The organism is Faecalicatena faecalis, assembly GCF_012524165.2.
Lineage (GTDB): Bacteria > Bacillota > Clostridia > Lachnospirales > Lachnospiraceae > Faecalicatena_A > Faecalicatena_A faecalis.
Genome location: NZ_JABACJ020000003.1, coordinates 115,343 through 173,013, shown reverse-complemented (window position 1 = coordinate 173,013; position 57,671 = coordinate 115,343). Strand labels below are relative to the sequence as shown.

General features: G+C 44.4%; 47 protein-coding genes and 1 other RNA gene (2 of these 48 running past the window's edge). 37 read left to right on the top strand and 11 right to left on the bottom strand.

Annotated elements, in window-relative coordinates; translation table 11 throughout:
- Positions 1–228 carry the final stretch of a cell wall hydrolase gene (locus HGO97_RS05160; RefSeq protein WP_216240070.1) on the top strand. 477 nt of this gene lie to the left of the window's left edge, so 228 of the gene's 705 nt are visible here — the last part of the coding sequence; its start codon lies off the left edge, out of view; it ends in the stop codon at positions 226–228.
- Positions 229–303: 75 nt separating this feature from the next.
- On the opposite strand, the gene HGO97_RS05155 is transcribed toward HGO97_RS05160, so the two are convergent.
- On the bottom strand, positions 304–2,499 hold the full coding sequence (locus tag HGO97_RS05155) for a DNA topoisomerase III (RefSeq protein WP_216240069.1): 2,196 nt from the start codon (positions 2,497–2,499) through the stop codon (positions 304–306).
- Between the two features lie 78 nt (positions 2,500–2,577).
- Positions 2,578–3,420 carry a YitT family protein gene (locus HGO97_RS05150; RefSeq protein WP_216240068.1) on the bottom strand — a complete coding sequence of 281 codons (843 nt, stop codon included), beginning with the start codon at positions 3,418–3,420 and terminating at the stop codon, positions 2,578–2,580.
- 274 nt (positions 3,421–3,694) lie between these two features.
- Between HGO97_RS05150 and eno the strand changes: the two genes are divergently transcribed.
- From eno to aroD, 7 genes are all read left to right on the top strand, one after another.
- On the top strand, positions 3,695–4,966 hold the full coding sequence (gene eno, locus HGO97_RS05145; RefSeq protein ID WP_216240067.1) for a phosphopyruvate hydratase: 1,272 nt from the start codon (positions 3,695–3,697) through the stop codon (positions 4,964–4,966).
- 174 nt (positions 4,967–5,140) lie between these two features.
- Positions 5,141–5,383 carry a preprotein translocase subunit SecG gene (gene secG, locus HGO97_RS05140; RefSeq protein WP_216240066.1) on the top strand — a complete coding sequence of 81 codons (243 nt, stop codon included), beginning with the start codon at positions 5,141–5,143 and terminating at the stop codon, positions 5,381–5,383.
- Positions 5,384–5,502: 119 nt separating this feature from the next.
- Entirely contained in the window at positions 5,503–7,722 is a 2,220-nt protein-coding gene (locus tag HGO97_RS05135) for a ribonuclease R family protein (RefSeq protein ID WP_216240064.1), read from the top strand.
- Between the two features lie 37 nt (positions 7,723–7,759).
- A complete protein-coding gene (gene smpB, locus HGO97_RS05130; protein WP_216240257.1) occupies positions 7,760–8,227 on the top strand; it encodes an SsrA-binding protein SmpB in 468 nt (155 codons plus the stop codon).
- Positions 8,228–8,428: 201 nt separating this feature from the next.
- A complete protein-coding gene (locus HGO97_RS05125; protein WP_216240062.1) occupies positions 8,429–10,987 on the top strand; it encodes a YhgE/Pip domain-containing protein in 2,559 nt (852 codons plus the stop codon).
- A complete protein-coding gene (locus HGO97_RS05120; protein ID WP_216240060.1) occupies positions 10,984–13,176 on the top strand; it encodes a YhgE/Pip domain-containing protein in 2,193 nt (730 codons plus the stop codon). The genes HGO97_RS05125 and HGO97_RS05120 overlap by 4 nt, the downstream gene beginning before the upstream one ends.
- A gap of 38 nt (positions 13,177–13,214) precedes the next feature.
- Entirely contained in the window at positions 13,215–13,976 is a 762-nt protein-coding gene (gene aroD / locus HGO97_RS05115; protein ID WP_216240058.1) for a type I 3-dehydroquinate dehydratase, read from the top strand.
- 148 nt (positions 13,977–14,124) lie between these two features.
- Here the strand turns inward: aroD and ssrA are convergent.
- The 3 genes from ssrA to HGO97_RS05100 form a co-directional block, all read right to left on the bottom strand.
- Positions 14,125–14,469, bottom strand: a transfer-messenger RNA (tmRNA) gene (gene ssrA, locus HGO97_RS05110).
- A 174-nt stretch (positions 14,470–14,643) separates the two neighbouring features.
- Positions 14,644–16,041 (bottom strand): peptide MFS transporter, encoded by a 1,398-nt coding sequence (locus HGO97_RS05105; protein ID WP_216240057.1) that lies wholly within the window; start codon positions 16,039–16,041, stop codon positions 14,644–14,646.
- 33 nt (positions 16,042–16,074) lie between these two features.
- Positions 16,075–17,862, bottom strand: a complete 1,788-nt coding sequence (locus tag HGO97_RS05100) for an aminopeptidase P family N-terminal domain-containing protein (protein WP_216240056.1) — start codon at positions 17,860–17,862, stop codon at positions 16,075–16,077.
- A gap of 348 nt (positions 17,863–18,210) precedes the next feature.
- Here HGO97_RS05100 and HGO97_RS05095 point away from each other — a divergent pair, with 348 nt between their 5' ends.
- The 9 genes from HGO97_RS05095 to ung all read left to right on the top strand — a co-directional run bounded on the left by HGO97_RS05095 (position 18,211) and on the right by ung (position 28,698).
- Positions 18,211–19,032, top strand: coding sequence for a zinc dependent phospholipase C family protein (locus HGO97_RS05095; protein WP_216240055.1), 822 nt, complete (start codon positions 18,211–18,213; stop codon positions 19,030–19,032).
- 111 nt (positions 19,033–19,143) lie between these two features.
- Entirely contained in the window at positions 19,144–20,403 is a 1,260-nt protein-coding gene (locus HGO97_RS05090) for an MFS transporter (RefSeq protein WP_216240054.1), read from the top strand.
- Between the two features lie 56 nt (positions 20,404–20,459).
- Positions 20,460–21,164 carry an ABC transporter ATP-binding protein gene (locus tag HGO97_RS05085; protein WP_216240053.1) on the top strand — a complete coding sequence of 235 codons (705 nt, stop codon included), beginning with the start codon at positions 20,460–20,462 and terminating at the stop codon, positions 21,162–21,164.
- Positions 21,165–21,173: 9 nt separating this feature from the next.
- Entirely contained in the window at positions 21,174–24,260 is a 3,087-nt protein-coding gene (locus HGO97_RS05080; RefSeq protein WP_216240052.1) for an FtsX-like permease family protein, read from the top strand.
- 152 nt (positions 24,261–24,412) lie between these two features.
- Positions 24,413–25,093 (top strand): response regulator transcription factor, encoded by a 681-nt coding sequence (locus HGO97_RS05075; RefSeq protein WP_216240051.1) that lies wholly within the window; start codon positions 24,413–24,415, stop codon positions 25,091–25,093.
- On the top strand, positions 25,090–26,613 hold the full coding sequence (locus HGO97_RS05070; protein ID WP_216240049.1) for a sensor histidine kinase: 1,524 nt from the start codon (positions 25,090–25,092) through the stop codon (positions 26,611–26,613). The genes HGO97_RS05075 and HGO97_RS05070 overlap by 4 nt, the downstream gene beginning before the upstream one ends.
- A gap of 3 nt (positions 26,614–26,616) precedes the next feature.
- Positions 26,617–27,225, top strand: coding sequence for an imidazole glycerol phosphate synthase subunit HisH (gene hisH, locus HGO97_RS05065; RefSeq protein ID WP_216240047.1), 609 nt, complete (start codon positions 26,617–26,619; stop codon positions 27,223–27,225).
- Positions 27,226–27,236: 11 nt separating this feature from the next.
- The gene (hisF, locus tag HGO97_RS05060) at positions 27,237–27,998 is read left to right on the top strand and encodes an imidazole glycerol phosphate synthase subunit HisF (RefSeq protein WP_216240044.1); all 762 of its coding nucleotides are present in this window, start codon (positions 27,237–27,239) and stop codon (positions 27,996–27,998) included.
- A 31-nt stretch (positions 27,999–28,029) separates the two neighbouring features.
- Positions 28,030–28,698 carry a uracil-DNA glycosylase gene (ung, locus tag HGO97_RS05055; protein WP_216240042.1) on the top strand — a complete coding sequence of 223 codons (669 nt, stop codon included), beginning with the start codon at positions 28,030–28,032 and terminating at the stop codon, positions 28,696–28,698.
- 187 nt (positions 28,699–28,885) lie between these two features.
- On the opposite strand, the gene HGO97_RS05050 is transcribed toward ung, so the two are convergent.
- Genes HGO97_RS05050 through HGO97_RS05040 form a run of 3 tightly spaced genes read right to left on the bottom strand, consistent with a single transcriptional unit; the run spans position 28,886 to position 33,625 of the window.
- Positions 28,886–30,196, bottom strand: a complete 1,311-nt coding sequence (locus tag HGO97_RS05050; RefSeq protein WP_216240040.1) for a hexokinase family protein — start codon at positions 30,194–30,196, stop codon at positions 28,886–28,888.
- On the bottom strand, positions 30,183–31,982 hold the full coding sequence (locus HGO97_RS05045; protein ID WP_216240039.1) for a sensor histidine kinase: 1,800 nt from the start codon (positions 31,980–31,982) through the stop codon (positions 30,183–30,185). The genes HGO97_RS05050 and HGO97_RS05045 overlap by 14 nt, the downstream gene beginning before the upstream one ends.
- The gene (locus HGO97_RS05040) at positions 31,979–33,625 is read right to left on the bottom strand and encodes a response regulator (protein ID WP_216240037.1); all 1,647 of its coding nucleotides are present in this window, start codon (positions 33,623–33,625) and stop codon (positions 31,979–31,981) included. The genes HGO97_RS05045 and HGO97_RS05040 overlap by 4 nt, the downstream gene beginning before the upstream one ends.
- A gap of 264 nt (positions 33,626–33,889) precedes the next feature.
- Here HGO97_RS05040 and HGO97_RS05035 point away from each other — a divergent pair, with 264 nt between their 5' ends.
- From HGO97_RS05035 to HGO97_RS04950, 18 genes are all read left to right on the top strand, one after another.
- Positions 33,890–35,245, top strand: coding sequence for an ABC transporter substrate-binding protein (locus tag HGO97_RS05035; protein WP_216240036.1), 1,356 nt, complete (start codon positions 33,890–33,892; stop codon positions 35,243–35,245).
- 107 nt (positions 35,246–35,352) lie between these two features.
- Positions 35,353–36,252, top strand: a complete 900-nt coding sequence (locus tag HGO97_RS05030) for a carbohydrate ABC transporter permease (RefSeq protein ID WP_216240034.1) — start codon at positions 35,353–35,355, stop codon at positions 36,250–36,252.
- 12 nt (positions 36,253–36,264) lie between these two features.
- Complete coding sequence (locus HGO97_RS05025; protein ID WP_216240032.1) at positions 36,265–37,113, top strand: carbohydrate ABC transporter permease; 849 nt, start codon at positions 36,265–36,267, stop codon at positions 37,111–37,113.
- A gap of 26 nt (positions 37,114–37,139) precedes the next feature.
- Positions 37,140–38,528 carry a glycoside hydrolase family 5 protein gene (locus tag HGO97_RS05020; protein ID WP_216240030.1) on the top strand — a complete coding sequence of 463 codons (1,389 nt, stop codon included), beginning with the start codon at positions 37,140–37,142 and terminating at the stop codon, positions 38,526–38,528.
- Between the two features lie 49 nt (positions 38,529–38,577).
- Entirely contained in the window at positions 38,578–39,396 is an 819-nt protein-coding gene (locus HGO97_RS05015; protein WP_246597310.1) for a class II fructose-bisphosphate aldolase, read from the top strand.
- Between the two features lie 49 nt (positions 39,397–39,445).
- Entirely contained in the window at positions 39,446–40,411 is a 966-nt protein-coding gene (locus HGO97_RS05010; protein ID WP_216240026.1) for a carbohydrate kinase family protein, read from the top strand.
- Entirely contained in the window at positions 40,408–41,037 is a 630-nt protein-coding gene (locus HGO97_RS05005; protein ID WP_216240024.1) for an RpiB/LacA/LacB family sugar-phosphate isomerase, read from the top strand. Before HGO97_RS05010 ends, HGO97_RS05005 begins: the two co-directional genes overlap by 4 nt.
- 37 nt (positions 41,038–41,074) lie before the next feature.
- A complete protein-coding gene (locus tag HGO97_RS05000; protein WP_216240022.1) occupies positions 41,075–42,532 on the top strand; it encodes an L-fucose/L-arabinose isomerase family protein in 1,458 nt (485 codons plus the stop codon).
- Positions 42,533–42,550: 18 nt separating this feature from the next.
- On the top strand, positions 42,551–43,324 hold the full coding sequence (locus HGO97_RS04995) for an SDR family oxidoreductase (RefSeq protein WP_216240020.1): 774 nt from the start codon (positions 42,551–42,553) through the stop codon (positions 43,322–43,324).
- A 14-nt stretch (positions 43,325–43,338) separates the two neighbouring features.
- On the top strand, positions 43,339–44,700 hold the full coding sequence (locus tag HGO97_RS04990) for a glycoside hydrolase family 30 protein (protein WP_216240018.1): 1,362 nt from the start codon (positions 43,339–43,341) through the stop codon (positions 44,698–44,700).
- Between the two features lie 16 nt (positions 44,701–44,716).
- Positions 44,717–45,586, top strand: a complete 870-nt coding sequence (locus HGO97_RS04985; protein WP_216240016.1) for a PfkB family carbohydrate kinase — start codon at positions 44,717–44,719, stop codon at positions 45,584–45,586.
- A 43-nt stretch (positions 45,587–45,629) separates the two neighbouring features.
- Positions 45,630–46,289, top strand: a complete 660-nt coding sequence (locus HGO97_RS04980) for an aspartate/glutamate racemase family protein (protein ID WP_216240014.1) — start codon at positions 45,630–45,632, stop codon at positions 46,287–46,289.
- Entirely contained in the window at positions 46,286–47,668 is a 1,383-nt protein-coding gene (locus HGO97_RS04975; RefSeq protein WP_216240013.1) for a glycoside hydrolase family 30 protein, read from the top strand. Before HGO97_RS04980 ends, HGO97_RS04975 begins: the two co-directional genes overlap by 4 nt.
- 24 nt (positions 47,669–47,692) lie before the next feature.
- Positions 47,693–48,760: a M24 family metallopeptidase gene (locus HGO97_RS04970; RefSeq protein ID WP_216240011.1), complete on the top strand. Its 1,068-nt coding sequence runs from the start codon at positions 47,693–47,695 to the stop codon at positions 48,758–48,760.
- Between the two features lie 42 nt (positions 48,761–48,802).
- Positions 48,803–50,221 (top strand): four-carbon acid sugar kinase family protein, encoded by a 1,419-nt coding sequence (locus HGO97_RS04965; RefSeq protein ID WP_216240009.1) that lies wholly within the window; start codon positions 48,803–48,805, stop codon positions 50,219–50,221.
- Positions 50,222–50,469: 248 nt separating this feature from the next.
- On the top strand, positions 50,470–51,192 hold the full coding sequence (locus HGO97_RS04960) for an ABC transporter ATP-binding protein (RefSeq protein WP_216240007.1): 723 nt from the start codon (positions 50,470–50,472) through the stop codon (positions 51,190–51,192).
- Positions 51,179–52,708 carry a COG1361 S-layer family protein gene (locus HGO97_RS04955; RefSeq protein ID WP_216240005.1) on the top strand — a complete coding sequence of 510 codons (1,530 nt, stop codon included), beginning with the start codon at positions 51,179–51,181 and terminating at the stop codon, positions 52,706–52,708. The genes HGO97_RS04960 and HGO97_RS04955 overlap by 14 nt, the downstream gene beginning before the upstream one ends.
- Entirely contained in the window at positions 52,677–54,098 is a 1,422-nt protein-coding gene (locus HGO97_RS04950; RefSeq protein ID WP_216240003.1) for an ABC transporter permease, read from the top strand. The genes HGO97_RS04955 and HGO97_RS04950 overlap by 32 nt, the downstream gene beginning before the upstream one ends.
- 161 nt (positions 54,099–54,259) lie before the next feature.
- Here the strand turns inward: HGO97_RS04950 and HGO97_RS04945 are convergent, their stop codons facing one another.
- Entirely contained in the window at positions 54,260–54,526 is a 267-nt protein-coding gene (locus HGO97_RS04945; RefSeq protein ID WP_216240001.1) for a hypothetical protein, read from the bottom strand.
- Positions 54,527–54,738: 212 nt separating this feature from the next.
- Here HGO97_RS04945 and rd point away from each other — a divergent pair, with 212 nt between their 5' ends.
- Positions 54,739–54,900, top strand: coding sequence for a rubredoxin (gene rd, locus HGO97_RS04940; protein WP_216240000.1), 162 nt, complete (start codon positions 54,739–54,741; stop codon positions 54,898–54,900).
- A gap of 46 nt (positions 54,901–54,946) precedes the next feature.
- Here the strand turns inward: rd and HGO97_RS04935 are convergent, their stop codons facing one another.
- Entirely contained in the window at positions 54,947–55,717 is a 771-nt protein-coding gene (locus HGO97_RS04935; RefSeq protein WP_246597316.1) for an AraC family transcriptional regulator, read from the bottom strand.
- An 88-nt stretch (positions 55,718–55,805) separates the two neighbouring features.
- Positions 55,806–56,690, bottom strand: coding sequence for an AraC family transcriptional regulator (locus HGO97_RS04930; RefSeq protein WP_216239998.1), 885 nt, complete (start codon positions 56,688–56,690; stop codon positions 55,806–55,808).
- Positions 56,691–56,832: 142 nt separating this feature from the next.
- Here HGO97_RS04930 and HGO97_RS04925 point away from each other — a divergent pair, with 142 nt between their 5' ends.
- A protein-coding gene (locus tag HGO97_RS04925; protein WP_216239997.1) for a sugar ABC transporter substrate-binding protein crosses the window boundary here: on the top strand, positions 56,833–57,671 show its 5' portion. The gene runs 454 nt beyond the window's last position; the window shows 839 of its 1,293 coding nt (coding positions 1–839); the start codon lies at positions 56,833–56,835; its stop codon lies beyond the right edge, outside the window.

Sequence of the window (57,671 nt, the reverse complement as noted above, 5' to 3'; positions counted from 1 at the left end):
AGAAGTGGTGTGTATCCGAACAGTATTTCGGAGGTCATCTATCAGTCAGGACAGTTCGGCCCTGCTATGACAGGCTGGCTGGACAGTGTGCTTGCCAGTGGAGGATATACAGATACAGCCATGCAGGCAGCACAGGATGCAATCGCAGGCTCCAATCCGATCGGTGACTGTCTTTACTTTGGCAACGGCGACTGGGGAATCCAGATTGGGGATCATTTCTTCCATTAATATAAAACATAAAGAAAAATTAAATCCGTGGAATCTTACCATACGAGAAAGATTCCACGGATTTGTTTTGTCATGCTATATTTTTAGGTTGAGCTTAGAAAATGCATCTGCAAACGCATTATTGATTGGTTCTTTTGTTTCTTTGGCCTGTTTTTTGAGGTAACTATTTACATCTTTTTTACTTGCACCTTTTCCTTCTTTGCTGCGGCGTTCCTGGAAAGAGCTGAGTTTTTCTTTGTGGCCGCAGGAACAGACGAAACGCTGGCCGTCCCCTTTTCCGACTAATTCCATTTTTTTATGGCAGACAGGACAGCGGGCATTTGTACGGCGGGAGATGATTTCGCGGTAACCGCATTCACGGTCCTGGCAGACCAGCATTTTCCCATGCTTGCCGTTTACCTCCAGCATATATTTTCCACATTCCGGGCATTTGGTCCTGGTCAGGTTGTCATGGTGGAATTTTCCGTTCGCAGTTTTGATTTCCTGTATGAGCGACTTCGTATAGTCCTCGATTTCGGCCATGAAGTTTTGATCAGATTCCGTACCGTTCGCTATGGCCTTGAGGCGCAGTTCCCAGTCTGCGGTCAGTTCCGGGCTTTTTAGATCCTGTGGAACAAGCCCAAGAAGCTGTTTGCCTTTGGAAGTAATGTGGATTTCATTCCCTTTCTTTTCCATCAGGAAGCTGTTGAACAGCTTTTCAATGATATCAGCCCGTGTGGCCACGGTCCCAAGTCCCCCGGTCTCACCGAGTGTGCGGATGCGTGTCTTGTCTTTGTGTTCCATATATTTGACCGGATTCTCCATGGCGGCGATCAGCGTACCCTCTGTAAAATATGCAGGTGGTCTGGTCTTGCCCTCAGTGATATTCAGGCTGACAACATCGAGTCTTTCTCCTTTGGTCACTTCCGGCAGTGTCTGCTTGACCAGAGTGTCCTCTGCCTCTTCCTCATCGATATCTTCGTATCCGGTTTCATAGACCTCACGCCAGCCAGGCTGCTTCATTATATTTCCTTTCGCAGAAAACAGCTCTGAACCGATGCGCCCTGTCAGAAATGTTTCTTCATATTCACATGCAGGTGACAGGACCGCAAGAAAACGGCGAACGACCATATCGTAGATTTTGCGTTCCTCGTTGGTCATGTGATCAAGCTGTACGAACTGCTCTGTTGGGATGATGGCGTGGTGGTCGGATACCTTTGCATTATTTACGAAAGATTTATCTGTCTTTATTGTCTGCATGGAGAGCTTTCCGGCCAGCTTACTGTAGGGGCCGACGGCACAGGCCTTTAGACGCTCCTTTAATGTTCCGACCATATCCGTTGTAAGATAACGGGAATCTGTACGGGGATAAGTCAGTACCTTGTGGTTTTCATATAGGCGCTGCATGATATTCAGCGTTTCCTTGGCAGAAAAGCCAAAGCGTTGATTGGCTTCCCTCTGCAGTGTAGTCAGATCATAAAGTGCAGGCGCGAAGGATTTCTTCTGCTTTTTCCTGACTTCTGTGATTTCAAGAGGACCGCTGCACGCTTTGAACAGCTTCCGAATTCTTTCCTGGTCGAAAGTACGGCTCGAACCAGATTTTTCATCTGTCCAGGTAAAGGTGATTCCCTTGGCAGATGCCTTCATGCCATAATATGTTTTGGGCTGAAAGTTTCGTATTTCCTCTTCACGTGCAGCAATCATGGCCAGAGTCGGCGTCTGAACCCTTCCGCAGGATAGTTGTGCGTTATATTTGCAGGTCAGTGCACGGGTAGCGTTGATGCCCACGACCCAATCAGACTGGGCCCGGGCAACCGCAGCCCGGTATAGATTGTAATATGCCTTTCCGGGTCTTAGATCGGCAAAGCCTTCCCGAATCGCCTTGTCTGTGACAGAGGAAATCCAGAGCCGTTGAATCGGTTTCTTATTTCCGGCCTTATCCAGAATCCAGCGTGCGACCAGCTCTCCCTCACGTCCGGCATCTGTTGCGATGATGATGTCCGAAACATCCTTGCGGTAGATCAGTTCCTTAATGGAATTGTACTGTTTCCCGGTCTGTTTGATCACGACCAGTTTCCAGTCTTTAGGAAGCATGGGCAGCGTATCCATATTCCAGGTCTTATATTGCTCTCCATATTGCTCCGGGTCTGCGAGTGTGACGAGATGTCCCAGCGCCCAAGTCACGATGTAGTCTGTTCCTTCTATATAAGTATTCGTTTTCTTCGTACAGCGAAGGACACGCGCGATGTCCCTTGCCACGGATGGTTTTTCTGCGATGACAAGATGCTTCATTCAAATGCTCCTTAATCTTTACTGATAATACGGTTTCATTTTTTCTATATTTATAGTTTCCATTTTTGAGGAAATCCACTATATATTATGGAACCCTTTTCCGATAATTTCACTTGTATTCGAGATTAAAATAAATGCCTCTGGCTGATTCTCCTTAATAAAGTTACGAAGCTTGATTGCCTGTGGGCGGTTCAATGCCGTAAAAATGATATATTTATCCTTACCGGAAAAGGCTCCCTGAGCCAGACATACAGTGGCACTTCGGTTAAGCGTGTGAACAATAAAATCACAGATGGCTTCTGGTTCGTCACATACCACATTAAAATACTTGGACAGGTTAAAGCTCTCGATAAAGGTGTCAATCATAAAGGAACGGATTGCCAAGCCAAGGAAGGAGTATAATCCGGTCTTGATGTCGAACATAAAGCAGCCGGCAACTGTAATCAGGACGTCCGTGACGAGCAGGGCACGTCCGATATCGAAGCTGGAATACTTTTTCAATATCATGGCAATGATATCCGTACCGCCGCTTGAAGACCCGATATTGAACAGGACAGCAGAGCCGAGAGAAGGCAGCGCAATTGCAAAGCACAGCTCCAGCATCGGCTGGTCCGTCAGCGGATGCGCCATCGGCCAGATGCGCTCCATGAGCGAAAGTGCAACAGACAGCAGGATACTGCAGTATGCGGTCTTAGCAGCAAATTTTTTCCCCAGCACAATAAAACCAATGACCAACAAAATCATATTCATGACAAATGTAAAGTCACTGGCAGACATAACGCCTGATTTCGCAATCAGGACAGCGAGGCCTGTAATGCCTCCAAATGTGAAATTGTTCGTGAACTTAAAAAAGTAGGTTCCGACAGCCATAATCAGTGTACTGCCCGTTAACAAGAGAAAATGCTTCATTTTTCCTTTCATTTGTGAATTCCTCAATCGTACATTATTTTACAGCGCAGCTGTAAATCCGCCCGTAGGGCATGAGTTACGGGATGCCCTATGGGTATACATTATTTTACAGCGCAGCTGTAAATCCGCCCGCAGGGCATGAGTTACGGGATGTCCTGCAAGCCTCCATTTTTTAAAATTAACAGTTCTGTAACATATGGAATTGTAACGCGGGGAATATCAAAAGTCAACGCATTAAGATAAGATAATTGGAAATACTAATTTCCCATAAGGAGGTAGGAAATTTATGTATCAGTATTTACCGATTCGAGATGTATACGCAAGAGAAATCATTGATTCCAGAGGGAATCCTACTATAGAGGTGGAAGTGCTGGTCGGTGAGGAGACGGTAGGCCGTGCAGCAGTGCCTTCCGGGGCATCCACAGGGAAATATGAGGCAGTGGAGCTGCGTGATCATGAGGAGCGTTATGGCGGTAAGGGAGTTGAACGGGCTGTGGAACATGTAAATGATCAGATCGCAAGGGCCGTGATCGGCATGAATGTATTTGACCAGGCTGCTCTGGACCAGGTGCTGATTAAGACAGACGGAAGTAAAAATAAGAAGAATCTCGGTGCGAATGCACTTCTGGGTGTATCCATGGCCGCGGCAAAAGCAGCGGCAGGAGCGCTCAAGGTTCCGCTGTACCGCTATCTGGGCGGAGTGAATGCGCATAAGCTGCCGACTCCGATGATGAATATACTGAACGGCGGAGCACATGCAGATAATACGCTGGATATTCAGGAGTTCATGATCATGCCTGTAGGTGCATGCTGTTTTAAAGAAGGTTTACGTATGTGTGCCGAAATCTACCAGACCTTGAAAAAACTTCTCAAGGAAAATGGACTGAATACAGCAGTCGGTGATGAGGGCGGTTTTGCACCTGACCTGCCTGATGCAAAGGAAGCATTGAAGTTCATCCGGGACGCTGTGGAACGTGCAGGCTACCAGATGGGAAAGGATATTGCAATTGCTTTAGATATCGCAGCATCGGAACTTTATAATAAAGATTATAAAAAATATGAGTTCCCTGGGGAGAGCAAGATGCAGGGACAGAAGATCGTGCGTTCAGCCGAGGAGCTGATCGAATATTATGAAGATCTGTCATTGGAATTTCCAATCTATTCCATTGAAGATCCACTGGATGAGGAGGACTGGGACGGCTGGGAACTCCTGACGACCAGGCTGGGGAATGAGATACAGTTGGTGGGAGATGATTTGTTTGTCACGAATGTAGAACGGTTGAAAAAAGGAATCGATCAGAATGTAGCCAATGCAATTCTGGTGAAGGTCAATCAGATCGGAACTCTGACAGAGGCGATAGAGGCAATCGATATGGCACAGAAAGCAGGCTACAATGCGATTATCTCGCATCGTTCCGGTGAGACCGAGGACACCACGATCGCAGATATTGCAGTGGCTTTTAACACCGGACAGATTAAGACGGGGGCACCCTGCCGGACAGAAAGAGTGGCAAAATATAACCAGCTTCTGCGGATCGAGGAAGAGTTAGGCAAATAAAAAGAAAACAAAAGCAGACCTTCTTCTTGGCACGGATGGGGATGAGGTACTTTCCCCGGTTTTAGACAGGCCTCGGGAAATGTATTGCATTCATGAAAAACTTGGAAAAGTTATTGCAAATCGGCCCCATCTGTGGTAAGATAATCGTGGTTTATCCGCGGGAGGTGTAGATTGATGGATATTTTGAAGATTGTTTTAACGATTATATTTGTAATAGATTGTATTGCACTGTCAGCAATTATCCTTCTCCAGGAAGGGAAGTCTGCAGGACTGGGAACAATCAGCGGGGCTGCTGATTCATACTGGGGACAGAACAAAGGACGTTCTATGGAAGGTGCTCTTGTAAAGTCCACGAAGTTCCTTGCTATTTTATTTATGGTTTTGGCACTGGTTCTGAACCTGGGTGTATTTAACTAAGACGATAAGATGACGAACACTCTATACGGATATAGAGTGTTTTTTCTTTATAAAATAAAAGAGACCCGCGAGTCAGATATGGAAGCATGACGGTAAGTAGTAGGAAAGAAGGTGAGTAAATGGACCAGACATTTGAAAAAAGAAAAAAAGTAATTTATGATTTTATTTGTGATGATTTTTATGTACCTATGAAGATAAAGGAAATCGCAGTTGTACTCCAAATCGCAAAGGAGCAGCGTGGAGAACTAAAGGAGGTTCTGGATGCTCTGGAAGCGGAAGGAAAGATCTATGCATCGAAGAAGGGCAAGTATTCCAAGGGACAGGCAAAGCGTCTGACCGGGACCTTCCAGGCAAATGCAAGAGGATTTGGGTTCGTGATCTTGGAGGGGGATGAAGAGGATGTCTTTATCTCGGAGGAGAATATGAACGGTGCATTCCAGGGAGACCAGGTGGAGTTTGTCATTACGAAGGCCCCGGAAGGGAAGCGGAAGGAAGGGAAGATCGTCCGTATCCTATCCCATGGCACAACGAAGGTGGTCGGTCTGTATGAAAAGTGTAAGAGCTTTGGATTCGTACGCCCGGATAATCAGAGATTCCTTAAGGATATTTATATCCCGGAGGGAAAGGAAAAAGGGGCGATGACCGGACATAAGGTGGTCGTGGAGCTTTTATCCTATGGAGGAGCGGATTTAAAGCCGGAAGGGAAAGTGGTAGAGATCATCGGCCATGTGAATGATCCGGGGACGGATATCATGTCGATCGTGAAAGGATATGATCTTCCAGTCGATTTCCCAGAACGTGTGATGAATCAGGCAGAGCGTGTCGGCAAGGAGGTTACAGAGGCGGACATGGCAGGCAGGATGGACCTGCGTGACTGGCAGATGGTAACGATTGACGGAGAAGACGCTAAGGATCTGGACGATGCCGTTTCATTGACCAAGGAAGCTGAGAATTATATGCTGGGAGTGCATATTGCCGATGTGACGAATTATGTCCAGGAAAAAAGTGCACTGGACCGCGAGGCATTGAAGAGAGGAACCAGTGTTTATCTGGCCGATCGTGTGATTCCAATGCTGCCTCATAAACTGTCTAATGGAATCTGTTCCCTGAATGCAGGGGAGGACCGCCTGGCTTTGAGCTGCATCATGACGATCAGTCCTAAGGGGGAAGTGATTGACCATGTGATCGCGGAGACGGTAATCAAAGTGGATGAACGTATGAGCTATACGAGTGTAGCAAAGATTCTAAATGAACAGAAGACGTGTAAGGAGCAGACCATGGATTCCAAAGATATAGAGCCATCAGCCAAATTGGATGCAGACATATCAGCGGATACCTTGTCAAGTGAGAGTGAAAAGTATAAGGAGCTCGTACCGATGTTTCTTCGGATGGCAGAGCTTTCTTCTATCTTAAGGGAGAAGCGCAGGAAGCGCGGTTCCATAGACTTTGATTTTCCAGAGACCAAGATGGTTCTGGATGAGAATGGAAAGCCGGTCGATATCAAGCCTTATGAGAGAAATACAGCAACGAAGATCATTGAAGACTTTATGCTGATGGCAAATGAGACGGTGGCAGAGGAATATTTCTGGCGGGAACTGCCATTTCTGTACCGTACCCATGAGCAGCCGGATGAAGAGAAAATCAAAAAGCTGAGTACATTTATCAATAATTTTGGCTATCACATCCATGTAGGGAACAGTGAGGTGAAGCCGAAGGAGGTTCAAAAGCTGCTTGGGAAGGTAGAAGGTACTCCGCAGGAGGCATTGATCAGCCGTCTGGCACTGCGTTCTATGAAACAGGCAAAATATACGCCGGAGAACACAGGACATTTTGGACTGGCAGCAAAATATTATACACATTTTACATCTCCGATCCGCCGATACCCGGACCTGCAGATTCACCGGATCATCAAGGAGAATCTGCGTGGAAGGATGAATGAAGACCGTATCGAGCATTATGAGAAGATTCTTCCACAGGTAGCAATACAGGCCAGCGAGACCGAGAGACGGGCAGAAGAGGCAGAGCGTGAGACAATCAAGCTAAAGAAAGTGGAATATATGCAGGCACGAATCGGGCAGACGTTCGAGGGCGTCATATCAGGCCTTACGAAGTGGGGTGCATATGTGGAGCTGGAGAATACGATAGAAGGACTTGTTCATGTCATGAATATGACGGATGACCACTATGATTACTGGGAAGAACAGTATGAGCTCGTGGGAGAGCATACACGTAAGGTGTACAAATTAGGACAGAGAGTCCGAGTCCGTGTACTGGATGTGGACAGGCTCCAGAGGACCATTGATTTTGAGTTCTGCGCTGAGGAAGAAGAGCAGGAATGATTCTGTAGAACAAAGATGTTTGAGTGAGGGAAATGCGATGGCTAAGACAGAGGGCAAGTTGATTGCCAACAACAAAAAAGCATACCATGATTATTTTATACTGGAGAAATATGAGACCGGCATCGTCCTGCATGGGACAGAGGTGAAGTCCCTGCGGATGGGGCAGTGCAGTATTAAGGAGGCCTTTATCCGAATTGAGAACGGAGAGATGTTCATCTACGGGATGCACATCAGTCCATATGAGAAGGGGAATATCTTCAATAAAGACCCGCTGCGTGTGAGGAAGCTTCTTCTTCATAAAAATGAGATCAATAAACTATTCGGTAAGATGAAGGAGAAAGGAAATACACTGGTTCCCCTGCGCGTGTATTTCAGCGGCAGCCTTGTAAAAGTGGAGATTGGGCTGGCGAAAGGTAAAAAGTTATATGATAAACGGGATGATATCGCGAAGAAGGACCAGAAACGAGAGGCTCAAAGAGAGTTCAAAGTACGGAATCTGGGATAATTCTGTGATGGAGAAATAGGAACATGTCAGCAGGCAGCCTCGGGGTGTTAAGAACTTGGCTGCCTGCACAAAAAGTATCTTTAAAAATCTGACCATTCGTCATTTTTGATAATAGATTTCCGATGTGATTTTTGGTATACTTTAGTAAATGTATTGCCGCAGAGAGGCAGTACTTTGTCCAAAAACAGGAGGGTTAAGTGCATGAAGAAATCGTTTCAGATTTTTAAGAGAGATATACAGCGGCTTTTTCATAATAAAGTTGCGATGATCGTGATGGCAGGCGTATGTGTCCTGCCTTCTTTGTATGCCTGGTTTAATATTGCGGCGAATATGGATCCTTACAGTAATACCCAGGGCATCAAAGTGGCCATAGCGAATAATGATGAAGGAGCAAAGAATGAAATGCTTTCCCTTAATGCAGGAGACAGCATTGTAGAGAATTTGGAGGAGAATGATCAACTGGGATGGACCTTTGTAGATGAGAATAAAGCGGTGGAGGGAGTCCGGTCCGGCAAATACTATGCGGCAATCGTGATACCAGATAATTTCAGTGCCTCTCTGCTGAGTGTGATTTCAGGTGAACCGAGAAAGGCACAGCTCTCCTACTATATAAATGAAAAGAAGAATGCAATCGCTCCGAAGATTACAGATACGGGGGCAGGAACTGTGCAGCAGGAGATCAACGATACGTTTTCTTCTGTGGCGGCCGAGACGATATCGAAGCTGATTCAATCGTCTGTGACGAAGGTGTCCGGGGATATGAATCAGATGAATACGGATGTCATGTTCATGCTGGATGAGATTCAGGGGAATCTGGACCAATATCAGAAGATCTTGAAAAATTTTCAGGACACAGTGGGGAGTAGTTCGACCCTGATCGACGATTCCCTTGCCACATTGGATGGTGTAAAATCGGCGGCAAATTCTGGAGCGGCAGCATTTGATGATTCGAACTCACCTTTACAGGGAAGTCGGAATTCTATTGGCCAGTTCTCTACCACATTCTCACAAAATCTGTCGGATGGAGAGAATCGTTTAAATGACATCTATGGTTCGGCATCAGATCGGCTCAGCAGTCTGAAATCACAGGCCGAGACGATCAATGGAGTGATCGGGAACGGGATCGATTCTGTGGGGAGTCTTGTGGACCTCAACAATAGACTTCTGGGCGACTTACAGGAATTGAGCAGTGAGCTTCAAAGTAAGCTGCCGGATGGAGCCCTGGAGGGGATTACCGCTAAGGTAGATCAGGCCATCGCCGATTTAGAGGCACAGAACGGACAATATGAGGAATTTTTGTCCTCCCTGAATGATGGAAATGCGAGTGTGGAAAATGCACTGACTACTGCAGATGGTACAAAGAAGCAGTTAGAGACATTGATTTCTCAAAGCAGAGAGTCGCTGAAGGGATATCGCAATTCCTTTGATCAGAGGTTATTGCCGCAGTTGAACCAGTCATTAGATACCTTTGCTTCTTTGAGTGGAAGTCTGTCTGCGACATTGTCAGGGGTCTCTGCGTCTGCTGAGCAGATGAAGGATATCTTGAATCAGCTAAAGGGCAGTCTTACGGATAGTGTCCATACACTGGGACAGACCGGAGAAGCTATATCTTCTCTTGGTGGACGCCTCTCCCAGGTGACAACAGATCTTAAAGCACTGCAGAGCTCTCAAGCATATAAAAAGTTCATTTCACTGGAAGGCCTGGATGCAGATTCCATTGCCGATTTTATGCAGTCTCCTGTTACGATTGAGAGTGAGACACTATATAGCGTGGAAAATTATGGCTCCTCTATGACACCGTTTTATACGAATCTAGCACTTTGGGTCGGTGGTATCGTCCTGATCTCCATCCTGAAGCTGGAGGTGGATAAGGATGAGAAGGTACATAAGTTCTCTACAACGAGCGCTTATTTCGGACGCTGGATGCTCTTTATGGTGCTCGGTCTGATTCAGGGGCTGATTGTCTGCCTCGGTGATCTGTGGCTCTTAAAGGTACAGTGCCTCCATCCCGCGGCCTTTGTGTTGGCAGGAATGTTCTGTTCCTTTATTTATGTGAACCTGATCTATGCGCTGGCGATCACCTTTAAGCATATCGGAAAGGCTCTGTGCGTGGTACTCGTCATCCTGCAGATTCCAGGTTCCGCAGGTACCTATCCGATTGAGATGACTCCTGCATTTTTCCAGAAGCTTCATCCGCTTCTGCCATTTACATATGGGATCAATGCGATGAGAGAGGCTATTGCCGGAATGTACCAGCATGAGTTCGCAAAGAACTTGCTCTGCCTGGCCGTATACCTTCCGATTGCCTTCCTGATCGGGCTGGGGCTGCGTGTACTACTTATGAATTTGAACTATCTGTTTGATAAAAAGCTTTCCGAGACTGATTTGATGCTTGCAGAGACACAGGCGGAGAAACGTGAGAGGACACAGCTTACACTCGTTGTAAAAGCATTGATGGGCGATAAGACGCTGAGAGAAGAGATTGTTGCAAAGGCGGCAGTCTTTGAAGCAGGTTATCAGAGGCAGATACGGATCGGATTTGCGGCAATGCTGATCCTGCCGCTTATTTTTCTGGTGCTGATGTTCAGTATTGAGTCAAAAATTGTATTTCTGGTCCTGTGGATCGTGTCCCTCATCATAATTGCAGTGTATCTGATCTGTCTGGAATATATTCATGAACGTCTGAAACGCCAGATCCAGCTTGGAGAACTGACGCAGGAAGAGCTATTAAAAGCTATGAAAGGGAGGGATGACGAATGAGAAATATAGGGAACATATTTAAAAGAGACGTGCAAAGGTTCCATAAAAATGTCATTGCCTGGATCGTCATTTTGGGAATTACGGTCGTCCCGGCCCTCTATGCATGGTTCAATATTGCGGCGAGCTGGGACCCTTATGGGAATACAAAGAATCTTAAGGTCGCGGTGGCAAGTGTCGACAAAGGCTACGAGGGCGATTTAGTCCCTGTCACCCTGAATCTGGGAAACAACGTGCTGTCTGCTCTGCGGGAAAATGATCAGTTAGACTGGACATTTACGAATCAGGAGAAGGCTTTGGACGGCGTAAAGTCGGGAAAGTATTACGCTGCGATCGTCATACCAGAAGATTTCAGTAAAAATATGATGAGCCTTTTCTCGAAAAATGTGACAAACCCCAAGATTACATATTACTCAAATGCAAAGGAAAATGCGATTGCTCCCAAGGTAACAGATAAAGGAGCAAGTGCGATCCAGACACAGGTCAAGGAGGTTTTCATAGAAACGATTTCGAATACTGCCATTTCAGCGATGCAGGCGGTGGCAGATACCGCAGATGCAAAGGGGGCAGATTCCATTGCGGCGACCCTGATTGCCAATTTGGAGAAGAACTCTCAAGAACTGAATGCAGCATCCGGTACGATTCAAGCATTTTCCTCTTTGACAGAATCGACGCAGAAGATGTTGGAGACGACCTCCGCATTCTTAAAGCAGTCGGAGGAACATTCGGATCACAGTCTGGATGCACTAGAAAAGACAGAGACTTCCTTTTCTGACATGCAGGGGGCAATATCAGGGGCAACAGAGGGCGTGAATCAGGCCTTGGCAGAAAGCGGAGATTATTATGAACAGATTGCCCAGACCCTCCAGGATACGTTATCCTCTCTTTCGTCGGATACTCAGGGAGCAGCAGATATCTTGGATGGCCTGGCAGGAAAAGCAGGAACGATGGCAGACGCATACCAGTCCTTGGCAGACACGCTCACCCCAGTCTTATCCCAGCTTGGTGAGGAACATCCTGAAATTGCTCCTGCCACAGGGAAGATCATCGGCAAGTTGAATGAATCTACCGCGGTCCAGACTACCCTTAAGGAGCGATTGAGTAAGGCGGCCGAATCCGTCAGAAATCATGAGGGCGGTTCCTCAGTTTCTAAGGAAGAGATGGATGAACTTCTGAGACAGAGCAAACAGAGTATTGCAGAGGTGAAGTCAGATTACGAACAGAATGTAAAAAACAACCTGGAAAGCCTTTATGCTTCCCTGGGAGATACAAAGAACAGTATTTCCGGGCTTTTGGATCAGGTGGATCAAAGCGCGTCTGGTGTCTATCAGTTATCCGGCTCGGCTTCCTCTGATTTGACTCAGGTAAGAGAAACGTTGGAGACATCCAGTGCATTGCTTGATAAAGCAGCCACCAGACTATCTGCCACGGTAGACCGGTTGAAAAAGGCACAGGCAGCAGGTGACTTTCAGACATTGGAGACAATCATAGGAGGGGATAAAGACAGTATCACAGCCTTTTTATCTTCCCCGGTCAACCTGGCAACAGAAAAATTGTATCCAGTGGAAAACTATGGTTCTTCTATGTCACCGTTTTATTCCGTACTGGCAATCTGGGTGGGCGGTATTGTATTAGTTGCCATGCTCAAGGTACAGGTTTCAGAAGCCTCTTTGGAAGGAATGACGAAGGTAAAGAACCACCAGATGTATCTGGGGCGGTATGTCTTGTTTTTGATCATCGGCCTGATGCAGAGCGGTCTGATTTGTCTGGGAGATTTATATTATCTGGAGATTCAGTGCAAGCATCCATTTTTATTCCTGCTGGCAGGATGGTTCACCAGCATTGTATTTGTGAATATTATCTATACCCTTACGGTTTCCTTCGGGGATATTGGAAAGGCAGTCTGCGTGGTGCTTCTGGTCATGCAGGTGGCTGGATCGGGAGGAACATTTCCAATCGAGGTAGCACCAGAATTTTTCCAGAAGGTCTATCCGCTCCTGCCGTTCACACATAGTATGGCGGCTATGCGGGAATGTATCGGAGGTATGTATGGAATGACCTATTGGAGGGAACTGGGAATCTTAGGAATCTTCCTGTTAGCATCTTTGTTCCTGGGATTAGTACTTCGGACACCGATCATCAAGCTGAATGATGCATTCACGGAAAAACTGGAAAGTACGCATTTAATATAAGGTTTCAATAATGATTTTGTAGATAAAAGGAGTTTTTTATGAATTCAGTAAAAGTCAGAAATATAGAAATCGGCACCGGAATCCCAAAAATCTGTGTTCCGATTGTAGGCACTTCACAGGAGGAAATCTTAAGAGCAGCGAAGGAAATAAAAAAGCTGAGCGTAGATGTAGTGGAATGGCGTGTAGATTGGTATGAAGATGTGTCTGACTTCGGGAAGGTCAAAGAGACCTTGAAAGGGCTTCGGACCATTCTTGATGAGATGCCGCTTTTGTTTACTTTCCGTACCTCAAAAGAAGGGGGAGAAAAGACAATTACAGAAGAGGACTACATCAAGCTGAATCAAGAAGCCGCGAGAACGAAATCTGTGGATCTGGTAGATGTGGAAATGTTTACGGGGGATGAGGCTGTCAGACAGATTGTGGAAGCAGCCCATGAATGCGGAGTGAAAGTCATAATGTCGAACCATGATTTCCAGAAGACGCCGGATCAACAGGAAATTGTCTCCCGGCTGGTAAGGATGCAGAGGCTGGGGGCGGATATTCCGAAAATTGCGGTGATGCCGAAGTGTAAGAAGGATGTACTGACACTGCTTGCCGCAACGGAAGAGATGGCCTCTCAATATGCCGACCGACCCATCATTACCATGTCCATGGCTGCGGACGGCGTGATCAGCCGTCTGTGCGGGGAAGTGTTCGGATCAGCTTTGACCTTCGGTGCGGTTGGAAAGACCTCTGCACCGGGGCAGATGGAAGCAGGGGCACTCAAGACGGTATTGGATCTACTGCATAAAAGCCTGTAACAATAGGGTTTTTGTAAAGAAGGTTATGAGGAGGACACAGGAATAATGGGGGCAAAAAAAGGACAGAGCAATCTGTCCTTTTTTAGTCAAAATATTGTGCGAACATATTCTTGGATAGAAGCATCAAAGAGTTCGACTCTTCGTCTTTAAGTGGACCTGGCGGGAATCGAACCCGCGTCCAAAAACCTATCCCATGTACTTCTACTATCATAGTCAGTTCTTTTTCATTCCCTAAGCCGTACGGGAACTAACACCCTTACGGTTTCAGTAGCTTCATGATACGCCTACTGGCTCAAAGCTTTGCCAATATCGTTTCCCGCATAGTCGGTGCCAGATTCCCAAGGTGCGGGTGCCCCGGGGCTGACATGCAGCATTTAGGCTGCAGCTAATTCGAAATTATCGTTAGCGTTTAATTTTAATTTTGCGATTTGACGCATCAGCCTGCGGATAGCTTCTCCATCTTCAAGATCCCTGTCGAAACCAGTACAAGCCCTTAGATGTTATTGCATATCTATTCTATATAAAAGGTCTTGTAAAGTCAAGGCATTCAGAAAAGATTACATTTTTTTACATATATTTTTAGATTCAATTGGTATTCTCATAACGAAACGGGCCATATCACTGTAAAGCAATACGCCCGTTTGTTCTGCATCTGATTATATCATATTTATGACTCCTGGTCGAACTCGTCCAGTGCCATCAGATTCAACAGACCCTTTCTCATAAAGATCAGGATCACACCAAATATGATAACGACTCCCGCGATCACACCAAAGATCTGTGTATATCCCATTGTATCTGTAAATCCTGCAAGTTTACCAGAAATCAGATTCGCAAAGAAGAAGCTTAAGTACCATGCACCCATTGCAAGTGAACTGTATTTTGCAGGTGCCAGTTTATTGAACATAGCCATACCGATCGGGGAAAGGCAAAGCTCTCCGACTGTCAGAAGGAAGTATGCGAGAAGAACAAATATCAGGTTCATTTTTCTGCTTCCGTCTGTTACTCCGCCGAGTGTTGCAATTCCAAGAATCAGAGTAATAAATGCTCCGCCTGTGATAATCATTCCAAGTCCCATCTTTGTCGGGATTGAGAGGTCTCCCTTTTTGCTGTTCGCAAGCTTTAACCATATACTTCCGATGATTGGAGACAAAACTACGCAGAGGATTCCGTTAAATGATGTCAGCCACGGAACCGGCACTGTAAATCCGCCCAGTTTTCTGTTGACCATTGTGTTGGCAAGCAGTGAGAAGGATGTGGATGTCTGATACCAAGCTGCCCAGAATAAGACTACGAACAGGAACATGATCACCATTGCCTTAATTCTGTTTTTCTCAGTCTTTGTCAGTTGTCCGCTGTTATTCTTTCCACTCTTAGTTTCTTTTGCAGCCTGTTTTGCAGCCGGGTATTTTCCAACGTCACCGAGCCACTTCGGAGAAAGTACAATGACCAGTGCGCATACGATGAACATTACAACTGCTACCATAAGGAAGATATATTTATATCCATAAGCCGCGATTTCGCCTTCAGCAGTGACTGTAGCGAACCACTTATCAGAAATAAATCCTGCAACGATCGGTCCGAAGAAAGATCCGATGTTCGTAAACATATAGAAAATACTATATGCGGCATCTTTTCTGGACAGTTCATTCTTGCTGTAGAGCGCACCGACAAGTGAACTGATCTGTCCTTTGAAGAATGCTCCTGCGATAATCAGAACGATCAGACCTGCCCATACGTTAAGTACATTTGGTTTTGCAAAGAACAATACCAGGTAACCACATGCTGTGATAAATGCTCCGAGAGCCAGCGATTTTTGTATGCCCAGCCATCTGTCAGTTATGTAACCTCCGACCAGAGATCCCATATAGTTGATTCCCTGATAAAGTCCAATAATGGAAGCTGCTTTTGTAACGGTAAGACCCAGACCGTTCTGGCTGATGTCAGCGGTCAGGAATAATACTAATACTGAGGATACTGCATATCCTGAATAACTCTGTAATGCAATTGAAATGTTCGCAAGCCAGAGTCCTATTGGATGTTTTTGTTTTGCATTTTCTGCCATGATTAAATCCCTACTCTTTCCAGTTCTTTTTTGTTAAATTTCTCTTGTGTATTCTTTCAGCCACTCATTCTCTTCCTCACTTAAATAAGGGGAGATGGTGTCATAGACTGTTTTATGGTATTCATTTAACCATACTTTTTCTTCTGCTGTCAGAAGGTCTGGATTAATGGCATCCAGATCGAACGGTACATATGTAATTGGTTCAAAATACATGAACTGTCCGTATTCGTTCTTTTCACCTTTACATACAAGGAGTTCATTCTCAATACGGATTCCATGGGAGCCTGCGATATAGATTCCTGGTTCATCCGTGATGATCATTCCCTCTTCAAACTGATGGGAATCGCTCGGGCGATACTGCCATCTGATTCCGGTCGGTGCCTCGTGAATGTTCATCAGATATCCGACTCCATGACCTGTTCCATGATTGTAGTTCAGGTTCTGACGCCAGAAGGGTGTTCTTGCAAGGATATCCAGATTCACACCATTGCATCCATATAAAAATCTTGCATGTGCAAGCTGCAGATTACTCTCGACTGTAGCGGTAAAATGATCTTTCATGTATTGTGGTATTTCCCCAAGTGCCACTGTTCTGGTAATATCTGTTGACCCTTCATAATATCCGCCGCCTGTATCGGTCAGGAATAATGTGCCTTCTTTCAATTCCACATTTGTCTCCGGTGTGGAGCAGTAATGTACAATCGCACCGTGCTCGCCAAATGCGCAGATCGGTTCAAAACTCGGACGAATAAATCCTTCCTGTTCTGCCCTGAATGCTTCAAGTTTATCAGAAGCGCTCATTTCAGTAATCGTTTCTTTTCCAATCTGATGTTTCAGCCAGTACATGAATTTAGTATGTGCAACACCATCTTTGACGTGAGCCTTTTTAATGTTTTCAATCTCAACAGGGTTCTTTATTGCTTTCATAAGAACTGTTGGATTCTGCATCTCAACTTTTTTAACATCTGCACCGATATTGTTGTACAGTGCATAGTTCATACGATCAGGATCGATGAGCAGAACATCTTCGGCTGTAAAATTCTTTACTGACTCATAGATATCATTGTACGGGTGAAGAATAACACCGTCCTTTTCAAGGTCTGCTTTCATGGATTCGCTTAATTTTCTCTCATCGATGAATAAATCAGCTTTTTCCATTGTCACAATTGCATAGCTGAGAACGAGGGGGAAGAATTCAATGTCATTCCCTCTGATATTCAGAAGCCATGCAACATCATCCAGTGACGTGATGATATGTGCTGTCGCCCCTGCATCTTTCATTGCAGAACGCACACGTGAAAGCTTGGATTGCGTGCTCTCTCCAGTATACTCAGTACCAAGCGCAAATGCTGGTTCCTCGGACAATGGAGGACGGTCCGTCCATATGTCGTCAATCAGATCATAGCTGTACTGAATCATAGCATCTTTTTGGCGTATCACGTTTTCGAACGCCTGTCCTTCTCCCATAGAGATGACGCGGCCGTCGAATCCGAGTGTGCCTTTTTTAGGCAGCTTGGATGCCACATAATCTTCTACGGATGGAACTCCTGGTTCCCCCATTTTGAACAGCTTGACTGTCGTTTCTTTTAGCTGCTCACCTGCCTGCAGAAAATATCTTCCGTCTGTCCACAGCCCTGACTCTTCCTGAGTAATGACTGCTGTACCTGCTGAACCAGTAAATCCTGTGATGTACTTCCTAGCCTTGAAATGTTCCCCAACATATTCACTCTGGTGGAAGTCTGCTGTAGGCACGACATAAATGTCTATCCCCTTTTCTGCCATCAGCGTTCTTAGTTCATGAAGCCTTTCTGGTATTTTCATACAATTACCTCCTTTTGATTTACCACACGTTGGGTATTATAACACTAAGAAGGGCAAATATACAGCCTTTTTTTGTGCAACTTTTCTAATAATTATGAATTAATAAGGTGAAAATTTAAGAGTTGTTTTAGCATTATTCGACAGAATCCTGATAAAGATAGAATTCAATTTTGCTTATTTTATTGACTGGGATAGAATAATTCTGTTTTCTAGTGACTCCGTAGATTTAATCCTTTATTTTTTACATAAAATTTTCATGATATACTGGTTTCTTTACGTGATTTCTGTGATAATATATTGGGTAAGAGGGGGAATATATAAAAATAAGAAGAAAAGAGGTTGTTAACTATGCCAACTACGTATGCACATTACAGATTCGGAAAAGATGTGATCAGCACCCTGCCAAGACCGCTTGAGACATCGGTCGAGAACAACAGGGCCCTGTTTGATATAGGACTGCACGGACCGGACATCCTGTTTTATTATAAAGCACTTTCTTCTAATCCGGTGAACGGACAGGGGTATGAGATGCATGATAAGATGGCCGACGAGTTTTTTAAGAAGGCGGTCAAGGTGATCGAAGAATCAGAGAGTCCAGCGGCAGCACGAGCATATATGTATGGATTTATCTGTCACTTCGCACTGGACAGTGAATGTCATAAGTACATTGAGAAGATGATACAGGTGAGCGGTATCAGCCATTCTGAGATCGAGATGGAATTTGACCGTTATCTGCTGACAGAGGATCATATCAATCCGCTGACTTATTTGGGAACAAAGCATATACATCCAGATATGCAGAATGCAAAGATCATCGCTCCATTTTTTGAGGATATGACGCCGGAGACGATTAAGAAGTGCCTAAGCTCGATGATTACCTATCACAAGCTGTTGATGGCACCGACCAAGGGAAGAAGGAAGTTCCTCTTTACTGCAATGAAGATGGCCGGGTGCTATGATTCTAAACATGGTATGGTAATGAGCGAGGAACCAAATCAGGAATGTGAGAAGTATTGTCTGTTATTAAAGAAGCTTTATGCGGGAGCCGTACCGCTGGCAGCGGGGCTAATCATCCAATATCAAAAAGCCTTATTTCAGAATGCAGAACTGCCTGCGCGGTTCCATGAGACATTTGGAGCAGGTGATAATTGGGAAAAGCTGCCGTTGTAAAGACTTTCAAGGGAAAATATTGAAAAGAGGTATGCTGTATAGCAGTATTTTTATGGGATAGAGGTTTTGGAAACACGGAATTTTGCATAGAGTAATCTGAGGGGGACTTTTATGAAGTTTAAATTGACAGCGTTAGAGAAGAAGTGGGTATTGTATGATGTTGGAAATTCTGCATTCACAATGTTAGTAGCAACGATTTTCCCGATTTATTTTAATCATTTGGCAGATCAGGCAGGAATTTCATCGGTGAATTATCTGGCTTACTGGGGATATGCCACCTCCATTTGTACCCTTTTAGTTGCAATTCTGGGCCCAATACTGGGGGCTGTTGCAGATACAAGAAATTACAAGAAGGTCATTTTTTCTATTTTTCTTGGTATCGGCGTGATTGGATGCGTTGTGCTGGGATTTCTGTCTTCCTGGATCTGGTTTTTGGGGATATTTATTCTGGCGAAGACGGGATATTCATCCAGTCTTATTTTCTATGATGCGATGCTGACAGATGTGACAGAGCCGGAGAGGATGGATACTGTTTCATCCCAGGGATTTGCATGGGGATATATTGGAAGCTGTATTCCATTTATCGCAAGTCTTGCCGTTGTATTGGGCGGGGGAAAACTGGGACTGGGGATGCAGGCCTCCATGGTAATCGCATTTCTGATCACAGGAATCTGGTGGCTGTTGTCAGCGGTACCTTTACTTACTTCTTATAAACAGAAGTATTTTGTTGAGTCAGCAGGAAATGTTGTGAAGAACAGTTTCGTGCGTTTAGGGCATACCTTTAGGGATATTGTGAAGGAGAAGCATGTTTTTATTTTTCTGCTTGCCTTTTTCTTCTATATAGATGGGGTGTATACTGTCATTGATATGGCTACCGCGTATGGGCAGGCACTGGGGCTGGACAGTACAGGGCTTCTGCTAGCACTGCTTTTGACACAAATCGTGGCATTTCCTTGTGTCTTGATCTTCAGCAGACTGGTGAAGAAGATCTCTTCCACGACAATCATTACGATTTGTATTGCGGCATATTTGGGAATCGCACTTTATGCATATGGGCTGGATACGCAGCTTGATTTCTGGATACTGGCAGTCTTGGTGGGAATGTTCCAGGGAACTATACAGGCGCTTTCACGTTCCTATTTTGCGAAGATCATTCCGGCGGAAAAATCCGGTGAATATTTTGGAATCTATGACATATGCGGAAAAGGGGCTTCCATATTCGGGACAGCCTTTGTGTCCGTATTGAGTCAGCTTACGGGAAATGTGAATATTGGAGTCAGTGCATTATCTGTCATGTTCCTGGCAGGATTGCTTCTGTTTCGGAAAGCTGTCAAGGCGAATCAAGAGTTTACAAATGAAAAAGAAAGATAGAACAGGGTTTAAGAGCATGTTTTGTGCTGGCCCTGAGGCAGACGAGGAGATGCAGAATGGAAGATTTTGTGAAGCTAGAGGAAATTACAAAAATCTATAAAATGGGAGAGGTGGAGATTCGGGCAGTTGATGGAATCGATTTTGCGATTCGCAAAGGCGAGCTAGTGGTCATCGTAGGACCAAGTGGTGCCGGCAAGACCACAGTCCTGAACATTTTAGGAGGAATGGATACCGCGACAAGCGGCAAAATCACGGTGGATGGTGCGGATATCACCGGTTTCAATGCAAGGCAGCTAACAGGATACCGGAGGAATGATATTGGTTTTGTCTTCCAGTTCTATAATCTGGTCCCGAACCTGACTGCTCTGGAGAATGTGGAATTAGCTCTGCAGATCTGTAAGAATCCGTTGGATGCCCAGGAGGTGCTGGAAGAGGTCGGACTCGGGGACCGGCTGAACAATTTCCCGGCACAGCTTTCCGGGGGAGAACAGCAGAGAGTTTCCATTGCTCGTGCACTTGCAAAGAATCCGAAGCTTTTACTCTGTGACGAGCCTACGGGAGCCCTGGATTACAATACAGGAAAGTCAATCCTAAAGCTGCTCCAGGACATGTGCCGGGAGCGTGGCATGACCGTAATTATTATCACCCATAATTCAGCTCTTGCGCCGATGGCAGACAGATTAATCCGGATCAAGAACGGAAAGGTATCCAAAATGGAAGTCAATGAGCATCCGGTATCAATTGACGAAATAGAATGGTAGGGCATACACATGAGCAAAAAGGCGCTGAGAAAAGATTTTTATATGGAAATACGCCGCAGTCTGGGGCGTTTTCTTTCTATTTTTTTCATCGTTGCAATCGGCGTTGCGTTTTTTTCTGGAATCCGTTCAGCGGAGCCGGATATGCGTCTGTCGGGAGATGCGTATTTTGATGAAAAGAATTTGATGGATATTAAGGTAGTCAGCACATTGGGACTGACGAAGGATGATGTGAAGGCATTGGAAGATGTGGACGGTATCGGGAAGGTCGAACCGGGGTACTCTGTGGATGCCTTATGTTCGGTGAGGGACAGCAAAAAGGTCGTACATATTATGTCTCTTCTTCCCACCATGAATGAGGTGACCGTGGAAGAAGGACGGCTCCCCAAGAAGGCGGATGAGTGCCTTGTGGATGTGGATTTTATCGCCTCCAGTGAATATAAGATTGGGGATAAGATTACTTTTACCTCTGGGACAGAGGATGATATCAAGGATACGTTGAAAACGGATACATATACCATCGTGGGTACAGCCAGCAGTCCATGTTATATTTCTTTCCACAGAGGCAGCAGCACGATCGGCACAGGTACAGTCAGTGGATTTATCAGTGTGCCGGATAACAGCTTTGATATGGATGTCTACACGGAGATCTACGCCTCTGTAGATGGAGCAAAGAAGCTGACTGCATTTACGGCCGCGTATGATGACAGGATCGAGGAGGTATCTGACAACGTCGAGACGATTAAAAAGTTCCGGGAAGAGGCCAGATACCAGGAAATCGTCGATGAGGCGAATGAGAAGCTGGATGATGCGAAGAAGGAATTGAATGATGCCAAGAAAGAGGCGGATGAGAAATTAGGGGACGCCAAGGCAAAGCTGGATGATGGCAGGACAAAGCTTGGGGATGCCAGGGCAGAGGTCGCAGATGGATATGCAAGGTTAGAGGATTCCAGGAATCAATTGAATGATAAACAGGCAGAAGTGGATCAGGGATATGATGACCTGAATGCGCAGATCGACACACTGAATGGCAAGATCGATGAGCTGAATCAGGCCAAGGAGCAGTATAACGCCTTGTCTGCAAGTGGGATGACAGATCCACAGACTCTCGGCACACTGCAAGTGTTAGGCGCGAAGATCACAGAAGGAGAACAGCAGATCGAGGCGGCGCGCGCCCAGGTCGAGGCAGCCAGGGCTCAGCTCGACTCTGGACAACTAGAGATCAATAACGGCTGGGCACAGGTGGAGCAGGGCCTAAGTGATCTGGACAGTGCACAGAGCGAGATTGCTTCAAAAGAGCAGGAATTGAATGATGCCCAGAAGGAATATGACGATGCCAAGGAAGATGCAGATAAAAAGATTGCAGATGGCGAGAAAAAGATTCAGGATGCGGAGTATGATATTAGTAAGATCGAACATGCAAAATGGTATATCTACGATAGGAATGCGCTGACAGAATATACAGGTTACGGAGAAAATGCAGACCGCATGAAGGCAATCGGAGAAGTCTTCCCGGTACTGTTTTTCTTAGTGGCAGCTTTGATCAGTCTGACGACTATGACACGTATGGTGGAAGAGCAGAGGACATTGATCGGGACCTTGAAAGCTCTTGGATATGAGAGGCATTCCATTGCAGGAAAGTATTTGGGCTATGCGCTGCTCGCAACGGTCAGCGGAAGCATTGTGGGTGTATTGATTGGTGAGAAGATACTGCCCTATATCATTATTACTGCATATGGAATCATGTATCAGCATATCCATACGGTCGAGATTCCATATAATCTCTTCTATGGATTGGCCGCTTCACTGGCAGCACTTGCCTGTACACTGCTTGCAACGATATTCTCCTGCTTCCGTGAGATGAGGGAACAGGCAGCGGAGCTGATGCGTCCACCGGCACCAAAGCAGGGAAAACGAGTTTTCATGGAGCGCATCCCATTTATCTGGCGCCGCCTGAGCTTTATCTGGAAGGCAACCGTGCGCAACCTGGTCCGTTATAAAAAGCGGTTTTTCATGACCGTATTCGGAATCGGGGGATGTATGGCCCTCTTGCTGGTCGGATTCGGGCTGAAGGATTCTATTTTTGATATCGCTGTATTTCAATATAATGATATCCAGCTTTATGACGGGAATGTCATTCTGGATGAGGATGCCTCCACGCAGCAGAAGCAGGAAGCTTATGACAGGCTGTCAGAGGACAAAAGAGTAGAGAACACTGCGGAAAACCTGCTGCAGCAGGTAGAGGTCGGTCATGGCAAGACGAAGAAGGATGTGTATTTGGATGTTCCAAAGGATGTGAAGGGCTTCTACGATTTCGTAGTATTTAAGAACAGAGTAACGGGCAAGACGTATAAACTGGACGATAAAGGTGCGATACTGACAGAGAAGATGGCAAAAACTCTGGATGTGCAGGCCGGTGATTCCATTACGATCAAAGACGATGAAAAAGGAGAAATCAAGGTCAGAATCGAGAGTATCTGTGAAAATTATATGGGACACTATCTGTATATGACACCGGGATTGTATGAGGAGCTATTTGGCCGGTCACCGGATTATAATTCCATCTACTATAAGATGAAGGACGGAAAAATAGACGATGTGGAGAGGGTCGGTGAATACGTTCTGGAGACGAAAGGAGCTTTGAGTGTCAGCTATACGAATACTCTGGAGGAGCAGTTGGACGATATGCTGGGCAGTCTGAATATTGTTCTGGTCGTCCTTGTGATTTCTGCGGGCATGCTGGCCTTCGTGGTCCTTTATAACTTGAATAATATCAATATCACAGAGCGTCAGCGGGAGCTGGCAACATTGAAGGTATTAGGATTTTATGATAATGAGGTTTCCGCATATGTGTACCGTGAAAATATTATCCTGACAGTGATAGGCGCCCTGTTCGGAATGGTGCTGGGCAGGATCTTGCATCAATTCGTCATTGTGACGGTGGAGATTGATTCTGTCATGTTCGGAAGAAATATCGACCTGAGCAGTTTTATTTACAGTTTTCTGATCACGCTGGGATTTTCTTTCTTTGTAAATGGGGTAATGTACTTCAAACTAAAGAGGATCAATATGGTAGAATCCTTAAAGAGTGTGGAATAAATTCGAATACTCAGACGATGTGTGCACCAAAGTGTACGGTGCAGGAGCAGATAAAGTGCCCCAAAACCGCACAAATTCACAGTTTTGCCATATTTACCTGATATGATACAAAAAATAGATCAGAGTAATCATGCGGATAGGAGACGATTAGGATGGAGAAAGCAAAAATTTTAGTTGTGGATGATGAAAGCAGGATGCGCAAGCTTGTAAAGGATTTTCTTACAAGGGAAGGATATACCGTATTGGAAGCAGGAGATGGCATGGAGGCGATGGATATGTTCTATGCGGATAAAGACATCGCCCTCATCATTCTGGATGTGATGATGCCTAAGATGGATGGCTGGCAGGTGTGCCGGGAGGTGCGGGAACACTCGAAGGTTCCGATCATTATGCTCACTGCCAGGGCAGAGGAAAGGGACGAGCTGCAGGGCTTCGAGCTGGGAGTAGATGAGTATATCTCCAAGCCGTTCAGCCCGAAGATCCTGGTGGCAAGGGTAGAAGCGATTCTGCGCAGGACGCAGGGCGTGGAGGTCGGAGATGTGATGGATGCAGGCGGCATTATCATCGACAAGGCCGCACATATTGTGAAGATCGGGGACAAGACGATCGATTTAAGCTATAAAGAATTTGAATTATTGTCCTATTTCGTGGAGAACCAGGGGATTGCGCTTTCTAGAGAGAAGATTCTGAATAATGTATGGAATTATGACTACTTTGGTGATGCACGAACCATCGATACCCATGTCAAGAAGCTACGCAGCAAGCTGGGAGATAAGGGAGAATATATCAAGACCATCTGGGGGATGGGATATAAATTCGAGGTGGAAGCATGAGACATTCCATAAGACGGCAGATGATGGTAGTCTTCGTCGGTCTGATCATCTTTATCCTGGTGTTGATGTTTGCGGCGAACTCTGGGTTTTTGGAAGAGTATTATATTGTACACAAACAGGCAGATTTGCTGGATATGTACAACTCAATTGATACAGAGATCCAGAAAGGGGACATCAAGGACGAAGCTGCGATCAATAAGCTGGTCCGCAAGACTGAGAAGGGGAATCTCTCTGTGATTGTCGTGCAGCCCGATGGCAATGGGGATGGAAATATTATATTTTCGACTGTGCGGGATGCAACAAGTCCACTTTATCTGAAGCTTTTTGCATATATATTCGATAAGAATCAGGATAAAGGGAAGATATTAAAAAGTACAGATTCCTATAAAATCTATAAGACGAAGGATTTTGTGAATGGTACGGAATATCTGGAGATGTGGGGGAATATGTCCAGCGGAACTATTTTTGTTATGCGCAGCCCCCTTGAGAGTATCCGGGAGAGTGCAGATCTGGCGAATAAGTTCCTGGTGTACATGGGCGGAATCGCAATCCTGTTAGGCGGACTTCTGGTATGGTTCTTCTCGAGAAAGATTACGGATCCAATCAAGGAGCTGGCAGTTTTGTCCCAACGGATGGCAGATCTGGATTTTGATGCTAAGTACACAAGCGGCGGAGAGAACGAGATTGGGGTGCTGGGCAGGAATTTTAATATCATGTCCCAGCGTCTGGAGAAGACAGTCTCTGAATTAAAAAGTGCAAATAACCGACTTAAGAAGGATATTGAGCAGAAGGAAAAGTTAGAGAACATGCGCAATGAGTTCTTAGGGAATGTTTCTCACGAGCTAAAGACCCCGATCGCATTGATACAAGGATATGCAGAAGGTCTTAAGGAAGGAATCAGTGAGGACCCTGAGAGCCGTGAATTTTATTGTGATGTCATCATGGATGAAGCGGGAAAGATGAACCGCATGGTCAAGAATCTTCTGATTCTGAATCAGTTGGAATTCGGAGATGATGATGTGGAATTTGAGCGCTTTGATATCGTAAGCCTGATACGAGGTGTACTTGCGAGCTGTGAGATATTGATACAGCAGGCCGAGGCCACGGTAGATTTTATTGCAGATGAAAGTGTCTGCGTGTGGGCGGATGAGTTTAAGACAGAGCAGGTGCTTCGCAATTATATTACGAATGCGATTCACCATGTAGAGAATGAAAAACGGATTGAAATCAGAGTGATTTCCAAGGGAAATGTAGTCAAGATAACCGTGTTCAACAGCGGAAAGCCGATACCAGAGGAGGACCTGACGAAGCTTTGGGACAAGTTCTATAAAGTAGACAAGGCGCATACCCGTGAGTATGGCGGGAATGGAATCGGGCTTTCCATCGTGAAGGCGATCATGGAATCCTTTCAGCAGGAATATGGGGTCAGGAACTTTGAAAATGGAGTAGAATTCTGGTTTGAATTAGATGCAGGGACAGGCGAAAAGTGTCCGGCAGAGGAAGAGAGAAATGAGGGTTAACAGATGATAGCAATAATTGATTATGATGCAGGTAATATCAAGAGTGTGGAAAAGGCACTTTTATCCCTGGGACAAGATGTTGTGATTACTGGAGATAGAGAGGAAATCCTGAAAGCAGATAAAGTGATTCTCCCCGGTGTCGGGGCTTTTGGTGATGCAATGGCGAATTTGAAAAGAACAGGGCTTAATCAGGTGATTCGTGAGGTCGCGGCAAAAGGAACGCCATTTTTAGGAATCTGCCTGGGACTGCAGCTTCTATTTGAGAGAAGTGAAGAAGCACCGGGCGTAGAGGGGCTGGGTGTATTAAAGGGAGAGATTCTGCGTATACCAGAGAAGGAAGGGCTTAAGATTCCTCATATGGGATGGAATTCGCTGCATTTGGAGCATGGAGGCAGATTGTTCGAGGGGATACCAGAACAGTCCTATGTTTACTTTGTACATTCTTATTACTTAAAGGCCAAGGATGAGAGCATTGTAAAAGCTTCCACCGAGTATAGTACTCATATTCACGCATCCGTGGAATCCGGGAATGTATTTGCCTGCCAGTTCCATCCAGAGAAGAGCAGTGATGTAGGCCTGAAGATATTGAAGAATTTTGTGGAACTTACATAGGAGGGAATGAGATGTTTACAAAAAGAATCATCCCCTGTCTGGATGTGAATGCGGGCAGAGTGGTAAAGGGAGTGAACTTCGTGGATCTTAAGGATGCGGGTGACCCGGTCGAGATTGCGAAGGCTTATGACGAGGCAGGAGCGGACGAACTGGTATTTCTGGATATTACGGCATCCTCTGATGCCAGAGAGACTGTCGTGGATATGGTGCGTAAGGTGGCACAGTGTGTATTTATCCCATTCACAGTGGGCGGCGGTATACGTACAGTGGAGGATTTCCGTGCACTCTTGCGGGAGGGGGCAGATAAGATCTCCATCAATTCCTCTGCGATCAATACACCGGAGCTGATTCACGATGCAGCGGAGAAGTTTGGAAGTCAGTGTGTTGTCGTGGCGATTGATGCGAAGAAACGAGAAGATGGAAGTGGATGGAATATCTATAAGAACGGCGGCCGGATCGATGTCGGTATCGATGCTGTAAAATGGGCCCAAAAGGTGGAGAGCCTTGGCGCGGGAGAAATCCTGCTGACAAGTATGGACTGCGACGGGACAAAGGCAGGCTATGATCTGGAGCTGACCCGCACGATTGCCGAAAATGTATCCATCCCTGTCATTGCATCCGGCGGAGCAGGAAAACTGGAGCACTTTAAGGAGGCTTTGACAGATGGGAAAGCAGACGCGGCACTGGCGGCTTCTTTGTTCCACTACAAGGAGCTGGAGATACGGGAAGTAAAAGAGTACCTTCAAAGAGAAGGGATTTCAGTACGATTATAGAAAGAATACACAGGATAGGAGTAAATGAGAGATGGCAGGACTCAATGGCGACTGGTATGAAGCACTAAAGGATGAATTTAAAAAGGACTATTACAAACAATTATTTACGACTGTGAATCAGGAGTATCATACCCGGCTGATATTTCCACCCGCAAATGATATCTTCAATGCGTTTCATCTGACGCCTCTTAAGGATGTGAAGGTGGTCATTCTGGGACAGGATCCTTATCATAATAACGGGCAGGCGCATGGACTGTGCTTTTCCGTAAAGAAGGGAGTGGATGTGCCCCCTTCCCTGGTGAATATTTATCAGGAGCTGCATGATGATTTGGGCTGTACGATTCCAGACCATGGCTGCCTGACAAAGTGGGCCGAGCAGGGTGTCTTAATGCTCAATACAGTATTGACGGTACGTGCACACCAGGCCAATTCCCACAGGGGAATCGGTTGGGAGGAATTCACAGACGCGGCAATCAAGGTACTCAATGCGCAGGACCGTCCGATTGTGTTTATCTTGTGGGGAAGTCCGGCACAGAGGAAGAAAGCGATGCTCAATAATCCAAAGCACCTGATTTTACAGGCACCGCATCCAAGTCCACTGTCAGCATACAGAGGATTTTTTGGAAGCCGTCCTTTCAGCCAGACGAATCAATTTCTTGAGAAAAACGGGATAACGCCGATCGATTGGCAGATCGAATAGAAAGAATGTTAGTAAATAAGCCTGGAATCAAACGATTCCAGGCTTGCTTTATGTGGTGGGAAAGGAGCTAAAAAAGTGAGGAGATTAGCCCCTTCATTAAGTAAACCACTGACGGAAGAAAAAGTTACGCAGTTTTATATAAAATATTAAAAATGTTTGTAAATTATATAATTTAGCCGTGATTTTTCTATTCTGCTGTGGCTGCATAAGCTGTGCCATAGGTCACAGCACCATCCAGTTCTTTTAAAACAAGATGAAAACCAAGTTTTTGTATGACTTCTGTGTGTATATAGTATAGAATTTTTTCTTTCAACTGTGAAAAGTGTACATAGGTGCTGCCTTCCATAAGAACAAGGACTGGATGGTCAGCATCACGTCCGCACCCGGTCTCAAGAAGGCAGCCAGCTATCGAAGCAGTGACAAGTTTGGCGGCGCGTTCTAGTAAGGCATCTGTCAGGTGGTAGAATAAATTGGTATCTGCTGGCTCTAAGTTACTAAAAATGTGCAGAGGATTCTCAGTACTGTTCTCACTCAAAAAGTTACTGATATCCTGGGTCTTGATGTCACCAAGAGCAGATATCATGGCAGCAGCTTTTGGACTGAAAAGATGATGAGCCGCAGCCATAGTCAGATATTTGTACAAAAGTTTTCCCAAATACTGTCCAGAAACCATTTTTTCCAGGTGATGGTCGGAAGGGTTCTGTGTGTCAGCCCAGAATTCTTCATCCAGAATGCCGCGGAACTGGCGGTCGAAGTAGCCGCTTTCTGTATTGACGATGGTGCGTGCGTTACGTTCTGTGAGCGTCGGGATTTTTTTTATATTTTCATTTTTCTCATAGTAGCAGATATTGGTTCCGGTACCCAGAATATATCCGATGAAGTCGGAATATGGGTAGTCTCTGCACAGGAACTGCCCTCCGATCAAAGCTGCTGTTGTATCGTTCAGTACAGTCAGATGTGTAAATGGAGGGAGATTTTTTCGTTTCAGCGCTTTTGTTAGTTCTACTCCGATGATCCTGCCGGTGATACCATGGATCTTAACTTCTTTACCTAAGGCGATGATCTTACCATCTTTGGAGGGAAGAATCTCTACAGAATAGGAAAAACAAAAACCAATTTTGGTTGTTTTCGTAAGAAATTCAGCAAGCTCTAAGGCAAGAAAATCGAAGAACTCATCACTCGTAACAGCTCCTTTGGTTCCTGGCATAGGAAAGCGCTTCATGGAGAGAATTTCCGGTAATTTTTCCAAGTGAAGCCGTACTAAGCTGATACGCAGATTTGTTCCACCGGCATCAATCGCGATGACACACTCATTTTCGATTGCAGAAAATGTATTCGTGATAAATGATGGTATCATAGCAAGACTGGAAGCTTTCCCGGAAAGTCCGTCCTGCATTTCCTGACGGAAGATTTCAGCGGTCTTTGAGATATCCGTGAATTCAGGTGAAATCCCCATTTTTGTTAAAAATTCATCTAGTTCTTGATTAGAATGATTCATTGTTGTATCCTCGACTTTCTGGGTTATTTTTTATCTTAGGAATATGTATCAGGACATCGCATCCTTCAAAAGGAGCGCTCTTGATCGTCAATCCATATTCTTCACCAAAGCGAAGCTGGATGCGGGCGTGTACATTTTTGACCCCGATTCCAGAGCGGCTCTGTGATAAAAGTGAATCGGCTTGTTCCTTTAGCATTCCGATTCCGTTGTCGATGACGTGGATCAGGATAGAATCGTCATCGGAGGTAATCTGAATCAGAATATCGCCTGACTTTAATTGATGGCTGGACATCTTGGGCTTAATGCCGTGGAAGATCGCATTTTCAATGATCGGCTGTAATATCAATCCCACAGTAAGATAATCCAATATTTCTTCCTCATAAGAAAAGTGAAGCTTTATTTTTCCAAAAGAGGCAGTATCCTGTATCCGTGCAAATGCACGCACACGGTCTAATTCTTCACGGAGCGTGATCAATTCATTCGGAAACCGGAATGTAGCAGCCAGCAGGAGACTAAAATCGTCAAGTATAGAAACGATGTTCGTCTGATTCTGCAGCATTGCCATATGTTTGATGGAGTTGATGGTATTTAATGTAAAGTGTGGATTGATCTGTGCCTGTAGGGCATACATCTGTGCCTTGGTCTTCTGTTCTTCTACATCAAAAACTTGTTGGATATAATCCTTTAATGTATCCGTCATTTCGTTAAAAGTCTCTGCAAGATATTCGAATTCATCATCGCTGTTCAATATGATCTTGTGGTTAAAGTCCTTCTGTTTAATATGCTCAACGCCCTCCGCAAGCAGGGCAAGTGGAGTAGTGACTTGTTTGGCGAGTGCCCTTCCCCAAATCATCATGGCAAACCATGCCAATAAAGAAAAACTGATAAATGTAATGACAATATTGCGAATATCCTTATACAGTAGATCAGAATCATATTGGTACACCAGATACCATCCACTATAGTCCGAAAGAGAATAGTTCGTAGCATTCAGCGAGAGATTACTGACAAAAGTTCCATTCTTGTCTTTCAGCCGTTTAGCAATGCTTTTGTCGAAGCCTTCTCCCGGCGAATAATTTCCGGTGGACGCAATGACATGACCATCGGTATCGACCAGAGTCAACTGCTGCTTTTGATCATTTTTGACAGATTCAAAAAGGATGTTCTGTATGGTCTGGGGCTGAATCAGTATTTCAGCCTGCCCGATTATTTCATAATTAGAGATATCATAAATTTTGCGGTAAAGTGATATAAAATAATTAGGCGTATTCAATATCTGTCGAGGACGGTGTGCACTGGAAAAAATATAATAGTCATACGCTGCAGATTGATTAAGCTCCAGATACCAGCTTTCTTCCCGGATATTGTTATATCGGTTTATATAGTTTGATGGGCAGTAAAAGTATGGGTAGCCGTTCTGGTTATATATAAAAACACCATATGCTCCTTTAGTCGGGAACAGAAAGTTTGCGTAAAGCTTGTATAGTTCATCTGAATCTTGTATATATTCTGTGGAATGCTCAAGCTCCCCGGAATATTTTTTAGAAAGAACAGTTCTGGTGTCCTCTGTATAGGAGACCTGTATGCAAAGTGAATTGATCTGCCGCAGATATGTATCGATCTGTGTGGCAGCCTGATTCAGTGTTTCTCGTTCAGATTTTAAATTACTTTCATATATAGAAGGAAGAGAAAACCCAAATACGATAATGGCACTGGCTACCAGAGTAATCGTAAATCCCAAGAGAAAAGCCCTGTATATTTTATTTTTTAATGTGCGCTTCATCATTTATCATTCCTTTTTTGAAAGAGATCTGCCTGCATATTTCGATAAGCTGATGGAGACATACCTTCCACCTTTTTAAACAAATTAACAAAATACTTTGAATTGTTGTACCCACTCTTTTCGGAAATGGCAACAATATTATCACTCGTTGTACGCAGAAGTTTTTTGGCGTGTTCGATCCGTAAGAAATTCAGGTAGGTATTAAAGGTCTTTTCTGTTTCTTTATGGAAGATACGGCTTAAGTAGCTGGAGTTCACACCAATTTCATTCGCAATAAAGGTCAGATTAATCTCTGGGTTCAAGTAGTTCTTCTGAAGATAGGTAACAGCCTGCTGGACGATTTCAGAACAATTGGCATCAAGCAGATACAAGCTGGATGCAGCAGCTTTGATTTTCGCAAGGAAATCAGCGGTAATATTTTCAAGAGACGTGATGTGGGCTGCATGCATCGTTGTATCAAATAGATGGTCGTAATCATTATAGAACTCTTTATTATCACTAAAATTCCGTGTCAATTCATTCATAATAAGAAATTCTAAATTCGTAACGATTCTCTTGCTGTACGTGGGTGGGTACAGGTTTATCTTGAATTGCTCCAATAGCTCATGAAAAAAAGACTCCAGGGCTGTCCATGCATGAATCTTTATCCAGTGGGGAAGTGTTTCCATATAGGATAGGACAAACTGTCGCACTGGATTATCCGCATGTAGATTCACATTATCAGGAACAAAGAAATATTGTGCTGATTCCCGGCAATAAAAAATCAGGTCCGACATCGTATCAGCCTCCTGATAGGAAATGGAGATTTCCTGGACTTCCTTCCGAAGCTGGCTCGTGCCGATTACACTGAATTTATTCAAATAAATGAACAGGTTCGAGGTCAGTTGGTCATAAAATGCCTGCAGGTGTTTGAAAAAAGTAGTATTTTCGCGATCCTGGTCATAAATGATAAATATATATTCGTTGGTAGATACATCATAATAATAGAGTTTAAATTCTGATATTTCTGAGATGATCTTAAATACTGTGTTCCTGATCAGTTTTTTATTTACATGAGTATCCGGTTCAGAGGATGTAAATTCAGGAGAGTTAGAAAAAAGCTTCACTGAACTGATGACATAGGGCAGTCCCATATCCAGCTCATGAGTGAGCTCGTTTCTTGTATCGGGAGCCAGGTCCTGACTGATCAACTGCTGCAATGCTGATACCTTATGTTCAAAGGAACGGTGGATAGGTGCCTTGTTGGAAGTGAAAGAGTCAGACTGTACTTGAAAATAATTAGCGTTCAGCCGTTGAACCAGCGCAGAAAAGTTTTCCTCATTCAAATTTCCTTTTAAAAGATAATCGACAGCTCCTTCCAAAAAAGCTTTTCTGGTCAGTTCAAAGTCTTCGTAATTAGAGAGAACGACACATTTAATATGAGGGTAACGCTCTTTGACTTGGTGGAGAAGCTTGATTCCATCCGTAACAGGCATCTTTATATCAGTAATCAATAGGTCAATATCTTCATGTTCCAGCTTTTGGAGTGCATCAGTGCCGTTACTTGCTTCGGCTGCGATAAAGTAATCATACTTTTCCCAGGAAAATAATGAACGGATCGCAACACGGATAAATGGTTCATCATCAACAAGCATAATACGAATCATTAGTACTCCTCCTTTATAAGTAAAATGGTTATTTTTGAGCAGATAAAATGGAGAATACCTGGACTCAATTTATTATAACGGGATATGTTATTAGAATCAATTGATTACGAAAAGAGGTAAAAAAATATAGATATAAAAGTAAAAATAAAAAACTTGAAAGGAAATTGGAAATAATATTGTACTTATTTGGAAAAAAATGCAGGTTGTGGGAGAGTGTGGCAATTGCTATAGTTAACACATCATAAACAAACAGGAGGAAACGAAATGAAAAGGAGATTATTGGCAGCGATGTTGGCAGGCATGATGGTATTATCACTTGCAGCATGCGGCAAAGGCTCAGATGATGGAGCTGCAAAGAAGGATGAAACAGCCTCAGAGGAAACGATTACTTTGAAATTCTGGGATATGGTATGGGGCGGACCAGAGTATGCCACAGAGGCAGAAAAATTAGCGAAGAGCTATTCAGAGGTCGTTCCAAACGTTGAGATCGAGTATCAGAGTATTCCATGGGCGAACCGTTATGAGACATTCTCTGTAGCAGTTGCTGCGGGAGATGGACCTGATGTCAGTACAGGAGGTGGTTATCAGCAGCATCAGTTTGCAGCTACAGGGAATATCCTTCCGTTGAATGACATTATGGACGAGTGGAAAGAGGAAGGCAAGCTGGAGGATCTTCCGCAGGATATGATTGAATTTTTCCAGGATACAGAAGGAAACCAGTTGGGAATTCCATTCAACTTTGAGCCCCGCGGTATCTTCTATCGAAAAGACTATTTTGAGGATAAGGGACTTGAGGTCCCAAAGACATGGGATGAACTGCATACAGCAATAAAGGCATTGTCAGATCCGGCGAACGGCAAGTACGGAATGGCTTACCCGGCGGCAGATGCAGCAGCGAATGTTTCCTTTATGTCATGGCTAGTCTCAAATGGCAGCGGAGTCTGGTCAGAGGATGGAAAGACGCCAGATTGGACAAACGAGAAGAATGTAAAGGTGCTGGAGTTTATTTCAACACTCCGTGACGAAGGATGTTTTCCAGAGGGCATGGCAAGCTATGAGCAGGCTGATGCACAGAAGATGTTCCTTCAGGGCAATTCAGCAATGATGGTTGATGGCATTGGCTTTGGCCTTCAGATTCAGGAGCAGGGCGATGACTTTGCAGAAAAAGTAGGAATCATGCCATTCCCACAGGGACCAGATTCAGATCAGCCAGGTATGTCAGCCGCATTGAATGCATACATGGTATATAGCTCAACAGAATATCCAGAAGAGGCAAAAGCATTTATTAAATGGTGGTCAGAAAATAACCTTTCCTTGTGGACAGGCCCGGCAGGCGTGAATGCTTCACCAGCAAGAATTTCCTTCCTGGAGGATGAATCATATCTGAACAACGAGGCTAATCCATTCCTGGATGATATGGTAGAGATGTGGGTACCGGCAATGCAGAGCACAATGTATCCGGCAGCTTCGGCAAACGTAGCACAGGCAACGGTAGATGGTGAGAGATGGTGGAGAGATGTTTCCCAGGCAATACTGATGGGAGAAAAATCACCAGAAGAGATTCTGCAGGATAAGCAGAATGCGGCAGAACAGCTTTTAAAGGATCTCGGGATAGAGTAGAAGAACGAGCTTCGATGTGATAGCTGATTAAAATTTATATGCAGGAGAAAGGGGCAGGCAGAAAAGATGCATAGCCCCTTTCTCTTACAAAAAGGAGATGAAGCCAAGTGAAAAGTTTAAAAAAATTCATAAAATCAGACACTGCCTTTGCATGGATATTATTGGCACCGGCAACACTTGCGTTAATCCTTATTCGCGTTCTTCCATTGATAGAGGGAGTTGGAATCAGTTTTACGAACCGCAGGCTGTTAAACGACAGACCGACCCGGGTTGTACTATTTGAAAACTACATCAGAGTATTTACACAGGATAAAGAATTCTGGAACGCATTTTTGTTTACTCTGATCTACACAGTTTTTGTTGTAGCGCTGAGTTACGCAATCGGATTGATGATAGCCTTATTAATGAATATGAAAATTAAATTCCGGGGGCTGTTCCGTGTCCTGCTTCTCATTCCGTGGATCATCCCGGCAGTTGTTGCAGCAGCATCCTGGAAATGGGCATTGAATGACCAAAGTGGAGTCGTGAATCAGATATTAAAGAGTTTACATATTGTTTCGTCGTCGATCCCGTTTATGGCAAATCCGTTCTGGGCAAAATTGGTAGCAATTTTCTTTGGAGCATGGAAGAACTACCCTTACATGGCGTTGAGCCTGCTGGCAGGTCTTCAGACGGTACCGGAGGACACAAAAGAGGCGGCCAGGATCGATGGTGCAAATACGTTCCAGCTATTCTTTAGAGTCACACTTCCGCAGATCAGGCCGGTCACGGTGGTATGTACGACATTGATGTTTATCTGGACATTTAACAACTTTGATAACATATACCTGCTTACAGGCGGGGGACCGGATGGAGCATCGCAGGTAATATCAGTATTATCCTACTATAGTGCATTCGCTCGTATGAATATGGGATATGCATCCGCGATTTCGACGGTGATGTTAGTATTTATGCTGATTGTGGCGGTGTTCTATATCAAGATGGTCATGAAAGAAGATAAAGAGTAGGGGGCAAAGGCTATGAAGAATGATTTTAAAATCAAAAAAGTCGTTTACGGCATTCTGCCCTATGCGGCAATGATATTTGCGTTAGGTGTAATCCTGCTTCCGGTTGTGAGTATGGTGATGTCGTCGTTCAAGTCACCGGAAACATTTATGAGCTCCACTTCATTTTTCCCGGAGAAATTTTCATTGGATTACTATAGGAATGTGTTAGGAAAGACGCATTTCCTGAAATATTTGATAAACAGTGTTGTGATAGGTGTATTGGTATCCCTTTTTTCAACGTTTCTGTCCATTTTGGGTGGCTATGCACTTTCCAGATTTAAGAAAAGAGTCAAAGGCTTGAAGTTCTATACAATCTTTCTGCTGGCCCTTCAGATGTTTCCGGTGGTACAGCTGATTATCCCGCTGTATCTTACCTTTCAGAAGATTGGGATTACAAATACAAGACTGTCCGTGTTTATTGCGTATTCGACATTTACACTGCCGTTGAATATCTGGATGATGCAGAGCTATTTTGATGGAATTCCCTATGAATTGGAAGAGTCTGGACGTATTGACGGCTGCAGCCGTCTCCAATGTTTATATAAGCTGATTGTACCAGTGGCAGGACCTGGAATCTCATCGGTATCGATCTTTGCATTCAACTATTGCTGGAATGAATATCTGCTGGGAAGTCTGCTGCTAAAGACAGACGGACTTAGAACACTTCCGATCGGCCTGCAGAATTTCATGCAGGAACAGACGACAGACTGGGGATCTTTGATGTCTGCGTCGTCACTGGCTATATTACCAGTTCTCATTTTCCTGATTGTCATGCAGAAACAAATCATATCGGGTATGATGGCCGGTTCGGTAAAAGGATAGAGAACTCAAAAAGTAATAATTCGTAGATGAGAGAGGAACAAGATATGCTGCAGGTGAAAGGAAAATATATTGTTGATGAACAAGGAAAAGAGATCGTTCTGATCGGTTACAATATTGGGAACTGGATGATGCTTGAAAACTTTATGCTTGGTTATCCAGGTGCAGAACATGAATTTCGGGATGCATTCAGAAAGCATGCAGGAGAAGAAAAATACACACATTTCTTTGAAAAATACTATGAGTATTTTCTGGGGGAGCTAGACATCGAGTTCATGAAAGAACTGGGAATGAATTGTATCCGTATCCCAATGAACTATCGATTATTTGAATCAGACAATCAGCCGGGCCAGTATTGCGAAGAAACAGTAGAACGCCTGGACCATATCATAGAAATATGTAGAAGATATGGGATGTATATTATTTTGGACATGCATGCCGTACAGGGATATCAAAGTACAGCATGGCATTGTGATAATAACGGGACGCCGGCAAGAATTTATACACATCAAGATGAAAGAAGGCGTTTTTACAATTTATGGAGATATCTGGCGGAGCATTTTAAAGGAGAAGATACGATTGCGGGCTATGATTTGATAAATGAACCGGTAGCAGCGCCAGAAGAGATCGATATGCTCAATCAGATATACCGAGAGGCCGTAGCTGCTATCCGCGAGGTGGACCCGAATCACATCATTTTTATAGCAGGCAACTTTTATAACAAGGATTTTACAGTACTCGATGCGCCATTTACAGAAAATCTGGCATACACACCACATTATTATCTGGCCGCATGTACATCAGAGCCAATGCCTTATCCGGGCGAATATGGAGGCCTCAAGTATGATAGAGCTCTCATTGAGACACAGATGGATGCGGCAGACGAATACATGAGGACCCATAACGTGCCCTGCTGGATCGGGGAGTTCGGTGTACGTCTGAATTATCCGGGATTTACAAAGGATAGATTGAAATGCTTTGCGGACCAGCTTGACACCATCTGCTCAAGAAGACATCACTACTCCATCTGGAACTATAAAGATATCGGATATCTGAGCACAGTAACGGTAAAAGAGGATTCTTTGTGGATGGAATTTACAAAGGATATACGCCGAATCAAGGAAAAGTATTTCCTTGACCAGAATTTTAGGGTAAATGAAGACTGGGGACTCTCGACTCTGCTCAATTTGAAAGATGCAGATACCTTTGATGACAGATATGGTACAGCGAAGGAGATGGTCGCAGCAAATATAAAGCATGCACTATCAACGGTTCTTGCAGATATAATGGGACGGAAATTAGCAGAGCTGAGCAAGGAAGAGCTTGGCGAGCTGGCATCCTCTTTTGCATTTGAGAACTGCAGCATTGATCAGCGGCGGGTTGAGATCATCAAGAAATATGGATATCCCAAATTATAAATATAAAAGTAAAGACAAACGAAAGGAAGAAAAAATGAATCCAGCTACTATGAATGATATTATAGAATATTCCAAAAAACATCGGGTCGGTGTTGGTATGTTTAACATCGTAAACCTTGAATTTGCACGAGCGATTTTTGATGCATCACAGGAAACCGGACTTCCTGTCATGCTAGGAATGCCGGAGCGGTTCATTCTGAATTATTTTGATGGTGAAGTAATGGCGGCAGCCTGCAGGAAGATGATTGAAAAATCCAAGACACTTGTAAATATACATTTGGATCATGGGAAGAGTTTTGATGGGGTAATGTATGCACTAAAAGCCGGATTTTCCTCAGTTATGTTTGATGGTTCGGCTCTAAGCTATGAAGAAAATGTTCGTCAGACGGCCGAAATTGTTAAAATCGCACATGCCATGGATGTATCTGTAGAAGGCGAACTTGGGTATGTAGGACAGGTCGGAGATGAAATGACAGAGGATAGATTCACAAGTCCAGAGCAGGCAGAAGATTTTGTGGGCCGTACAGGAGTCGATGCTTTGGCTGTTGCGATCGGCAATCAACATGGACAGTATAAAGGAACACCAAAGCTTGATTTTGAACGTTTAAAAGCGATTCGTTCAAAAGTAGACTGTGGTCTTGTACTGCATGGAGGATCAGGAATTGCAGATGAGGATTTCGTGGAAGCAATTCGATGTGGAATCAACAAAGTCAATATTTATACGGCAGAGGATTTAGCGGCAAAGGCATGTGTAAGGGAACACTTTGAAGAATATAAGCAGTATCTTGATTTTACTAAGGGACTAACGGGCGCAGTAAAGGAAGTTGTAACACGACATATGCAGTTATTTGCAAGTCTTAAGGAATAGGTCTTAGTCTCATAGAAAGGAAATATACCTTTTAGATTCGGAGGACAAAATGGAAAATAAAGAGCTTGATGTACTTTGTGCAGGTCTGGCATTAGTCAATTTTCCGATTCATCCTATAGATGAGAGTGTGTTTCAGAATGATATCAATATGGTATCGCCGATTTCATTAATGCCAGGAGGAGATGCGGCGAATCAGGCAATCATTCTTTCTCGTCTGGGAATGAGGACTGCCTTGTTATCTGTAGTAGGAGATGACGGATTCGGAACAATGCTTCTTTCGATGATGCGAGAGCAGGGGAGAGATGTGGATGTATCTCACGTGGCAGTAGAAAGGGGAAATACTACCGGAGTGGCAGCTATGCTGGTGCAGCCGGATGGGCAGAGAAATTTCTGTATCAACAGAGGCGGTCTGTTGGAATTCGGATTGAAGCACATAGAGATGGATCTGCTAGATCGGACAAGGCTTGTAAGTATTGGAGGACTGATGTCACTACCGGGATTTGACGGGGAGGGGACAGAGGAATTTTTTAGAAAGGCAAAACAAGCTGGAGCGATCACTATGGCAGATACGAAGAAAGATCTGTGGGGGATTGGACTGGATGGAATCCGGGGCACACTTGCTTACACGGATTACTTTTTCCCAAGTCTGGAAGAGGCACAGGCTATCAGCAAGGCAGATACTATAGAGAAGATGGCGGAGATATTTCTACAATGTGGAGCCGCTCATGTAGGGATTAAACTGGGAGCAGACGGTTGTTATTTCAAGGATGACGAGCAGGAGTTCTATCTGCCGGCGTATCCCTGTGATGTCGTGGATACGACCGGATCGGGAGATAATTTTATGGCAGGATTTATTACAGGCCTTCTGAGCGGGTGGGAAGTAAAGACCAGTTGTAAGTTCGCATCTGCCGCAGGTGCGGTCAATGCAGCAGCAATCGGCCCGAACAGTGCGGTCACAAGTAAAGAACAGATATTAAAGTTTATGTCAGAACATAAAGGAGAGGGAAGGATATGAAAATAGCGGTAGTAATGGAAGGCAGTACGAAATTCCAGAATCCAGATGTGATCCGGGTATTAGGAGAATTTGATCATGAAATCCTGAATCTGGGAATGAAGAATATAGAGGGAGAGCCCGATTTAACATATATGGAAACTGCGCTGATCAGTGCGCTTGCGTTGAATCTTGGAATCGTTGATTTTGTTGTCGGCGGGTGTGGAACAGGTCAGGGATATATGAACGCGGTACTCCAGTATCCGAATGTCGCATGCGGATTAATATATGACCCGGTCGAAGCATTTCTGTTTTCCCAGGTAAATGCAGGAAACTGTATATCGCTGCCATTAAATAAAGGATATGGAAAGGTGAACGGAGATATTAATTTAAGATATATATTTGAAAAATTGTTCAATGATACATATGGGCAGGGATATCCGGCAGTGCGGGGAGAGCTTCAAAAAAAGGCGAGGATGAAACTGGCAGAGCTTTCCGCAACAAGTCACTATACAATGGAAGAAATTTTAGTGCGTATGGATCTTGAAATCGTGAAAAGAGCATGTGCATACCCGGGAGTATTAGATACTTTTAAAAAGGCACCGGAATCTTCTCTAAAAGAGACACTATTGAGTTTAGTCGAAGCATAATTCATAAACAAAGTCATTCATAAAGGAAGGAAAAAAGATGTTAGAAGAGTTTAAAAACAGACACAGGGTAAAACTGGGGGTCGCCCACACAAGAAGGAATCTTTCCAGGCCCGGATATTTTTATATTCCCGATGCGATAGAAGAAAAGAACAAGATTGAGGAGTTTTTAAAAGACAGAGAGATTGAGTTCGTAAATCTGGATTTCCTTAATGAGGAAGGAATCATCTGCAAAGGAGTAGAGGCAGATGAAGCAGCCGATTATTTTATCAAGGAAGGGGTAGATGCAGTCTTTGCACCTCACTTGAACTTTGGAACAGAGGATGCTGTTGCAAGAATCGCAAAAAAGGTAAATAAACCACTCTTGCTCTGGGGGCCGCGGGATGGTGCTCCTGCGCCGGATGGCAGCCGTGCCAGGGACAGCCAGTGTGGGTTGTTCGCAACATCAAAGGTGCTTAAGGAATTTGGGGTTCCATTTACATATATTCCAAGTTCCCGGGTAGAAGATAAGATATTCCAGGTTGGATTTGATAATTTTATATCTGCGGCGGCAGTTGTAAAGGTTATGAGCCATATGCGGATCGGACAGATCGGAACCCGTCCGGGAGCATTTTGGACAGTGAAATATAACGAAGAGACACTGCTGAATCAGTTTGGGATTGAGGTGATTCCCATTTCTGTTGTGGATCTGAAACGAATGACAGATGATGTTCTTGCCCAAAAGAGCAGTGAAGTACAGGAAAAAGTGGAAGATATTAAGCGGAGAATCCAAGTGATTACCCTGACAGAAGAGGAACTTAAGAAAGTGGCAGCAATGCAGATCGCCATTCTCGACTGGGCCGAAGCAGAGAGGCTGTCGGCAGCAGCATTGCTCTGCTCACCAGCGTTTCGCGAGACCATGGGGATTGTGCCATGTTTTGCAATGGGGGAATTGACAGGAGCTGGTTTCCCGGTAGCATGCGAGACAGATATCCATGGGGCAGTGACTTCTCTTATGGTACAGGCAGCAACAAAAGGAAGATGTGAGACCTTTCTTGCAGATATGACAATCAGACACCCTGAAAATGACAATGCAGAACTTCTATGGCACTGTGGGGTGTTTCCAGAGAATCTGCGTGCAGAAGATTGTGAGCCGAAGCTGGCAGACCACTACGGCCCGGGAATTCCAGGGGTAGGAGAATATAGAATCAAGGGCGGCGACATAACGGTAGCACGTTTTGATGGGACTGCCGGAGAGTATTGTCTGCTGATCGCAGAGGGGCGGGGGACGACAGGACCTCACAATAAAGGGACTTATCTCTGGGCCGAATTCAAAGATTGGGTGGAATTAGAGACAAGGCTGATCAATGGACCATATATTCACCATTGCAGCGGTGTGCATGGACATATTGCTATGGCATTGTATGAGGCATGTAAATATATTCCGGGATTGAATCCAGATCCGGTATTTCCGACAAAGACAGAATTGGACCGTTTTCTGATAGATCTGGACAAATAGTGAAAGGAAGTAAATGGGATGGAGAAAGGAATCGAATTTTTTTCGCTGGAAGGGAAAAAAGCAATCGTGACAGGTGGAGCGCAAGGACTCTGCTACGCAATGGCGGAAGCACTTCATGAAGCAGGAGCAGAAATTGTACTGCTGGATGTTCAAAAGAGTGTGTATGAATCGGCAGCAAGGCTTGGAGAAAGAGGAGCACATGTACATGCAGTGATGGGGGATCTTAGTGATTATGATCAATTGGTCCAGGCATATCAAGCCTGCCTCGGAAAATTGGGCGGACATCTGGATATCTTACTGAATGGTGCAGGAATCCAGTTCAGATGTAAGGCGGAGGATTATCCTAGAGAACGTTGGGAAAAGATTCTGGATATCAATCTGAGCGCGGTATTTTACATGGCACAGATGGCTGGAAGAACAATGCTTGAACAGGGGTCCGGGAAAATCATCAATATTGCATCTATGACAGCTTATGTGGCAAGTGCTATGATTCCAGCTTATGCAGCCAGTAAAGCGGGAGTCGTACAGATTACAAAGGCACTTTCAAATGAATGGTCATCACGTGGAGTGAATGTAAATGCAATTGCACCTGGATATATGGCGACAAAGCTCACGGAGGATATGAAACAGATCAATCCGGCTTTATACACGGAGATCACAGGAAGAATTCCTATGGGAAGATGGGGGAATCCAGAGGATTTAAAGGGGGCAGCCGTATTCTTAGCTTCCGGTGCATCAGACTATATAAGTGGAATCACGCTTCCTGTTGATGGTGGATATCTGGGGAAATAAGGAGAGATAGGATTGTGAAAAGAGCAAAGTTATTTACCAGTGTAAAAGGTGTAGAAGAGATGATGAGGCAGCAGGACGGCCTTATGTTCGATCAGACAGAAGGCAGAGGAGACCGTCAGCTTAATATCTACCCGGAACGGTGCTACCAGGAGATTTTGGGATTTGGAGCAGCTTTTACAGAGACCTCTGCTTATAATTATGCAAAAATGAGCAGCAAAGGAAAAGAAAAAGTCATAGAGGCATTGTTTGATAAAGAAAAGGGACTTGGACTTAATTACTGCCGTACTCATATTCATTCCTGTGATTTTGCATTGAACCGTTACACTTATGTGCGGGAGCAGGATGAAAAATTGGAGAGTTTTTCGATTTCCCGTGACCAGAAATATATTCTTCCATTTATCAAGGCAGCACAAAATACAGCAGAGGGACTTGAACTGTTCGCATCACCATGGACGCCGCCTTCCTGGATGAAGGATAACAATGAGATGATCCACGGAGGAAGGCTGTTAGAGGCTTACTATCAGAGCTGGGCGGACTATATGGTGCGTTATGTAACGGAATATGCGAAAGAGGGAATACATTTTTCAGGAATTTCTGTCCAAAATGAGGCAATGGCTTTCCAGACATGGGAGAGTTGTCAGTATACGGCAGAAGAGGAAGCCGTCTTTGTTCATAAGTATTTAAAGCCGGCCTTAAAAAAAGCAGGATTTGATGATATCGGCATCATGGTCTGGGACCATAACAGGGAAAGAGTCTATGACAGAGCCCGTGATTCTTTTGCAGTACCCGGTGCCCGGGAGGATATCTGGGGAGTGGCATATCATTGGTATTCGGGGGATCATTATGCGGCACTGGATATGGTTCATGAGGCATTCCCGGAAAAGGCATTGATTCTGTCTGAGATTTCACTTGGCGGTCAGAGGGGAGAGACCGCACAGGGGGCGCACAGCAGTTTTATCGGATTGGAAATATGGGTGAATGAACTGATTGAAAATTTCAACCATCATATGAATGCATTTGTGGCGTGGAACATGATAGTAGATGAGAATGGCGGACCATATCATGACAGACCGGGTGGATGTAAAGCCCCTATCGTGGCAGATGATCAGACGGATACATTCATACTGGAACCGATTTATTATGCAATTGCACACTTCAGCCGTTTTATCAAAAGAGGGGCAGTCCGTCTGGGAACAAGTGTGTTCAAGGAAGAGGTAAAAATGGCAGCATTTCAGAACCCGGATGGGGAGATCGTGTCCGTAATCTTAAATCGGACAGACCGTGTTCAGGAGGTTTGGGTAAGGCTGGAAGGCAGGTATATGAAGCTTATGCTGCCGGCCGATTCAGTCACGACTTGTGTGATTACTGAAGAATAGCAGGGGGAATAAAACGATGAAGAGAGGTTTTTTTATCGGAAGGACAACGATGGATATTCTCTATTATATGGAGGGGCTTCCTGCAGAAAATAAGAAGGCAAAAACATTGGATTATAGGACCTGTGTCGGTGGAAATGCCTGTAATGCAGCAATTACCTATTCACTTCTCGGAGGGAAGGCGGTACTCATTACTGCCATAGGCAATTCAAGTATCGGTAAGAGCATCAAGATGGAGCTAAAAGAGTATGATATCGAGGTGGTAGATTTGCTGGAGGGGCAGGATATCCTGCCCTTCCTATCAGCAATTTTAATCAATGTGAAAACGGAAAGCCGAACTATCTGGGGCGGACACCAGCCGCCTTTTGCCAAAATAGAATTAGACGAAGAGAATATCATACGTGATGCAGCATTTATTTTGACGGACAATCAGTTCCCTAAGCTGACAGTGTCATTACTTGAAAAGGCTGAGAGTAAACAGATTGTTTCTGTATTCGATGCTGAGAGATGGGGAGAAGAGACAGAGATGCTGCTTGAAACGGTGACAGAAGTCATTGCTTCGTCAGACTGTCTTCCACCGGATCAGAGGAACCTTATGGAAGTAATGAGAGAAAAAGGAGTTCTCTGCAGAGCAGTGACAGACGGAGGAAATCCGACCATCTGGGAGACAAAAGAACGCAGTGGGACGATTCAGCCAATTCATGTGACTGTGGTGGACACTTTAGGAGCGGGAGATATCATGCATGGAGCATATTGTTATTTTCGGTTCGACAGAGGACTTCCGTTTGAGAAAGCTTTGGAAAAGGCTGTTCAGGTGTCAAGCTGCAGTGTGGCATATCAAGGACCCAGACAGGGGGTTTTGGAATACGTTGCTAGGAACGAGAGATAAGAACCGAAAAACTACAGATATGTTTGTACGAGGAGAATAGAGGATGAAGAAATCAATTGTAATTTTGCAGACAAGTCAGGTGTCATCAACCGTCTTAAAGAATCTGTGCACGGAACTGATGCCCGATGTGAAAGTGTATCAGATCATAGATGACAGTCTTCTGGAGGAAACAGTAGCGAATGGCAGTATTACCAAGGGTGTAGTTCAACGTATGTATCAGTACTGCAGACATGCGGAAAGCCTTGGTGCGGCGGCAATTCTGAATCAGTGTTCATCTGTGGGGGAGGCAGTCGATCTGATTCGGCCGTTGATTTCTATACCAATTGTGAAGATTGATGAGGCAATGGCAAAAGAGGCGGTCAGGATTGGAAAGAGGATCGCTATGGTAGCAACGGTAGAATCCACGATAGGTCCAAGCTCAAGGTTGATTCAGAAAGCGGCAGAGGAAGCGGGAAAAGAGATTGAACTGGAGATACGTCTCGTAGACGGCGCTATGGTAAAACTTATGGAGACTGGAGACCAGAAGCTTCACAATGAGATGGTGCTGGGGGATGTGCAGGCTGCTGCAAAAGTGAATGATGTCGTCGTGCTTGCACAGGGAAGCATGATTGTTATGGAACCACTTCTTCATACGATACCAAAACCAGTACTTACAAGTCCGCGTCTGGGAGTAAGCTGGTTAAAGGAGGTGATAGGTGAATGAGAAAAGTAGAAGGCTATATTAGCAGCCGTGCAGGGAAAAGATTGGAAAAAGTTGAGAAAGAAATTAAATTTGAACAAGGGAAGTATGTGGAAAATGAAATGATCAATATTTTCCCGGAACGGCGTTATCAGGAAATCCTGGGATTCGGAGGCGCATTCACGGAAGCTTCAGCTTATAATTACGCCAGGATGGATGACGAGAAAAAAGAGAAGGTGTTGAAGGCATTTTTCGATAAAGAGGAAGGTCTGGGATATAACTTCTGCAGAACGCATATCCATTCCTGCGATTTTTCATTGGAGCAGTATACATATATTGAAGAAAATGATACGGAATTAAAAACATTTTCTATCGAACAGGATCAAAAATATACAATTCCATTCATTCAGGCAGCACTCGAAACATCGGAGGGAATGATTTTGTTTGCTTCGCCGTGGAGTCCTCCGGCATGGATGAAAAGTAATGGTGATATGTGCAGAGGTGGTCGGCTTTTAGATAAGTATTATGGGATATGGGCTGACTATATGGTTCGATATATCAAGGAATATGAAAAGGAAGGAATCACATTCACTGCAATCACCGTAGAGAATGAGCCAGGAATGCCTCAGGTATGGGAAAGCTGTGTTTATACTGCACGGGAAGAGGCTGAATTTGTACATCAGTATCTGCGTCCGGCATTGGATAGGGCAGGATATCAGAATATCAAGATTATGATATGGGATTTTAATAAGGAATTTCTCTATGAACGAGTGAGGGATTCGTTTCATGTACCTGGTGTCAAGGATGATGTCTGGGGAATCGCTTATCATTGGTATGCAGGAGATCATTTTGCTGAAATGGATATGGTGCATGAATTATATGGGGACAAACCGATGATTCTGACAGAGGCAGGGCTGGGAGGTGCCCGCGGTGAGGCGCGCAGAGGGGCATACAGTACTTGGGAAAATGCAGAGATCTATTCTCGGGAACTGATCGGGGGATTTCAGCATTATATGTCGGCTGCGGTAGAATGGAATCTGATTCTGGATGAAAATGGAGGGCCGTATCATGACAGGCCGATGGGGGGCTGCAAGGCACCGATCATTTATAATCATGAGACAGGAGAATTGAGTATTCAACCAGTATATTATGCCACTGCACAATTCAGCAGATTTATAAAGCGCGGAGCAGTCCGACTCGGTACAAGTACCTTCAATGAGGAGATGAAGGCAGCAGCTTTTGAGAACCCAGATGGAACGGTTATTTTAGTGATTTTAAATTGCATGGAAAATCCGTATGAGGTGTTCGTTCGTCTGGAAGATACAATTGCAGAAATCTTTGTTCCAGAAAAGTCTGTATCGACCTATGTGGTTTCTAAAGATGAATCAATAAAAGTTGGATAAATTTATATGTGGGAGGCAGAGGGAATGACTAGAAAAGAAGAGTGTAATGCAAAGGTTCAGAAAATCCAAAAGATGTTAACGGAAAATGATCTGGACGGTGTAGTCATCAAAAGGCAGGCGAATTTCTCCTGGCTTGCTGCCGGGGGAAGAGGATTTATTGGTCTTGCCGGTGAAAATGCCTGTGGTATGCTGCTTGTGACAAAGGATGACATCTATCTGGCGGCGAATAATATAGAAACCCCACGGCTGATAGCAGAGGAGATTCCAGAGGAAACGGTCAGATTACTCCCGACAAAGTGGTGGCATGATGGTCAGATCGTTCAGAATCTGGAAAGACAATTCGGTGTGTTGACCGATGATTTTGTAATGGAAGACTGGTTCAAAAAGGCACGTACTCATTTCATGCCAGATGAAGTCAGACGTTTTAGAAAGCTCGGAATCATGTCAGCAAGAGCGCTGGAAAAAGCATGCAAAAAGGTCAGACGGGGAATGTCTGAAATGGAGATCGCCGGTTTGATTTCAGCAGAATTATGGAGTGTTGGAATAGAGCCTATTACGTTGTTGATCGCAGCAGATGACAGAAGCAGCTATGTCAGACATTATGTGCCGACAAAGAAGAAAGCAGAGAAGGGCTTTATTGCATCGATCTGTGCACGAAAAGGCGGATTGGTAGTGTCGGCTACCAGGCTTGTGGGATTTGAGGCCGGGTTCGCAGGAGACTATAAGAAATTATTGGAAGTAGAACGGGTGGCCTTTGAGGCGACAAAAGCAGGGCACACCCTTGGAATGGTATTTAGCAGCATATGTGATGCCTATAGCAGCATCGGATATGAAGGGGAATGGAAAAACCATCATCAGGGCGGGATGACAGGGTATGCAGCCCGTGAATATCGTGCTGACAGTACAACGAAGCTTGTGATTGAAGAAGCGCAGGCATATGCATGGAATCCGAGCATACCAGGAGCAAAATGTGAAGATACCGTATTGACAGCACCCGGAGGCAAAATAGAGATTCTGACATCGTGTTCTGAGGACTGGCCGACGATAGAAATCGGGGGCTTGATACGCCCCGATGTCTTATATGTACAGTAAGTACCCTATGCAATAATACGGACAGAGAGTGGGGGAGAATACATGAGTATACGGGCAGATGTATTACATTCCTATAAAGTCATTCATGAGGAGTGGATCGACCGGATCTTAAAGGAAGAGATAGCAAAGAATCGTAAAAAGCTGGTGGTATTGGATGATGATCCGACAGGAGTCCAGACCGTGCATGATGTTTCTGTTTATACCAGTTGGGAGAAGGAGAGTATCAGGCAGGGATTCAAAGAAGAGAACAGACTATTTTATATTTTGACAAATTCCAGGGGGCTGACCGCACGGCAGACGGAAGCAGTGCATCGGGAAATTGGAAAAAATGTAGCAGAAGTGGCGAAAGAACACAGGACAGATTATATTTTTATCAGCCGCAGTGACAGCACTTTGCGAGGGCATTTTCCATTAGAGACCGAGGTATTGAGAGAATGCTGCGAGATTTATTCCGGCGTGAAGCTGGACGGAGAAATTTTGTGTCCTTTTTTTAAAGAAGGAGGAAGATTCACGTTAGAAGATGTCCATTACGTAAAATATGGAGAGACACTGATCCCTGTCAATGAAACGGAATTTGCCGAAGATAAAACATTTGGCTACCATGCTGCATCTATGCCAGACTATGTGGAAGAAAAGACGGCAGGAAAATATAAGAAGGATACCGTGACCTGCATTTCTCTGCACGATATTCATGATATGAATATTCAAAAGATAGAAGATCAGCTTATGGAAGTGGAGGATTTTCATAAGGTAGTAGTGAATGCGGTCGATTATGCAGACCTCAAAGTATTCTGTGTTGCTTTATACCGTGCAATGGCAAGAGGAAAGAAATTCCTGCTTCGTGCAGCAGCCTCTATTGTAAAGGTGATGGGAGGTGTGGAGGATCAGCCTCTTTTAAAGCGTCAGGAGATGCTTGTGGAAGATATTCCAAACGGCGGAATGATTGTGGTAGGTTCTCATACAAATAAAACAACCAAGCAGATGGAGCAGTTAAAGAAATTAAAGTGGGTCGAATCGATAGAATTGGATGTCGGCCTTGTAAAGGATGAAGATGCTTTTCAAGCTGAGATTGATAGATGTTTGGCAGAGGAAGAGAACTATTTAAGAGTAGGAAAGACTGTTTGCTGTTATACAAGCCGCAGGCTGATAACTGCCGATACCGGTAAGAAGGAGGATGAGCTGATACTTTCAGTCAGGATTTCGCACGCTGTGCAGTCTTTAGTGGGCAATCTGAATGTAAAACCAGCGTTTGTGATAGCAAAAGGCGGGATTACTTCCAGTGATATAGGGACAAAAGCGCTGGCAGTGAAAAAAGCTCATGTATTGGGGCAGATACTTCCGGGAATACCAGTATGGAAATTAGGGGATGAAAGCAGATTTCCCAATATACCCTATGTCATATTTCCTGGAAATGTTGGGGACATAAATGATCTTAAAAAAGTGGTAGAAATACTTTCTTAAATGAATGGAATTAGTATCTAAGAGGCAAAGCCATGTTCGGACTTTGCCTCTTTATTTTATCCTTAATTATTTCTTCTTAGTCTTTTGATATGCCACAACAGAGAGATATTATATCATGAATGCCAAGCAGAAAACAGAGGCGGAAAAATTGAATGTAAAATTTAATAAAATATTAATAATTTGTATAGGGAAATATTCTGATTCCATCGGTATTATGGTAAAATAGAGTAAAATGAAGGAGGAACACCGTGAATAAGGTTATAGAGGTAAAGAACTTGTATAAGCTGTACCGTGTAGGTGATTCCGTAGTACGTGCCTTGAATGGCGTAGACTTTGAGATATATGAAGGAGAGTTTTGTGCAATTGTCGGAACATCTGGTTCTGGTAAATCCACACTGCTGAATATGCTTGCAGGTCTCGAGAAGCCGACAAAGGGCGAGGTGGTCATAAACGGACAGCATATGGAGCAGCTGAATGAGGATGGACTGGTCAAATTTCGAAGAGAGAATATCGGATTTATTTTTCAGTCATTCAATCTGATCGGCACGATGAATGCTCTGGAGAATGTAGCATTGCCGCTTAGTTTCCGCGGCGAACCAAGAAGCATACGACTGAAAAAGGCAGACAAGATGTTGGATCTGGTGAATCTGCGGAAGCACAAAAAGCATCTTCCAAATCAGATGTCAGGCGGACAGCAGCAGAGAGTCGGGGTAGCGAGAGCGCTGGTAGTAGACCCCAGGATCATCTTTGCGGATGAACCTACAGGGAACTTAGACTCCCACACTTCCGAGGAAGTCATGCACCTGATGCAGCAGGTGGTGAAGGAACAGAAGAAGACACTTGTAATGGTCACACATGATGACCATCTGGCAACCTATGCCGACAGGATTTTCCATATCATCGATGGAAAGATTGTGAAGATAGAAGATAACCGTGAAAAGAGGGAGGAAAAGGAACATGAGACCATTTAAGAAAATAGCAGCGATTGCAATGAGCCTTGCATTAACGGCGGCCTTTGTACTGCCGTCAGGTGTGCGGGCAGAGGATACGGTGGCACCTATACCCGATATCAAGATTTCCATAGCAGAGGGACAGGATGCACCTACATATCAGGCGGAGGATCAGGAACAAAATCTGACTATTAAGCTGGAGAATACAGGAAAAGCAGATGCAAAGAATGTGAAGATTATTCCTGTATTGAGTGACGCATCTGAGTGGCCTTTTGAAATTGAGAATATGACCAATGAATATACCGTAGGAGATATCCCGACAGGCCAGAGCGGAGAGGCAAAGTGGGAGAATCTAAAGGTACGTCAGGATGTAGGGAATAATACGGTACGTCTGTTTTTCAAGATTACCTGCGATGACGGAAACCAGAATCAATTCGAGACAAATAAATATGTTTTTGTAAAGACAAAAGAGAAGCCGAAGGAAGAGAAACCAAAACCAGAGGAGCCGAAGCCGGAAGAACCAAACAAAGAGAATCCGACAGATGATACAACGGTGCCGATGGACGGAGGGATTGCCAACAATGATCCAATCGTGACCGGCGGCGGTGGAAGTGAATCTGGTAACAATCCGGTTCCGAGAGTAATCGTTACCGGGTTTAATACAGAACCTGGGGCAGTCAATGCGGGAAGTGACTTTAAACTGATTATCCATTTAAAGAATACCTCTGGGCGGACAGCAGTCTCCAACATGCTGTTCGATCTGCAGGCACCATCCTCCGGCACAGAGGCTGCTGCAGAAGCACCGGCTTTCCTGCCTTCATCTGGGTCCAGTTCCATTTTCCTGGACAGTATTCCAGCAGGCGGGACACAGGATATCTCCATCCAGATGAATGCCAGAGCAGACCTGGTGCAGAAGCCTTACAGTATCGCCATGACGATGAAATATGAGGACAATAAGGCAACACAATATGAAAGTTCATCCAGCCTTGCAATCCCGGTCAAACAGGCAGCACGATTCGAATTCAGTGAACTGGAGATTGCCCCTGAGTCAGTGGCAGTGGGAGAAGAGGCCAACATCACATGCAGTCTTTATAATACAGGGCGTATTAAATTATACAACGTAAAGGCTAAATTCCAGGGAGATGGAATCGAAGGAAAAGATGTCTTTGTAGGAAATGTCGATTCCGGTGCAACTGGTTCTATTGATGGAATTGTTACAGCGACCAAAGAAATGATGTCTGGTGAGAAGTGCAAGATGGTCGTGACTTATGAGGATGATTCAGGAAAAGTATCTACAGTAGAACAAGAGTTTACTCTGGAGGTCGTTCCAGAGGCACCGCCGATGGATATGACTCAGATGACAGATGTTCCTGTTGAGAAGCCGTTCCCGGTGATTCCGGTTGTGATTGGAGCCGTTGCTGCAATCATTGCGGTGATCATTCTGATTGTGTTACTCAAGAAGAGAAAGAAAAAGAAAGAGTCTGTAGAAGAGGAGGACTTGGTGGATGAGGTGGATCGATTTACTGAGGATGAGTAGCGGCAACCTCAAGCGGAGAAAGCTGAGGACCTTTCTTACAATCCTGGGAGTTGTAATCGGTACGGCATCTATCGTAGTCATGATTTCATTGGGGCTTGGAATGCAGGAGCAGATGTATCGCGAGGTGGAGCAGTCAGGAGGAATGACGAACCTGACGGTTACTGGGAAACAGGAAGGCGGCAGCATGTATGTTTCTTTTGGCGGCAGTTCCGACCAGGAGGAAGCGAATAAATATATTACAGATGATGTAATTAAAGAACTAAAGCAGCTTGCGCATGTGAAACAGGCCGATCCGATTCTGGATGTCAGTGCAATTGCATTGAAAGGAAAATACATGGGTTACATCCAGCTGCGTGGTATGTCCCAGGAAGCATTGAAAGCGCAGAAAATCCAGCTTGCAGCAGGCGGAAGGCTGCCGGACCCGAAAAGTGCGAATATGGAGCTTGTATTCGGTAATGGTGTTCTGACATCGTTCAGTGAGAAATCCACCGGGAAGGGATATTGGGAAACCGGGCAACTGCCGGATATCGACCTTTCAAAGGATCAAATGTTCCTGATTCTGGATCAGGACGGGTATTACCAGAGTCAGAATAAGAGCATGGGGATGGGCGGATCAGAAGGCGGCAGTGAGGCCGGAGGAACCCAGACCTCTAATAAACCGCCGAAGAAATATGTGGTAAAAGCCAGTGGTGTGGTAGAGGGTGACATTGACAGCTACAATGCCAATTTCTACTATGTATACTGTGATCTGGATAAGCTCAAAGATCTGCTTAAGAAGGAATTCCGGGGTAGAGTGATTCCTGGGCAGCCAAGCACTAAATCAGGAAAACCATATAAAGACTTTGTCTATACCTCCGCAAATGTACAGGCAGAGGATATGGATGATGTAGATGCTCTATCCACTACGATCAGGAATATGGGATTCCAGGTAACTACCAATGCAGAATACATGGAAAGCATGAAAAAGCAGTTTGCCATGATTCAGGCAGTACTCGGAGGAATCGGAGCAGTCTCTCTGTTCGTTGCGGCAATTGGAATCGCAAATACGATGATGATGTCCATCTACGAGCGTACAAAAGAGATTGGTGTTATCAAGGTCTTAGGCTGTGGTCTTAAAAATATTAAGCAGATGTTCCTATTAGAGGCAGCATTCATCGGATTTATCGGTGGTGTTGTGGGGAATCTGCTCAGCTTTCTGTTGTCGTTCGTCATCAATATATTGACGAAGAACAGCGGTACTATGGGAGTAGAGGGAAATATATCCTATATCCCGCCCTGGCTTGTGCTGGCATCCATGGCGTTTGCTGTATTCGTGGGAATGGCGGCAGGATATTTCCCGGCTCTGCGTGCGATGAGGCTCAGCCCTCTGGCAGCAATTCATAACGAATAAAAGACAAACGATAGGAAATAGGTCAAAGAGTATCTTAAAAGACAGAGATAATCAGAAGAGTCCTGGAACCAGATGCAATATAAAATCTGGTTCCAGGACTCTTTTATGACTTTTTCATCCAGAATAGATAAAATCAAATGTAATATGGTAGAATAAAATATCTATTCTTCTTCAATCACCTGAATCTCAAGATAATCGAAATCAATGGAATCGACGAAATTATCCTGATAAAATCTGGCCTTTGCATGCTTTTTGAACTCATTGATCGTGGTATCGAGCCAGATGGGCTTGCTCAAGTCAAATTCGTAGCAGATTGCATCCAGAGCATGAAATATCTTATGAGTGCGGGTATGATCTGTGTCATCACAGATCACGGTATCACGCAGCATCCTGTTGTCTTTAAATTCTTTTCCCCATAAACGGAACATATAAAAACCTCTCTCTGTCATCTTTTGGATGGAAATTTTAATTTGTGTTGGATTCAAGTATATCATTCTCACCAAATGTTGTAAATGATGAAAATTTCTTTTCTGTTTCCCTTGTTTATCCTGTCCGGCTCTGCCTGATTCATACATTAAATGCATGAATCAGGTGGAATTGGGAAAGATAGATTCCAAGGAAAGAACAGGAGGATTTTGAAATGCAGAGATATGTATGCGAACCATGCGGTTATGTATATGACCCTGAGGAGGGAGACCCGGACGGTGGGATTGAACCAGGAACCGCATTTGAAGACATCCCGGATGACTGGGTATGCCCGGTATGTGGACTGGGGAAAGACGTATTTGTACCGGAAGAATAAAAGGATTAAAGAACACATAGAAAAAGCTCCTAAGATCATGCAAATCTTAGGAGTTTTTTGCCGTTTGGTAAAGAGAACGGAACAGAGTGGGGCTCAAACTGGTTTTATCATGAAAAATACGGGAAAAAGAGAATGTATCTTTATATCCTATTTTCTGGGCGATGTCATTTATAGAAAGTTCTGTATTTTGAAGTAGTTTTTTTGCCTCATTTATACGATAGTTCATAAGATATTCTTTCGGGGAGCAGTTCATTTGTTTGTGAAATTCTCTGGAAAAATATGAACGGCTCAGGCCCAGATAATTAGTAATATCAGAAATCTGGATATCACTATTATAGTTATATTCCATATATTGCACGGCATATTCAATTTGCTGTTTTAGTGTTGGTTTATATTTTAGTGATAATTTGCTTGAGGAGACAAGAAGAGAAAAAAGTTCATATAAATAGCTCGTCCTCAGAAGACCATCATGATAAGAGGAAGAGTTAGCCAATAACATTTTGTGAATGACTGCAGCAAAATCACCAGGATGTATATTGCAGCTGCGGATTAGTACATCCGGGGGGAATCCGGCCTTTTTCAGGTAATATGCGGCCTTTTTTCCCTGAAATGTAGCCCATGCATAACACCATGGTGTCTTAGAGTTAGCGTAGTAATAGACGATTTTGTCTGGTGGCAGCAAAAAAATCTGCCCTGCATTTATGATATATTTTTTCTCTTCAATTTCCAGACAGCCAGAACCGGATAATACAAAATGCATATGGTAATCTGGCCTGGAACGAGGTCCCCAGAACTCATGGGGGGCACATTGACTCATACCACACCGTGTAAGGTGAAGGTCAGGATTCTGGTGATAATCAGCATGCAGACAGCGGTACCCTGTATACTCAACATAAGATAATTCATCATTCATGCAGTTTTTCTCCTTTTTGTGTATTCCGATAGATATGAGGGCTTATTCCAATGTGTTTTTTAAACTGTTTGGAAAAATTTTGTGAATCTCCAAATCCGCTGTCTAAAGCGATCTGTTTCACTGGCAGACGGCTGTCTGCCAGTAGAGTCAGTGCATGCTTAAAACGCATTTCCATGATATATTGCTGCGGTGAAATTCCAAAATGCTTTTTAAATACTTTGAACAAATGTGATCGAGCCACCTGTAGGGATGCTGCAAGCTCAGAAACTGTTATAGAATTGTAATTTCGACGGATATAATTTTCAGCAGTTCTAATAATTCGTTCCGGGGATTGCTTGTCTGATGCATCCGTTGATTTGAGTAACGAGGGCGGACCGGCATTTGTAAAAAGTGAAAGCATACGGTATAACCAGCCTGTACGGTACAACTCATCAGAAATACTTAAGGTAGTAAAGGGGAGGATTTCATTGAACATGTCTTCAAAGACCTTGGATTTTACATGAACCTGTTGGACAGGATGATCCAAAGAAAACCCAGTCTCCCTATCAAAAAGAGCTACAATACTACCATCATATCCAATCCAGACGTATTCCCAGGGATCATAGGCATCGGCAAAGTAATCGGCGGTGATTCCTTTCGGAATAAAGAATGCCTGTCCTGCCTGGATGTTGTATTCTGTCTGGTCAAGGAGTAAAGTTCCCCTGCCGCGGAGAATGACATGAATCAAGTCATATGCTCGTATTGCCGGACCATAACGATATTCAGGGGGCGTGGCACAGCGTCCAAAACAACTCAGATACAGGTCCTTTGCCTGATGACCGATATTAGTGATGAATTCAAAATCATTATTTTTTTTATATATGAATCTGGCGCACATTATGTTTCCTCCAAAAAGCACAAAAAGCTATCTCTTAAAAACATTATACCATTTACGGATAAAGGAGTACATAGTACATTATAATTATCAATCGATTGAACGATTCATGGAACGGCTCTGGTTAAATTAAAGGAGGAAAAATATGAAGTGGAAAAAAATTGTATCGGTTATATTAGCGGTATGTATGGTATCTGGTTTAGCAGCCTGTGGGAAAGACAGTGGTAAAGAGGAATCTAAGAAGACTGATAATGACAGTAAGGATGTTGAATTGACGGTGGCAATCTGGGACAGCAACCAGGAACCAGGATTGCGTACAATCATGGATGGATTTACAGAAGAGACAGGAGTCAAGGTAGATATCCAGGTAACTACATGGAAGGATTATTGGACGATGCTTGAGGCAGCCGCTACAGGAGGCGATATGCCGGATGTTTTCTGGATGCATGCACATCAGATCGACCAATATGCTGAATATGATGATATTCTTCTGGACTTAACGGATTATGTTGAAAAGAGTGAAAAAATCAAATTAGATAATTATCCGGAGGAAATCTCTGATATATATATTGCGGATGACGGAAGAGTATTAGGTGTTCCGAAAGATGTAGGCACATCTGCTCTTTGGTTTAACAAAACGATGTTTGACGAGGCTGGCATAGAATACCCGGATGAGACATGGACGTGGGAGAAATTCAGAGAAGTAGCAAAACAATTGACAATACCAGAAAAGGACCAGTATGGGCTGGCTATGAAGCCTGCAAGTGATCAGGAATCTTGGTGCAGCACTGTATATGCATATGGTGGTGAATGGCTGAGTGAAGACAAAACGAAATCAGGATTTGATAAACCAGAAACTTTGGAAGCAATGAAATTGATTGAAGGAATTATACAGGATGGAAGCATGCCGGAGTACAGCGTACTTTCAGAAAATGATACGGTGGCTTTACTTGAATCGGGAAAGGCCGCCATGGTATTCCTTGG

Excerpts from the sequence above, each read along its gene's own strand:
- HGO97_RS05155 (WP_216240069.1), bottom strand. The coding sequence starts at position 2,499 with ATGAAGCATCTTGTCATCGCAGAAAAACCATCCGTGGCAAGGGACATC.
- HGO97_RS05150 (WP_216240068.1), bottom strand. The coding sequence starts at position 3,420 with ATGAAAGGAAAAATGAAGCATTTTCTCTTGTTAACGGGCAGTACACTG.
- eno (WP_216240067.1), top strand. The coding sequence starts at position 3,695 with ATGTATCAGTATTTACCGATTCGAGATGTATACGCAAGAGAAATCATT.
- secG (WP_216240066.1), top strand. The coding sequence starts at position 5,141 with ATGGATATTTTGAAGATTGTTTTAACGATTATATTTGTAATAGATTGT.
- HGO97_RS05135 (WP_216240064.1), top strand. The coding sequence starts at position 5,503 with ATGGACCAGACATTTGAAAAAAGAAAAAAAGTAATTTATGATTTTATT.
- smpB (WP_216240257.1), top strand. The coding sequence starts at position 7,760 with ATGGCTAAGACAGAGGGCAAGTTGATTGCCAACAACAAAAAAGCATAC.
- HGO97_RS05125 (WP_216240062.1), top strand. The coding sequence starts at position 8,429 with ATGAAGAAATCGTTTCAGATTTTTAAGAGAGATATACAGCGGCTTTTT.
- HGO97_RS05120 (WP_216240060.1), top strand. The coding sequence starts at position 10,984 with ATGAGAAATATAGGGAACATATTTAAAAGAGACGTGCAAAGGTTCCAT.
- aroD (WP_216240058.1), top strand. The coding sequence starts at position 13,215 with ATGAATTCAGTAAAAGTCAGAAATATAGAAATCGGCACCGGAATCCCA.
- HGO97_RS05105 (WP_216240057.1), bottom strand. The coding sequence starts at position 16,041 with ATGGCAGAAAATGCAAAACAAAAACATCCAATAGGACTCTGGCTTGCG.
- HGO97_RS05100 (WP_216240056.1), bottom strand. The coding sequence starts at position 17,862 with ATGAAAATACCAGAAAGGCTTCATGAACTAAGAACGCTGATGGCAGAA.
- HGO97_RS05095 (WP_216240055.1), top strand. The coding sequence starts at position 18,211 with ATGCCAACTACGTATGCACATTACAGATTCGGAAAAGATGTGATCAGC.
- HGO97_RS05090 (WP_216240054.1), top strand. The coding sequence starts at position 19,144 with ATGAAGTTTAAATTGACAGCGTTAGAGAAGAAGTGGGTATTGTATGAT.
- HGO97_RS05085 (WP_216240053.1), top strand. The coding sequence starts at position 20,460 with ATGGAAGATTTTGTGAAGCTAGAGGAAATTACAAAAATCTATAAAATG.
- HGO97_RS05080 (WP_216240052.1), top strand. The coding sequence starts at position 21,174 with ATGAGCAAAAAGGCGCTGAGAAAAGATTTTTATATGGAAATACGCCGC.
- HGO97_RS05075 (WP_216240051.1), top strand. The coding sequence starts at position 24,413 with ATGGAGAAAGCAAAAATTTTAGTTGTGGATGATGAAAGCAGGATGCGC.
- HGO97_RS05070 (WP_216240049.1), top strand. The coding sequence starts at position 25,090 with ATGAGACATTCCATAAGACGGCAGATGATGGTAGTCTTCGTCGGTCTG.
- hisH (WP_216240047.1), top strand. The coding sequence starts at position 26,617 with ATGATAGCAATAATTGATTATGATGCAGGTAATATCAAGAGTGTGGAA.
- hisF (WP_216240044.1), top strand. The coding sequence starts at position 27,237 with ATGTTTACAAAAAGAATCATCCCCTGTCTGGATGTGAATGCGGGCAGA.
- ung (WP_216240042.1), top strand. The coding sequence starts at position 28,030 with ATGGCAGGACTCAATGGCGACTGGTATGAAGCACTAAAGGATGAATTT.
- HGO97_RS05050 (WP_216240040.1), bottom strand. The coding sequence starts at position 30,196 with ATGAATCATTCTAATCAAGAACTAGATGAATTTTTAACAAAAATGGGG.
- HGO97_RS05045 (WP_216240039.1), bottom strand. The coding sequence starts at position 31,982 with ATGATGAAGCGCACATTAAAAAATAAAATATACAGGGCTTTTCTCTTG.
- HGO97_RS05040 (WP_216240037.1), bottom strand. The coding sequence starts at position 33,625 with ATGATTCGTATTATGCTTGTTGATGATGAACCATTTATCCGTGTTGCG.
- HGO97_RS05035 (WP_216240036.1), top strand. The coding sequence starts at position 33,890 with ATGAAAAGGAGATTATTGGCAGCGATGTTGGCAGGCATGATGGTATTA.
- HGO97_RS05025 (WP_216240032.1), top strand. The coding sequence starts at position 36,265 with ATGAAGAATGATTTTAAAATCAAAAAAGTCGTTTACGGCATTCTGCCC.
- HGO97_RS05020 (WP_216240030.1), top strand. The coding sequence starts at position 37,140 with ATGAGAGAGGAACAAGATATGCTGCAGGTGAAAGGAAAATATATTGTT.
- HGO97_RS05015 (WP_246597310.1), top strand. The coding sequence starts at position 38,578 with ATGAATGATATTATAGAATATTCCAAAAAACATCGGGTCGGTGTTGGT.
- HGO97_RS05010 (WP_216240026.1), top strand. The coding sequence starts at position 39,446 with ATGGAAAATAAAGAGCTTGATGTACTTTGTGCAGGTCTGGCATTAGTC.
- HGO97_RS05005 (WP_216240024.1), top strand. The coding sequence starts at position 40,408 with ATGAAAATAGCGGTAGTAATGGAAGGCAGTACGAAATTCCAGAATCCA.
- HGO97_RS05000 (WP_216240022.1), top strand. The coding sequence starts at position 41,075 with ATGTTAGAAGAGTTTAAAAACAGACACAGGGTAAAACTGGGGGTCGCC.
- HGO97_RS04995 (WP_216240020.1), top strand. The coding sequence starts at position 42,551 with ATGGAGAAAGGAATCGAATTTTTTTCGCTGGAAGGGAAAAAAGCAATC.
- HGO97_RS04985 (WP_216240016.1), top strand. The coding sequence starts at position 44,717 with ATGAAGAGAGGTTTTTTTATCGGAAGGACAACGATGGATATTCTCTAT.
- HGO97_RS04980 (WP_216240014.1), top strand. The coding sequence starts at position 45,630 with ATGAAGAAATCAATTGTAATTTTGCAGACAAGTCAGGTGTCATCAACC.
- HGO97_RS04975 (WP_216240013.1), top strand. The coding sequence starts at position 46,286 with ATGAGAAAAGTAGAAGGCTATATTAGCAGCCGTGCAGGGAAAAGATTG.
- HGO97_RS04970 (WP_216240011.1), top strand. The coding sequence starts at position 47,693 with ATGACTAGAAAAGAAGAGTGTAATGCAAAGGTTCAGAAAATCCAAAAG.
- HGO97_RS04965 (WP_216240009.1), top strand. The coding sequence starts at position 48,803 with ATGAGTATACGGGCAGATGTATTACATTCCTATAAAGTCATTCATGAG.
- HGO97_RS04955 (WP_216240005.1), top strand. The coding sequence starts at position 51,179 with ATGAGACCATTTAAGAAAATAGCAGCGATTGCAATGAGCCTTGCATTA.
- HGO97_RS04950 (WP_216240003.1), top strand. The coding sequence starts at position 52,677 with ATGAGGTGGATCGATTTACTGAGGATGAGTAGCGGCAACCTCAAGCGG.
- HGO97_RS04945 (WP_216240001.1), bottom strand. The coding sequence starts at position 54,526 with ATGTTCCGTTTATGGGGAAAAGAATTTAAAGACAACAGGATGCTGCGT.
- rd (WP_216240000.1), top strand. The coding sequence starts at position 54,739 with ATGCAGAGATATGTATGCGAACCATGCGGTTATGTATATGACCCTGAG.
- HGO97_RS04935 (WP_246597316.1), bottom strand. The coding sequence starts at position 55,717 with ATGAGTCAATGTGCCCCCCATGAGTTCTGGGGACCTCGTTCCAGGCCA.
- HGO97_RS04930 (WP_216239998.1), bottom strand. The coding sequence starts at position 56,690 with ATGTGCGCCAGATTCATATATAAAAAAAATAATGATTTTGAATTCATC.